Here is a 45,308-nt window from a genome sequence, read left to right on the forward strand (position 1 = left end):
ACCAGGGTCTTGCCTTCACCGGTGCGCATCTCGGCGATCTTGCCCAGGTGCAGCACCATGCCGCCGATCAGCTGCACGTCGTAATGGCGCATGCCGAGTACGCGGCGGCTGGCCTCGCGGCACACCGCAAAGGCTTCGGGAAGAATCTTGTCCAGGGACTCGCCGGCGGCAAGTCGCTGCTTGAACTCCGGGGTCTTGGCTTGCAGCTCGGCGTCGGAGAGCTTCTCGATCGTCGGCTCCAGCGCATTGATCTGGGTGACGAGGCGGTTGAGCTGGCGCAGCTGGCGTTCGTTACGACTGCCAAAGACACGGGTAAGCAGACTGTTGATCATTGAAGAAACCGGTTGAAAAGGAACGGTTTGACCGACGCCGGTCCCCACGACCCGGCCGCCGTAAACGAAACAGGGCGCACTGCGCCCTGTCGATGGCAACACCCTATTGTAGCTTGGGGCGGGCCTTCACGAATCAAGCGCGGCCCCGCGCCGTCGTCAACCGCGCCCGCGGCGGCCCACCGGCGTGTTGGTATCGCCCAGGAACTTGCGCGGATTGACCACCCGCCCGTCCGCCCACACCTCGAAATGCACGTGGGCGCCGGTGGAGCGGCCGCTGGATCCGGCCCGGGCCACCTGCTGGCCGGCGCGGACCAGATCGCCTACCTTCACCACCAGCCGCGAGTTGTGCGCGTAGCGGGTCACATAGCCGTTGCCGTGATCCACTTCCACCACGTTGCCGTAGCCGCCGCGCACGCCGGCATAGCTGACCACGCCGTCGGCGACCGACATCACCGGGTCGCCCACGTTGGCGTGGAAGTCCACGCCCTTGTGGAAGGCCGAACCACCGTCGAACGGATCGGCGCGGCCGCCGAAGCCGGAGGTGATGTAGGTGTTGCGGATCGGCATCCGCGAGGGCACCGAATTCTGTTCGAGCTGATGATCGAACATCAGCGCGGCCAGCACGTTCAGTTGCTGGCCGGAGGCGGAGAACTGCTGTTCGACCTGCCCCAGCGTCTGCTTGAGCGACTCGACCGGCATGTCGCTGACCGGCTCATCGCCGCCACCGACGCCGACCGGGGCGTCGAAGTCGAACTCGCCGTCCTTCAGCTTGCCCATTTCGGTCAGCCGCTCGCCCAAGGCATTGAGACGGGTGGCCTGCGCCTGCAGCTCGCCCATGCGCGCAGCCAGTGCGTTGACCTGCGCCTGCGAGGCGCGCTGCGCCTGGGCCAGCTCGGCCTGCTGCTGCGCGACCTTGGCCTGCAGCGCGGAATTGGTCACCATGCCGGTGGCGGTGCTTGCACCGATGCCGATCAACATGCCCAGCCCAAGCACCGCGCCGAGGACTACCATCGGTCGATCCGCGGCAAAGCCCTGGAACTGGCGGGCCAGCCGCTGCGCCCGGGTTTCGCGAGATTTGATTACGACTTTCTTCAACGCCATATGAGTGTCATGTCCAAGCCCAAGTCCAACGCACGCAACCCTTCCGTTCCACAACCGGCCATCGAAGCCGCGCTGGGTGAAAAGGCTGGCGACCCCTTGCGCCGAGCGTTGTGGCTCGATGCGCTGGACCGGCAGTTGCGCCCCCTGTTACCGCCTCATCTGGTCACCCGTTGCCGGCTGGCCAATGTCAGAGACGAACAGCTCGTTTTTCTGGTTGATTCACCTGTCTGGCATGCCAAGTTGCGACTTGCCGAGACCCAATTACTGGATGCCGCCCGATCCATCGGACTGAAGGCCACCGCAGTGACCATCAAGACCACCACCACCCCGCTGCATTCCCCAATGCAGCAGAATCGCGAGCGTCCGCGCCCCGTCTCGCAGGCCACGCACAGAGGTCTGCGCGATGCGCTGGCCTCCCTGCAGGACGTTCCACCCACCAAACGGTGAGCACCGCGCCGCTGCTGCGAAGCGGCCGCCGCAGCGTGAAAGAATTGCGAAGACCGCGCACGACCCGACGCATCCTAGCGGGCCTCAGCCACGCAGGAGTTAGAGAAGTCTTAAATAAAAGTTAAGAACAGGCCGGTAATTCGACACAGTTCACACTTCGAACGCCAACTGCGGCATTCCCCGACATCAGGCGTAGACGGGGCTGGCGTAGGTGACCGGCGGTTGCATGGTGCCGTCGGGGAAGCTGACCCATTCCCAGGCGGCCTGATCCGCCAGCAGCGCACGCACCAGCTTGTTGTTGAGCGCGTGGCCGGACTTGAAGCCTTCGTAGGCGCCCAGAATGGCGCCGCCGGCCAGGTACAGGTCGCCGATGGCGTCCAGGATCTTGTGCCGCACGAATTCGTTGGTATAGCGCAGGCCGTCCTCGTTGAGCACGCGGAACTCGTCCAGCACGATGGCGTTGTCCATCGACCCGCCCAGGCCCAGATTGCGCTCGCGCATGTATTCAAGGTCGCGCATGAAACCGAAGGTGCGGGCGCGCGAGATTTCCTTGACGTAGGCCGAGGTGGAGAACTCGATTTCCTGGCGCGACTGCTTGGCCGGGATCATCGGGTGATTGAATTCGATGGTGAAGCCGAGCTTGTAGCCCTCGTACGGCTCGAAGCGCGCGATCTTGTCGCCCTCGCGCACTTCCACCGTCTGCTTGATGCGGATGAAGCGCTTGGCCTTGTTCTGCTCGACGATGCCTGCCGACTGCAGCAGGAACACGAACGGGCCGGACGAACCGTCCATGATCGGCAGCTCGGCCGAGGACAGTTCGACGATGACATTGTCCACACCCAGGCCGGCCAGTGCCGACATCAGGTGCTCGACGGTCTGGATCTTGGCGCCATTGCAGGTCAGGCCGGTACACAGCGTGGTCTCGGTGACCAGTTCGGCATCGGCGGGGACTTCGACGATCGGCTCCAGGTCCACACGCCGGAACACCACGCCATGATCGACCGGAGCCGGCCGTAGCGTCATGTACACCTTGTCGCCGCTGTGCAGGCCGACGCCGGTGGCGCGAATGGTGTTCTTGAGAGTGCGTTGCTGTGTCATATACGAAGTCTGGCTGAACAATGCAGACAGACGCTGAACCGGCTGTCTAATCCGTAGAGATTATCTGAATTTTAACAAACCGCGCGTGACGGGAACTGTAATTCCCGGGTCACGCCACTGCAAAAGCTGCCGGATCGCGGCCGATCCGGCAGAAAGGACATGGCACTGCACCCCGGAACGAACCCCGGGGCGGGACGGACCGCGCCGCCGTAGCGACGCAGCCGACGCTCCTCAGTCGGCCTGGCGGCGCAGGAACGCCGGGATATCCAGGTAGTCGTTGGGCAGGTCTGCGGCCGGCGCAGCCGAACCGCCGCCGTTGTTGCTGCCGCTGCCGACCGAGTCGCTGCTCGGACGACGCAGGCCCAGGCCCATGCTGCCGCCGACGGCCTTGGACACCGCATCGCCGCCGCTGGTGTCGAAATCGCCGAACTCCGGCTGGCCGGTGGTGGCGTTGCGCACCAGCTTGATCGGCGCGCGCTGGTCCGGACGCTGGGTCTGGCGGGCAACCGCACGGTTCAGGCCGGTGGCCACCACGGTGACGCGCACTTCGTCCTGCATGTCCGGGTCGAGCACGGTACCGACGACCACGGTGGCATCTTCCGACGCGAACGCTTCGATGGTGCGGCCGATCTCGTCGAACTCGGACATGGTGAAGTCCGGGCCGGCGGTGATGTTGACCAGGATGCCGTTGGCACCAGCCAGGTTGACGTCGTCCAGCAGCGGGTTCTGGATGGCGGCTTCGGCAGCGGCCTGCGCGCGATCGTCGCCGCGTGCCGAACCGGTGCCCATCATGGCCAGGCCCATTTCCGACATCACGGTGCGCACGTCGGCAAAGTCGACGTTGATCAGACCCGGACGCACGATCAGATCGGCGATGCCCTGCACGGCGCCCTGCAGCACGTCGTTGGCCGCGCGGAACGCCTGGATCATGGTGGCGTTGCGGCCGAGCACGGTGATCAGCTTTTCATTGGGGATGGTGATCAGCGAGTCGCAATGCTGGCTCAACTCTTCGATGCCCTTCAGCGCGACCTGCATGCGGCGACGGCCTTCGAACGGGAACGGCTTGGTGACCACGGCCACGGTCAGGATGCCCATTTCCTTGGCCAGCTGCGCCACCACCGGCGCGGCGCCGGTGCCGGTACCGCCGCCCATGCCGGCGGTGATGAACACCATGTCCGCACCCTGCAGCGCGTCCATGATGCGCTCGCGGTCTTCCAGTGCGGCCTGGCGGCCGACTTCCGGATTGGCGCCTGCGCCCAGGCCCTTGGTGACGTTGGTGCCGAGCTGCAGCTGCAGCTTGGCGCCGCAGTTCTTGATCGCCTGCGAGTCGGTGTTGGCGGTGATGAATTCCACGCCATCGACATTGGTATTGACCATGTGCGCAACCGCGTTGCCGCCGCCGCCGCCCACGCCAACGACCTTGATGACCGCGTTGGGAGCCATCTTTTCGATCAGTTCAAAATGTGCCATGTCAGTGTCCTCTTTGGATGCCGTGAATGGGGAATCGGGAATGGGGAATCGGATTGCTCCGTTCGCCAGCCCAACACCCGCATGTCGGCGAATGTTGTTGTTTGAAATGCCGGGAATGGGGAATTGGGAATGGGGAATCGCAACTGCGAATCACCTCCACGCCAACCACTGCTTCCTCGACGGAACCGCAAAAAACTACGCCCTGCCCGCTCTCACCGCTCTCCACTCAAATCTGCCGCAACCGCTTCGCCTTTGCTTCAACCAATTCTCGAATCCCGATTCCCGATTCTTCAGAATTCCCCGCGATACCAATTCTTCAATTTCTTGAACAAGCTGCCCGCGCGGCCGGTCGGGATCGACGGGCGACGCGGATGTTCGATCTGGCTACCCATCAACAACAGGCCAACGCCGGAGGCGTGCACCGGGTTGCCGACCACTTCGCCCAGGCCGGTGACGTGCTGCGGAATGCCTACGCGCACCGGCATCTGCAACATTTCCTCGGCCAGTTCCACCACGCCTTCCATCTTCGAGGCGCCGCCGGTCAGCACCATGCCGGCGCGCACCATTTCTTCGAAGCCAGAGCGGCGCAGTTCGGCCTGCACCATCTCGAAGATTTCCTCGTAACGGCCCTGCACCGCTTGCGCGAGCGCATGCCGCGGCATGCGGCGCGGCGGGCGATCGCCCACCGACGGCACCTGGATGCTTTCTTCGGCGGTCGCCAGCTGCGCCAGCGCGCAGGCGTAACGCACCTTGATCTGCTCGGCTTCCGGCGTGGGCGTGCGCAGCATGTGCGCGATGTCGTTGGTGACGTGGTCGCCGGCGATCGGCAATGAAGCCGTGTGGCAGATCGCACCCTGCACATACACCGCCAGATCGGTGGTGCCGGCGCCGATATCCACCAGCACCACGCCAAGCTCGCGTTCGTCGGCGGTCAGCACTGCGACCGACGACGCCAGCGACGACAGCACCAGATCGTCGACCTGCAGGCCGCACTTCTGCACGCACTTGGTGATATTGGCGGCCGCCGACTGCGCGCACACCACCAGATGCGCATGCACCTCCAGGCGCACGCCGGTCATGCCGACCGGGTTGCGGATGCCTTCCTGCGAATCGTCCAGCACGTACTCGCGCGGGATCGCATGCAGGATGCGCTGGTCGGCTGGAATGGCCACGGCCTTGGCGGCATCGAGCACGCGTTCCAGGTCGCTCCAGGTCACTTCGCCGTCGCGGATCGGCACGATGCCGGGCGAGTTCTTGCACTGCACGTGGTTGCCGGAAATCGACGCGTATACCGAGCGGATCTCGCAACCGGCCATCAGCTCGGCCTCTTCCACCGCGCGCTGGATCGACTGCACGGTGGATTCGATGTCCACCACCACGCCGCGCTTGAGACCGCGCGACTCATGCGAACCGATGCCGATCACTTCGATCGGATTGCCGGGCGAGTACTCGCCGACCAGCGCGACGACCTTGGAGGTGCCGATGTCCAGTCCAACGATGAGGGATTTGTCGCCTTTGCGGTTCATGTCTTAAAGCCGGGAATAGGGAATAGCGAATGGGGAATGGTCAACAGCGGTGCACGGATACGAGGAGAATTGAGGACAAGTGCGTGAGGCGCAGCGGGCGACGCCGGCTTGGGTTTCTTATCCATTCCCGATTCCCCACTCTCCATTCGCCGTTCGACCGTGAAGCCGTTGGTGTAGCGCAGGTCGGCGCGGGCGATCGGGCGTTGCGGGTCGGCCAGTTGCGGCAGCACGCGGGCGAAGCGTTGCAGGCGTGCGCGCGCGTCGTCGCGGCCGATCACGATCTGCACGCCGTTGCTCAGGCCCAGCGACCAGCTGCCGCGGGCATCCATTTCCAGGCGCTCCACATCCAGCCCGGTCGGTGCGAACAAGGCGCGCGATTCGTTGTAGAGCGCCACCACGTCCTGGGTCTTGCTGTCCGGGCCACCGAGTTGCGGCAGCTTGAAATCCTTCAACAACGGTGGGGTGCGGAACAAGCGGCCCTGCTCGGACAACATGCGGTCGGTGCCCCAGCGCGCGAACGGTTTGTGCTCGGTGACGTGCACTTCCAGCACATCCGGCCAGCGCTTGCGCACCTGCGCACTTTCCACCCAAGGCAGGCGCGCGATGGCGTCCTGCGCGTTCTGCAGCTTCACCGCGAAAAAGCCCGCGCGCGCATACGGCAGGACCACCGCGCGCAACTCTTCGGCCGGCACCCGCTTGAAGTCGCCCGACACCCGCAAGCGCGCCAATGGCCAACGCTCGGCACCGACCCAGCCATTGAGCACGGCCACCACCGGCAACGCGACCAGCGCCACCGCGAGCAACCACGCCAGGATGCGCAGGGTGGCGTTCATGCGCGCGCTCCGCGCGCGGGAATGGGGAATCGGGAATCGGCAATCGTCAACAGCGGCGCACTGCCGGCTGTCGCTTTTGCGATTCCCGATTCCCGATTCCCCATTCCCGGCGTCATAGCGTCTGCTCCAGCACGCGCCAGACCAGTCCTTCGAAATCGATGCCGAGCTGGCGCGCGGCCTTGGGCACCAGCGAGTGGCTGGTCATGCCGGGGGCGGTGTTCACTTCGAGCAGATACAGCTGGCCGCTGCTGCCATCGCGCATCACGTCCACGCGGCCCCAGCCACGGCACCCGGCAGCGCGGAACGCGTCCAGCGCGAGCTGGCGGATCTGCGCTTCAGCCTCGCCTTCCAGGCCCGGGCACAGATACTGCGTGTCGTCGGCAATGTACTTGGCGTTGTAGTCGTACCACTGGCCCTTGGGGACGATGCGGATGGACGGCAGCGCGGTGTCGCCGAGCACGGCCACGGTGAGTTCGTCGCCTTCGATCAGTTGCTCCATCAGCAGCGCGCCGTCGTAGCGCGCCGCCAGCAGCACGGCTTGTTCGAGCTGGGCCTGGTCGAATACGCGGCTGATGCCCACGCTGGAGCCTTCGTTGGCCGGCTTGACGATCACCGGCAAGCCGATCTGCCGCGCGGCGGCCTGGATGTCGTCGGCGCTGGCACCGGCGGCCAGGCGCGCATAGCGCGGCGTGGACAGGCCCAGCGACAGCCACACCTGCTTGGTGCGGATCTTGTCCATGCTCAACGCCGAACCCAGCACGTTGGAGCCGGTGTACGGCACCTTGAAGGCTTCCATCAGGCCTTGCACGATGCCGTCTTCGCCGCCGCCGTTATGGCCGTGCAGCACATTGAAGACGCGATCGAAGCGTTTTTCGACCAGGGCCTGCGCCAGGGCCGGAATGCCGTCGACCGGCTGCGCGTCGACACCGCGCGCGCGCAGTGCGTCGAGCACGTTGCTGCCGGAGTTCAACGACACTTCGCGCTCGGACGAGGTACCGCCGAGCAGCACGGCGACGCGGCCGAACGCGGCCGGATCGCTGGTACGTGCGTTGGGAATCACCGCGCTCATGCGCTCGCTCCGGTGAAACCGTTGTTGATGATGTGCTGCGCGACATAGCCGATATCGCCGGCGCCCATCATCAGCAACAGATCGCCGTCCTGCAGCACGTCCGGCAGCACTTCGGCCAGCCCGGAAATCTGCCCGACCACCACCGGTTCGCTGCGGCCGCGCGCACGGATCGCACGCGCAAGCGCGCGCGCATCGGCGCCCGGAATCGGCGCTTCGCCGGCCGGATAGACCTCGCTCAGCACCAGCGCATCGACGGTGCTCAGCACCGCGGCGAAGGCATCGAATTGATCGCGGGTACGGCTGTAGCGATGCGGCTGGAATGCCACCACCAGGCGCTTGTCCGGCCAGCCGCCACGGGCGGCGGCGAACACCGCTTCCAGCTCGCGCGGATGGTGGCCGTAGTCGTCGACCACGCGCACGCGCGCACCGGTACTGGTGGTGACTTCGCCCAGGTCGTTGAAGCGGCGGCCGATGCCGGCGAAGTTTTCCAGCGCACGCGCGATGGTCTCCGGCGCCACGCCCAGCTGCCAGCCGATCGCAGCGGCCGCCAGTGCGTTGAGCACGTTGTGGCGGCCCGGCAAGGCCAGCGTCACCGGGGTGGTGGTGCCTTCGGGCAGACGCAGCGTGAAGCGCATGCGCGGGCCATCCTGCACCACGTCTTCGGCGCGTACGTCGGCGTTTTCGCTCATGCCGTAGCTCATCACGTGGCGCGGCGTCTTGCCGGCCAGCGCGGCCACTTCCGGGTCGTCGATGCACAGCAATGCCAGGCCGTAGAACGGCAGGCGCTGCAGGAACTCGGCGAAGGCGGCCTGGATGCGTGCAAAATCGTTGCCGTAGTTTTCCAGGTGATCCGAATCGATGTTGGTGATCACCGCCATCAGCGGATTCAGGCGCAGGAAGCTGCCATCGCTCTCGTCGGCCTCGGCGACCAGCCATTGGCCGCCACCGAGTTTTGCGTTGGCACCGGCGGCCAGCAGTTGGCCACCGATGACGAAGGTCGGATCCAGCCCGCCCTCACTCAGCACTGCTGCGGCCAGGCTGGTGGTGGTGGTCTTGCCGTGCGTGCCGGCCACCGCAATGCCGCGACGGAAGCGCATCAGCTCGGCCAGCATCGCCGCACGCGGCATGATCGGAATGCGCTGGCTGCGCGCTTCCATCAGCTCGGGGTTGTCTTCGCGGATCGCGCTGGAGACCACCACGCAATCGGTGCCCAGCACGTTGGCCGCCGAATGGCCGCGCATCACCCGCGCACCCAGCTTGGCCAGCCGACGCGTCGCCACGTTATCGGAGTTGTCCGAACCGGAGACTTCATAGCCCAGCGTCAGCATCACCTCGGCAATACCACTCATGCCGGTGCCGCCGATACCGACGAAATGCACGCGCGGAAACGCCCGCACCAGATCGCCACTGTCCTGCAGACGGCGGATCACACGGCACCTCCGGTGGAGGTGCGAATCGGGAATCGGGAATCGGGAATCGTGTAAAGCGAGGCACCTGCGGCGTTGAGCGCCTGACCGGTGCGCTTGTTTTCTTGCATCACTGTCTGTTCCTGCAATTGTTCTGAGCTCCGCCCATTCCCCATTCCCGATTCACCACTCCCTGCTTCCTGAAGAATGATGTCGGCGATGCGCTCGGCGGCGTCCGGCTTGGCCAGGGTGCGGGCGGCCTGGGCCATCGCCAGGCGGCGGGCGGGGTCGGCGAGCAGGGTCTGCAAGACCTGCTGCAGGCGCGCGGCCAGGGTGTCGTCCTGCTTGAGCAGCACGGCGGCATCGGCGCCGACCAGGTATTCGGCATTGCGGGTCTGGTGGTCGTCCACCGCGGCGGCGAAGGGCACCAGCACGCTGCCGACGCCGGCGGCGCACAGTTCGGCCAGCGTGGAGGCACCGGCGCGGCACACGACCAGGTCGGCCCAGGCGTAGGCGGCGGCCATGTCGGCGATGAAGGGTTCGACGCTGGCGTTGACGCCCGCCTGTGCATAGGAGGCTTCGGCTTCGGCGCGCAGCTTTTCGCCGCACTGATGGCGCACCTCGACATCCGGGTGACCGAGCGCGGCCAGTGCAGCGGGCACGGCCTGGTTCAAGGCGCGTGCGCCCTGGCTGCCACCGAGCACCAGCACGCGTACGGCATTGCCACGGCCGAGCAGACGCGTGGCCGGCGCGGGAAGCGCCGCGATTTCCGCACGCACCGGGTTGCCCACCGCTTCTTCGCCGGCAAAGCTGCCCGGGAAACCGGTCAACACACGGCGCGCAAACCGCGACAACACCTTGTTGGTCATGCCGGGCGCGCGGTTCTGCTCATGCACCAGCAACGGCACCCCGAGCAGCCGCGCTGCCAGGCCGCCCGGGCCGGCCGCAAAGCCGCCGAAACTGATCACCGCACGCGGCTGACGCTTGCGCAGCACGAAGCCGGCGGCACGCACCGCGCGCATCACCCGCACCGGCGCGCCAAGCAACTTCACCAGGCCCTTGCCGCGCAGGCCGCTGATGGCCAGCGTGTCGAGTTGAATCTCGTGCTGCGGCACCAGCCGGGTTTCCATCGCGCCATCGGCGCCCAGCCAGGTCACCGGCACGCCACGCGCGCGCAGCACCTTGGCCACGGCCAGACCCGGGAAGATGTGCCCGCCGGTGCCGCCAGCCAGAATCATCACTGGTCGAATCCCCGCACCTGGATATGCGGGCGTTTGCGCGGGAGTCGCATGAGCGCTCATGCAATCCTCCCGAAGGTCGGTTCCACGCGCGGCTGCATGCGGCTGGTGCCGCGCAGGAACTCGGACGCATGCGCAGACGTCGCCGAGGCTGCAGCAACCGGTGCCGGGGCGGGCGCGGCGGCAACCGGCTCGCGCTGCGGCTTGCGCGCAGGCGCGTAGGCCGGCGCGGCCGATTCCACCACCTGTTCGGCCGGCTCGGCCGACGGCGCGCCCGTACCCTGCGGCGACAACTTGCTGCGCAGGCGCTCGGCACGATCCATTTCGTAGGACACGCGCAGCAGCAGGCCCATCGCCACGCAGGTCATCAGCACCGACGAACCGCCGGAGGAAATCAACGGTAGGGTCAGGCCCTTGGTCGGCAGAATCCCCAGGTTCACCCCCACGGAGACGAAGCTCTGCAGGCTGATCCACAAGCCGATGCCGAAGGCGATGTAGCCGGAGAAGTGACGCTTCATTTCCACGCAGCGCATGCCCAGCCAGAACGCGCGGCCGACCAGCAGCGCGTACAGCGAGATCACACCGCACACGCCGACAAAGCCGAGTTCTTCGGCAATCACCGAGAAGATGAAGTCGGTATGCGCTTCAGGCAGATAGTTGAGCTTCTGCACCGAGGCGCCCAGGCCCACGCCGGTCCACTGGCCGCGGCCGACCGCCATCAAGGCGTTGGACAGCTGGTAGCCGGAGCCGAGCTGGTCGGCCCACGGGTCCAGGAACGAAGTGATGCGACGCAGCCGGTACGGCTCCAGGATCGCGATGAAGGCGAACACCGGCAGGCCGAACACGATCGGCATCGACATGCGCGGCAGGTTCACCCCGCCCAGCACCAGCATGCCGGCGGTGATCGCCAGCAGCAGCGTGGACGAGCCGAAGTCCGGCTGCATCAGCAGCAGGCCGACCAGTGCGATCGCCACGCCCAGCGGCTTGAGCATCGCCGGCCAGGTCGCATTGACCTCGTCGCGGAAGCGCACCAGATAGCTGGACAGCCACACGATGTAGAGCACCTTGACCGCTTCGACGGTCTGGAATTTCGACACGCCCAGGTTGATCCAGCGCTTGGCGCCGTTGACGCTGCTGCCCAGGCCGGGCACGAACACCACCATCAGCAGGCCGAAGCAGGCCAGCAGCAACACCTGGTTGTACTGCTCGATGGTCTTGAGCTCGGTGCGCATCGCCCAGAACGCCAGGCCAATACCAATCCCCAGGAACAACAGGTGGCGAGTCAGGTAATAGAACGGATTGTCGGACAGCTCGATCGAGCTGGAGGCCACCATCACCACGCCCAGCGAGGCGAGCGTGGCCGCGGCGCCGAGCAGCCACGGGTCGTAGCGGCCGCCGATGGCGTCCAGTCGCGTGGCCTGGCGGGACATGTCGTTCATCAGCGCACCTTCAACGTGGCAAGGCCGATCAGCACCAGCACCACCGAAATGATCCAGAAGCGCACGATCACGCGCGGCTCCGGCCAGCCCTTGAGTTCGAAGTGGTGATGGATCGGCGCCATGCGGAACACGCGCTTGCCGGTCAGCTTGAAGCTGGCGACCTGGATCATCACCGACAGCGTTTCGATCACGAACACCCCGCCCATGATCACCAGCACCAGCTCCTGGCGCACGATCACCGCGATGGTGCCGAGCACCGCGCCCAGCGACAGCGCGCCGATATCACCCATGAACACCATGGCCGGATAGGTGTTGAACCACAGAAAGCCCAGGCCTGCGCCGGCGATCGCCGAGCAGATGATGATCAGCTCGCCGGCCCCGGGAATCAGCGGGATTTTCAGGTATTCGGCAAACACCACGTTGCCCGAGGCGTAGGCGAACACGCCCAGCGCACAGGCCACCAGCACGGTCGGCATGATCGCCAGGCCGTCCAGGCCGTCGGTGAGGTTGACCGCGTTGGAGAAGCCGACGATCCAGAAATAGGCGATCACCACGAAGCTCACGCCGGCCAGCGGCAGCGCGATCGACTTGAACATCGGGATGTAGAAGGTGATCGCGGCCGGCACGTCGGCGGTGTAGTACAGGAACAGGCCCGCGGCCAGGCCGAAGATCGACTGCAGCAGATACTTCCAGCGCGACTTCAGGCCATTGGGATCGCGGCGCACGATTTTGATCCAGTCGTCGTACCAGCCGATCGCACCGAAACAGACCATCACCGCCAGCACCAACCATACGTAACGGTTGCGCAGGTCGCCCCACAGCAGCACCGACAAGGTCACCGTCAGCAGGATCAGCGAGCCGCCCATGGTCGGGGTGCCGGCCTTGGAGAAATGCGTCTGCGGGCCGTCCTGGCGGATCGGCTGGCCACCCTTGAACTGGGCCAGCTTGCGGATCACCGCCGGGCCCATCCACAGCGACAGGAATAGCGCGGTCAGCGCGGCCAGGATGCCGCGGAAGGTCAGATAGTTGAACAGCCCGAACAGGCTCTCCAGTTGCTGCAGCCAACGCGCCAGCTCAAGCAGCATGGGATGCGTCCTCCGCCGGTGCGAGCAGCGCGGCGACGATGCGGTCCATGGCGCTGCCACGGGAGCCTTTCACCAGCAGCGTGGGCGGGGTTTGCGCCGTGGTGGCGGCAGTCTGCGCCGCCGCACCGGTGTGTTCGTACATCGAAGAAGATTCCTGCGTTTGGGTCGGCGAAACGGCGAGCTGCGCCAGATCCGCCTGCAAGGCCGCGATCAACGCGGCATGGGTGGCGAACACGCGGCCGCCCTCGCCGAACGCCTGTGCGGCGGCGGCACTGAGCTCGCCCAGCGCGTACAGGCGCTGCAGCTTGGCCGCGCGCGCGCGACGTCCGGCGGCGGCATGCAGGGCCGCGCCTTCCGGGCCGAGTTCACGCATGTCGCCGAGCACCAGCCAGCCTTCGCCAGGCGCAGCGGCCAGGGTGTCGATGGCGGCATCCAGCGAGCCGGGGTTGGCGTTGTAACTGTCGTCGATCAGCACCGCGCCGCCAGGCAGGGCGTGGGTGATCTGACGACCGGCCACAGGGCGCACCTGCGCCAGGCCGGCGGCGATGATCGGCAGGGCGATGCCCGCACCCAAGGCCAGGCCGGCCGCGGCCAGCGCGTTGAGCACGTTGTGGCGGCCCGGCAACGGCAGCGCGATCTGCGCCTGGCCGTGCGGGGTCACCAGGGTGAATTGCGCGCCACTGGCCTGCAGCCGCAAGCCATGCGCGGTGATCTCGGCACTGGCCTGCAGGCCGTAGCGCAACACGCGGCGGCCCGGCACCTGCTGCGCATGCAGTTGCTGCGCGAACCAGGCACCGAAAGCATCGTCGGCATTGATCACCGCCACGCCATCGGCCGGCAATGCAGCGTAGATGGCGCCCTTGGTGCGGGCGACGCCGAGCAGGCTGCCCAGGCGCTCCAGATGCGCGGGCGCGATGTTGTTGACCAGCGCGACATGCGGCTGCGCGATCTCGGTGAGGTAGGCGATATCGCCCGGCTTGCCGGCGCCCATTTCGTAGATCGCAAAATCCGCATCGTCGGGCGCGGCAATCACGGCCAGCGGCAAACCGATCTCGTTGTTGCGGTTACCCGGCGTGGCGTACACGGTGGTGCCGTCCACGCGCCCGGCTTCCTGCAGGATCGACAACAGCAGCGCCTTGACGCTGGTCTTGCCGTTGGAGCCGGTCAAGGCGATCACCCGCGTGGCGCGGTCGCGCTGCATGCCGGCAGCAATACGCGCCAACGCCAGCTCGGTGTTGTCCACGACCACCTGCGGCACGCTCAGCGCAGGCAGCAGACGCTCTACCAGCAAACCGCTGGCACCGCGCGCAACCGCGTCGGCAGCAAAGTCGTGTCCATCGAAACGCTCGCCGCGCAGCGCCACATACAGGCTGCCGTTGGCAAGCGTGCGGGTGTCGTTGCCGACCGCATCGATCATGGCATCATCGCCGTGCAGCTCGCCGCCAGCCCAATGGGCAATCAACGACAGCGGAGTGAGCTTCATGCGCGCACCCCCAGCACGGTGCGCGGCAGCAGCGCCTGCGCAGCGACAGTGGCATCGTCGAAGGCATGCCGCACGCCGGCCACTTCCTGATACGGCTCGTGGCCCTTGCCGGCGATCAACACGATGTCCGACGCGCTGGCCATGCCGATCGCCTGATGGATCGCGGCGGCGCGGTCGCGCTGCACGATGGCCGCATCCGGGCGCGCGAAGCCGCGCAGGATGTCGGCCACGATCACATCGCCATCTTCGCCGCGCGGGTTGTCGTCGGTGACGATCGCCACGTCGGCATTGACCTCGGCAATGGCCGCCATCTGCGGGCGCTTGCCGGTGTCGCGCTCGCCACCACAACCGAACACGCAGATCAGCCGGTCCTGTGCATGCGAACGCAGGCTGCTCAGCGCCTGCTCCAGCGCGTCGGGCGTGTGTGCGTAGTCGACCACCACCAGCGGTGCGCCATGCGCGCCGCCGAGGCGATTCATGCGGCCGTGGATCGGTTGCAACCGACCGAGCACTTCGGCGATCTGCGCCGGCGCGATCTCCAGCGCAGACAATGCACCGGCTACGGCCAGCAGGTTGTCCACGTTGAAGCGGCCCAGCAGCGGCGAGTGCACCGGATGCACTTCGCCGTGGATATTCAAAGCGAAGTTGATGCCGTTGTGGTCCAGCTGCAATGCCTGCGCGCTCACGCTGGCGTCGGCCTGCGCGCGCGAGCTCACGCCGATCGCGCGCAGTGCGGGGGCGAGCGAAGCAAACAGCGTGCGACCGAAGGCGTCGTCCAGATTCACCACCGCCGCTTTCAAGCCAGCACGGGTGAACAGCTTGGCCTTGGCCGCGCCGTACTGCGCCATGTCGCCGTGGTAATCGAGATGGTCGCGGGTGAGATTGGTGAACACCGCCACGTCGAAATGCACCGCGTCCACGCGGCCCTGATCGAGCGCGTGCGAGCTGACTTCCATCGCCACGGCTTGCGCGCCGTCATCGCGCAACTGCGCCAGCAATGCGTGCGTGGGTAGCACCAGCGGGGTGGTGAATCCGGTCGGCACGGCGTTGCCGTACAGGCCGACACCCAGCGTGCCGAGCGTGCCGGTGGGCGTGCCGAGCAGCGTCAAGGCCTGCGCCAGCAGCTGCACGGTGGAGGTCTTGCCGTTGGTGCCGGTGACGCCGACCATGCGCATCGCGTGCGACGGCCGACCATGAAATGTATCGGCCATCTCGCCCAGGCGCGCACGCAAGCCGGGCACGGCAATCGCATCGGCCGGGACCGGCAGGCCGTCGGGCGCCGGCGGCTCGAACAACACCGCCACTGCGCCATTGGCGCGCGCCTGTTCGACAAAGCCCAGGCCATGCGCACCGAAGCCGGCGATCGCCACGAACGCATCGCCCGCGCGCACCGCACGGCTATCCATCACCAGACCGGACACCTGCACCTCGTGCGCAAGCGCCACGTCCGGCAGCAACTGCGAAAGCGCCATGCTGCGGCTCACTGGCGGCTCTCCTGCAACGGTGCAGGCTGGGCTGGCGCGGCGGCTGGCGCAGGTGCCAGTGCGGTCGGAATGCCGGCCGACACTTCGTCCACCGGATCCGGCACCAGGGCCGGATCCAGATCGGCCGGTTGCGGCTTCACGACGGGTTGGCCCGTCTTGCCGGCAGCCTGCGCGGCCAGCCACGACTGGATATCGTCCGGCGGCACGTCCATCAAGCGCAGCGCACCTTCCATCACGCGGTGGAACACCGGCGCCGACACCAGACCGCCGTAGTACACCTTGCCCTGCGGATCGTTGATCACGATGACCGTGGCAAAGCGCGGGCGCGTGGCCGGCACCAGGCCGGCGAACAGCGCGTTGTAATGCCCGCGCTCGTAGCCGTTGGCGCCGTTCTTGCGCGCGGTACCGGTCTTGCCGGCCACGTGATAGCCCAGGATCGCCGCGCCCTTGGCGCCGCCCTGGGTGACCACGGTTTCCATCATGTCGATGACCTGGCGCGCCACGTCCGGCGTGACCACCTGGCGGGTGTCGTTGTGCTGGCCACGCACGAAGGTCGGCGGGGTCAGCTTGCCGCCGTTGCCCAGCGTGGCGTAGGCCTGCGCGATCTGCAGCGGCGTCACCGACAGGCCGTAGCCGTAGGACATGGTGGTCTTGGACGGGCCGCTCCAGCGCGCCGGCTGCAGCACCACGCCGGCCGATTCGCCGGGAAAACCGCTGTGCGGCGCAGCGCCATAACCGAAGTTGCGGATCGACTGATAGAAGGTCTGGTCCGGCACCTTGGCGGCGATCTTGGCCGCGCCGATGTTGGAGCTGCGGGTGATCACGCCGGTGACGTTGAGCACGCCGTTGTTGCGCGGCACATCGCGGATGGTGAAGCGCCCCACCGACATGTAGCCGGGGTTGGTGTCGATGACCGTGTCCTTGGTCACCACGCCGGCGGTCAGCGCGGTGGCCACGGTCAGCGGCTTCATCGTCGAGCCCGGCTCGACCAGATCGGTGACCGCGCGGTTGCGGCGCGCCGACGGGTTGATGCCGGTGACCGCATTGGGGTTGTAGGTGGGCAGGTTGACCATCGCCAGCACTTCGCCGGTGGCCACATCCATCACCACCATCGACCCGCCGGCCGCATTGTTTTCGACCAGTGCGTTGCGCAGCTCCTTGTAGGCCAGGAACTGGATGCGGCGGTCGATGCTCAGCGTCAGGTCCTTGCCCGGCTGCGCCGCACGCACCAGGTCCACGCTCTCCACGATCGCACCGCGCGCATCGCGCACCACTTTCTTGGAACCCGGCTTGCCGCGCAGCCATTCGTCGAAGGCCAGCTCCAGGCCTTCCTGGCCGCGGTCGTCGATATTGGTGAAGCCCAGCACGTGGGCCATCGCCTCGCCTTGCGGATAGAAGCGACGGAACTCGCGCTGCGAGAACACACCGGGGATCTTCAGATCGACGATGGCATGCGCCTTGTCCGGGTTGATCCGGCGCTGCAGGTACATGAATTCCTTGCCGGCCTTCTGCGCCAGCTTGGCGTTCAACTCGTCCAGCGGCTGGCCGAGCGCCTTGGCCAGCTCGGGGATGCGGTCCGGGTTGCGCAGCAGTTCCTGCGGATTGACCCAGATCGATTCCACCGGCGTGGACACCGCCAGCGGCTCGCCGTTGCGGTCGGTGATCATGCCGCGCGAGGTGGCGATCGGCAGTTCGCGCAGGTAGCGCGCTTCGCCCTGACGCTGGTAGAAATCGCGGTTGACCAGCTGCACGAACGCCGCCCGGCCGATCAGCGTCACCGAGCACAGGCCCAGCGCGATGCCGACCAGCGTCAGGCGGCCACGCAGGTTGAAGTTGCTGCGCGCGCGGTTGCGGCCGGCCTTCATTCCGCACCCCCGTGTGCGCCACCCTGCGGGCAGCGACGCCGTGCAAAGCGGCTGTCCTGCCGTTTTGTCATGAACGCAACTGCATATGCGCCACCCTGCGGGCGGCTACGCCGTGCAAAGCGGCTGTGCTGCCGTTCGCTCATGGGCGCACCACCACGATGTCGTTGGTCTCCGGGAACTTCATCCCGATGCGCGCACGCGCAACCTGATCCACGCGATTGCTTTCCGCCCAGGTGGCCTGCTCCAGCTGCAGCCGGCCGAATTCGATATTCAATTCATCGCGCGTGTGCTCGAGCTTGGACAACTGCACGAACAGCTTGCGATGCATGTGGCGCATGTACACGACCCCGATCGCCGAGGCGATGCTGCAGGCAAGCAGCACGATGAGCAGCAGGCGGCTCATGCGGCGTCTCCGTTCGGAGACGCCGGGAGTCGGGATTCGGGATTCGGGAATCGGAAAGCAGCGGCACTGTTGCCTTTGCCCATTCCCGATTCCCCATTCCCCATTCCCAGCTTTTCAGCCACCCGCAACACGGCGCTGCGGGCGCGCGGGTTGACGCTCAGTTCGGCGTCGTCGGCCTTGATGGCGCCGCTGATCAGCTGCAGCGTCGGCACGAACGGCTGCGCTTCGGGCAGGCGGCGGTTGCTCGGCGGGGCCTTGGCGTAGCGGGCCATGAACTGCTTGACGATGCGGTCTTCCAGCGAATGGAAACTGATCACCGCCAGGCGGCCGCCGGGCTTGAGCGCGCCCAGCGCGGCATCCAGGCCGGCTTCCAGATCGTCCAGCTCGCGGTTGATATAGATGCGGATCGCCTGAAAGCTGCGGGTGGCCGGATGGGTCTTGCTGTCGCCGCGCGGCATTACCGAGGCGATCAGCTCGGCCAGCTGCGCGGTGCGCAGCAGCGGCTGTTCGGCGCGGCGCGCCACGATGGCGCGCGCGATGCGGCGGCTCTGGCGCTCTTCGCCATAGGTCCACAGCACGTCGGCGATGTCCCGGTCGCTGGCATGCGCCAGCCACTCGGCCGCGCTCTGGCCGGCGTCCGGATCCATGCGCATGTCCAGCGGGCCGTCCTTGCCGAAGCTGAAACCGCGCCCGGCCACGTCCAGCTGTGGCGAGGACACGCCCAGATCCAGCAGGATGCCGTCGACGGTTGCCGCAGCGACCACCTGGCCGAGGCCGGCGAAGCTGCCGCGATGGATGGACACGCGCGCATCGTCACCGAACGACTGTTCGGCCACGGCGATCGCGTCGGGGTCCTTGTCCATCACCAGCAGTCGGCCTCCCGGGCCAAGATGTTGCAGCACGCCACGGGCGTGTCCGCCACGCCCGAACGTGCCATCGAGATAGGTTCCGTTTTCGATCACCTGCAGGCCCTCAAGAACCTGCGTGTACAGCACCGGCACATGGGCCGCCGGTGGCTGCGACACCGGGTGACCGGGCTGCGCTTCACCGCGCATCCGGGCACCCCGGCTCACAACCTGAGATCGAGCAATTCATCGCCCAGATCCCCGTCAGACAATGTCTGCTGGATCAGTGCGCGATGTGCCTGCTCGCTCCAGAGTTCGAATTTGTCGCCCATGCCCAGCAGCACGGCCTTCTTCTCGATGCCGACCGCATTGCGGTGGCTGGCCGGGATGCTCAGACGGCCATTGGCGTCCAGCTCCAGCACTGCGGAAGAACCCACCAGTTTCTGCTGCAGCGTGCGGACCACGCGCTGGGTATTGGGCTTGGACATCACATCGTCACGCACCCGCTCCCACTCCTTTTCCGCGTACAGCCACAGGCATCCGGCTTCGAACGGGTTGTAGGTGAGTACCAGGCGGTTGCCGCTGACACGCGTGACCAGGTCGCGGTACGCGGTTGGCACCGCCATCCGCCCCTTGTCGTCCACCGTGATGGCAGTCTCGCCTTGAAACACCGAATGCAACCTCGAATACCCGCTGGGGGATCATTGAACCACGAAAAACCACAAAACACCTGGTTTTCCCTCCGTTGCCCACCTTAGCAGCGCGTCAAAGGTTGTCAACAACTTTGGAGGTCACAAATCGCCAGTCGCATCAATGAGTTGCAGCACTCTTTAGAGACTTGTTCAAAGGTTATCCACAAGTTGCTGTTTCATCTCATATTTTGAGATTGAACGAAAATTCAGGGGCGTGAAGGCCATGTAAACCCGACCGCAGTCTCACTTCACACTGCGCCAGCTGCACATGGTCGTTGCGCAAATGGGCGACAATCGGCGCCATGTGCCTGGTCGCCCTTGCCTGGAAAACCCACCCACGCTGGCGCCTGCTGCTGGCGGGCAACCGCGATGAGTTCCACGACCGGCCGACCGCTGCGCTGGCGCGCTGGCCGGCACCCTCCGACGGCGTGCTGGCGGGCCGCGACCTGCGCTCTGGCGGCAGTTGGGTGGGGCTGGGCAGCGACGGTCGCGCCGCGGTGGTGACCAATGTGCGCGACCCGCTCGCCAGCGCATCCGGCCGCTCGCGCGGACACCTCATTGCCGACTACCTGGCCGGCAGCCTGGACGCGGCCGTGTACGCCGACGACCTGGCAGCGGCCGCGCACCAATTCCCGCCATTCAATCTATTGCTGTGCGACGCCGAGCGCTGCGAACACCTCAGCAATCACCCGCCGTTGGCGCGCAGCTTGGCGCCCGGCATCCACGGCATGTCCAACGGCCCGCTGGATGCGCACTGGCCCAAGACGGCCGCGCTGACTGCGGCCCTGCACGACTGGTGCGCCACGCGCAGCGAGGACCTGCAGCCGCTATGGACCGCCCTGGGCAGCCCCGCCATCGCGCCCGACGCCGCCCTGCCCCACACCGGCGTGGACCTGCCCACCGAACGCCTGCTCTCGGCCGCCTTCATCACCGGACCCAGCTACGGCACCCGCGCCAGCACCATCGTCGCGGTGGACCACCAGGGCAGTGGCTTCATCCACGAACGCCGCTTTGGCTCCGCCGGGATCTTCCAGGGCGAAACGCGGCTGGAGATCCCCTGGGATATCCCGGGATCGCGTTGACAATCCAGATTCATGCGCATAGCGTGCGCATAACCTGGGAGCCAACGCATGAACCGCTACTACGATGTTTCTGCGCAGAAGAAGCCACTGAACCTGACCATCAATGCCGACCTGGTCTCGCAAGCCCGCGCGATGACCGGCAATCTCTCGGCAAAGGTCGAAGAGTTGCTGGCCGATTACGTCACCAATGAACGCGACAGCCACAGCGCAAGAGCGCTTGAGCTGCAACGCGCCGCGAGCGAATGGAAAGCCTTCACTGAAACGTACGGCTCCTTCGCCGACGAGTTCTCCACGCTATGACCGACCAGTTCGATGTCTACGCCAATGTCGGCCAGAACAGGAACATCCCGTACGTGGTCGTCGTCCAGTCAAAGATCTTCGACGCCTCCCCCCGCCGCGTGATCGCGCCGCTGGTCATCAAGTCCAGCCACTCTCCGACCCCCTCACGCTTCACCCCGGAACTCACCGTGGCCGGCCAACGCGTCATCCTGCAACCCCTGGAAATGACCTCGGTGCCGTTAGCCGTTCTCAACACACCGGCAGGCACATTGAAGGAGCAAGGCCAGATCATCATCGACGCCCTGGACGAGCTGTTCACCCGCTCGTTCGGCTAGTACGGGGACACGGCCGCAGGCAGTTTGCCCCTACGCAGACGTTGCGTGATGCCTGCCCCCATCCGCCCTTCGGGCACCTTCCCCCGCACGCGGTGGAAGGGAGTCGATGCGGGGCGCGAGCCCCTCGGCCAGCCGTCTACCTGCAAGCCCCCTTGAGTCAAGGAGGCGCGGCGACAGCCGCGGGGTTCTGGCATGCCATGGAGCGGGACCCGCGTTTTGTACCGCCAACGGCGGTACGAAGCGTGGGCGCCTTCTTGGGGCGAACGCCCAAAGAAGGCAGCAAACAGCCGCAGGGTTCTGGCATGCCACGGAGCGGGCCGCGCTTTCGTGACGCCGCAGGCGTTGCGCGATGCCTGCCCCCATCCGCCCTTCGGGCACCTTCCCCCGCATGCGGTGGAAGGGAGTCGATGCGGGGCGCGAGCCCCTCGGCCAGCCGTCTACCTGCAAGCCCCCTTGAGTCAAGGAGGCGCGGCGACAGCCGCGGGGTTCTGGCATGCCATGGAGGGGCGAACGCCCAAAGAAGGCAGCAAACAGCCGCAGAGTTCTGGCATGCCATGGAGCGGGACCCGCGTTTTGTACCGCCAACGGCGGTACGAAGCGTGGGCGCCTTAAGCTTTGGGCGATGCCCAAAGCAAGGCGGCGGAGCCGGCCGGTAAGCCGGGTTCTGTCGTGGACAGTCATTCGTCTAGGCGCTACGTCACCGCAGCGCTCAAGCAACCTACCCGGATCCAGCGCGGGCCACGCCAATGGATCCCTATTTGGTCTTGCTCCAGGTGGGGTTTGCCGTGCCGGTCCGTTACCGGACTCGCGGTGCGCTCTTACCGCACCATTTCACCCTTACCGGCCCCTCGCCACCCCTCTGCGGCCTCCGAACGCACTTGGCGATGCTTATGCATCGCCGACACGTTTCAGTGGCGGCAGAGGGGTGACGAGGGACGTAGGCGGTATCTTTCTGTTGCACTTTCCGTCGGCTTGCGCCGCCCAGGCGTTACCTGGCACCTTGCCCTGTGGAGCCCGGACTTTCCTCGGCACTCTTGCGAGTGACGCGACTGTCTGGCCGACTCCGCCGGGGCGCACTATACGCTATCGCCACCGTGCAGAACGGCGCAACGCTGCCAGCCCCGCCATCGCCGGTAAGCCCGCAATTGCCCGTAGGAGCGCACCCGGGCGCGAGAGGCCCTACCGAGAAAAATCCCAGTGCACGTCACCCTGCTCCTGCAGCAGCACACCTAGCCGCCATACAAGGCCTTGCGCGGCGCACCGGTCAGCTCGGCGGCGAGCTTGGCGGCGGTGGACGGCGGCAGGTGTTCGGCGAGCTTGGCGTAGACGCGGCGGCCTTCGGCCAGTTGGCCTTCGGCGGCGTCGGCGGCGCCCTGCACCATCACCACGAACTCGCCCTTGCGCTGGTTGTCGTCGGCTTCGACCCTGGCCTGCAGCTCGGCCAGGGTGCCGTCGAGCACGGTTTCGAACAGCTTGGTCAGCTCGCGGGCGATCACCGCCGGGCGCTCGTCGCCGAAGGCCCCGCGCAGGTCGGCCAGCGACTCGACGATGCGGTGCGAGGACTCGTAGAACACCAGGGTGCGGGTTTCGCCGGCCAGGTGCGCCAGGCGCTCGCGGCGGGCGGCGCTCTTGGCCGGCAAAAAGCCCTCGAAGCCGAAACGGTCGCTGGGCAGGCCGGCCACGCTGAGCGCGGCGATGGCGGCGCAGGCGCCCGGCACCGGGCTGACCCGGATTCCGGCCGCGCGCGCGGCGCGCACCAGCTTGAAGCCGGGGTCGCTGACCAGCGGGGTGCCGGCGTCGCTGACGATGGCCAGCGACTCGCCCTCGCGCAGGCGCGCGACGATGCGCTCGGACATGGCTTCTTCATTGTGGTCGTGCAGGGCCAGCAGCGGGCGGTCGATGCCGAAATGGCCGAGCAGCTGGCGGGTATGGCGGGTGTCTTCGGCGCAGATCGCGGCCACGCCACGCAGCACTTCCTGCGCGCGCGGCGACAGGTCGGCCAGGTTGCCGATCGGCGTGGCGACCACGTGCAGGGTTCCGGGGGACGTCATCGACGGTATTCCGTAGGGCAAAGGGTAGAATCGTAGCGTTTTTAACGGTCCGCCCCGGCGGCCCCTGTCCAATGGATCTGAAATGAACAAGCGTGTTGCAAGGATCTCCGCCCTGTCGCTGATGGTGATGCTGGCCGCCGGTTGCGCCACCAGCAGCGTGACCCAGACCGCCTCGCCGACCCAGAGCGCGGCGCTGGCGTTGCTGGACCAGGGCAAGCCGCGCGAGGCGGCGCAGCAACTGGAAGCCGAGGCCGCCGGCGCCAGCGGTGTGCAGCGCAGCCGCCTGCTGGCGGCAGCCGCGTTCGGCTGGCACGACGCCGGCGACGATGCGCGTGCGCGCACGCTGCTGGCGCAGGTGACCCCGCGCCATCTCAGCGGCGAGGAGCGCGCCCGCTTCGCGCTGCTCACCGGCGAGCTGGCGGTGATCGACAAGCAGGCCGCGCAGGCGCTGCAGGCCCTGGGCGACAGCCCGCAAGGCCTGCCGCAGCCGCTGCAGACCCGCTGGCTGCTGGCACGCGCCGCCGCACTGGAAGGCACCGGCGACCTGTTCGGGGCCGCCGCCGACCGCGCACGCGCCGATGCCAGCCTGACCGGCACCGCGCGCAGCGAGAACCAGCGCGCGATCGTGCGCCTGCTCGCCGCACTCGACGACGCCACGCTGAAGGGCCGCACCGCGGCACTGCCGGCGGGCGACCCGCTGTACAACTTCGCCGGCCGTGCCTTGATCAGCCGCGGACTGGCGCTGCCGCGCGCGTTCGAGCGCGACGCGCAATGGGGCTTTGACACCAGCAAGCGCCCGCCGGCCGAACGCGATGGCTATCGCCCGCCGGTCAAACTGGGCGTGCTGCTGCCGCTCAGCGGCAGCCTGGCCACCGCCGCGGCGCCGGTGCGCGACGGCCTGCTGGCCGGCTACTACGCCGAAACCCGCCGCCGCCCGGAACTGCGCTTCTTCGACACCGCCGGCACCGCCGCCGGCGCCAATGCCGCCTACGACAAGGCGGTGAACGCCGGGGTCGATTACGTGGTCGGCCCGCTGGGTCGCGACGAGGTCAGCGCGGTGTTCGCACGCGGCCAGCTGGCGGTGCCGGTGCTGGCGCTCAACCGCCCCACCGACAACAAGGCGCCGCCCAGCGGCAGCGCCGGCTTCTCGCTGGCGCCGGAAGACGACGGCATCATGGCCGCCGAATACCTGCTCGCGCGCGAGCGCCGCAACGTGTTGATCGTCGGCACCAGCGACGACAACGGCAAGCGCACCATCAAGGCCTTCCGCGACCGCTTCAGCGAACGCGGCGGCAGCGTCGCCGGCAGCATCAGCGTGGCCGAGGTTCCGGGCGACATCGGTGCACAGCTGCGCAATTACGGTACGGCCGATGCGGTGTTCCTGGCGGTGCGCGGCAACACCGCGCGCGCGCTGGCGCCGCAACTGGCCCTGAGCGGATTCGCCGGCAAGTCGCGCGTGGGCACCTCGCAGCTGGTGGCCGGCACCGGCAAGGTCGAGGACGACCTGGCCCTGGACGGCATCGTCTACCCGAGCGAAACCTGGACCGCGCTGGGCGTGTCCGGGCTGCCGGCCTCCACCCAGGTCGCCAGCACGCTGCCCAGCGCACGCGGACCCGGCGCGCGCCTGTTCGCGTTCGGCTACGACGCCTGGAAGATCAGCGCGTACCTGGAAAAACTCGCCACCGGCACCGATGGCGGCCTGCGTGGCGCCACCGGCACCCTGCACCTGGATGGCTTTGGCAATGTGCTGCGCACGCCGGCCTGGTCCACCTTCAACGGTGGCCGCCCGGTGCCGATCGCCGACGGCCGTTGACGCCATGCCGGCAGCGCGCCAGCAGCGCGGTGCGGCGGTGGAAGCGGCCGCACGCGCGCTGCTGGAGCAGGCCGGGTTGCGGCTGGTGGCGGGCAATGCCAACTACCGCGGCGGCGAACTGGACCTGGTGATGCGCGACGGCCAGGCGCTGGTGTTCGTGGAAGTGCGCTATCGCCGCGACAACCGCTTCGGCGGCGGCGCGGCATCGGTGGATGCGCGCAAGCGCCGCAAACTGGTGCTGGCCGCGCAATTGTTCCTTGCCTATCACCCGGCGCTGGCGACCTTGCCGTGCCGCTTCGATGTGGTGGAAGCCAGCGGCGAGCCGGTGGTGCTGAACTGGATCCGCGACGCCTTCCGCGCCGACGATTGCTGACGACGACGACCCACGCGCGATGCCGACCATCATCACCCATGCCGCGGTGCCGCTGGCGCTCTGGTGCGCGAGTGAACGCGGCCGCCTGTCGCCGCGCCTGCTCGGTGCCGGCATCGTCGCGGCGATGTTGCCCGATGCCGATGTGCTGGCGTTCGCGTTGCATGTTCCGTATGCGGATGCGTTCGGCCATCGCGGTGCCAGCCACTCGTTGCTGTTTGCCGGGCTGATCGCGCTGCTGGGTGGTGTTGCGCATCGCCTGTTGCGTGAGGACGCACTGCAGGCAGCAGCGTTCTTGTTCGTCTGCGCCGCATCGCATCCATTGCTGGATGCGATGACCTCCGGTGGCCTGGGCGTTGCACTGACCTGGCCCTGGAGCGAGGCGCGCTGGTTCGCGCCATGGCGGCCGATTCGCGTGTCGCCTTTCGCCAACGGCTTCTTCAATGCGCGCGGCCTTGCCACGCTGCTCTCCGAGCTGCGCTGGGTCTGGCTGCCGTTCACCGTCGCCATGCTGGCGTGGACATGCATCCAGCGCGCGACACCACAGGATCGTGTGTCATGACCGATATACTTCCCACCGCGCTGGCCGACCTGTTGGCCGCGCGTCTTGGCGCCGACGGCTGGTTGACCGGCGACGATGCGCGGCGCCGCTATGGCGAGGACGATTCGCGCCGCTGGGCGTTGCCCGCCGCCGTCGCCTTGCCGCGCGATACCGAGGATGTGGTGGCGATCGTGCAGGCCTGCCGCGCGCATGGCGTGCCGATCGTGGCGCGCGGCGCCGGCACCGGCACCACCGGTGCGGCGGTGCCATTTTCCGGCGGCGTGGTGGTGTCGATGGCGCATATGAATCGCATCGTTGCGCTGCGCCCGGAAGACCGCTGCGCGGTGGTGCAACCGGGCCTGCTCAATGGCGACCTGCAACACGCACTGCAGCCGCATGGATTGTTCTGGCCACCGGATCCGTCCAGCGCGGACATCTGCAGCGTCGGCGGCAACCTGGCCACCAATGCCGGCGGCCCGCGCGCGGTGAAGTACGGCGCTACCCGCGACAACGTGCTCGGCCTGGTCGCTGTGACCGGCAGCGGCGAGGTGATCCGCTGCGGCGGTGCGTACACGAAAAATTCCACCGGCTACGACCTGACGCATCTGCTGGTCGGCAGCGAAGGCACCCTGGCGATCATCGTCGAGGCGACCTTGAAGCTGACCCCGCGCGCAGTCGCACAGGCCGGCCTGCGCGCGCTGTACCGCGATGCGGCCAGCGCCGCGGCGGGGGTGTCGCGCATCATGGCGCAACCGACCACGCCGACCATGCTGGAATTCATGGATGCCAGCGCGATCGCGCTGCTGCGCCGCAACGGCAGCGATGTGCCCGAGGCTGGCGCAATGCTGCTGATCGAAGCCGATGGCGATCACGACACCCTGCCCTACGCATTGCAGGCCCTGCACGATGCCGCCGATGGCGAGGGCGTGCTGAGCCTGGACGTGGCCGCCGATGGCAGCGCGCGCGACAGGTTGTGGGCCGCGCGGCGTGCGCTGTCGCCGGCCTTGCGCACGATCAAGCCGGGCAAGATCAACGAGGACGTGGTGGTGCCGGTCTCGCGCATCCCCGCACTGGTGGCCGGCGTGGAAGCGCTTGCGGCCGAATTCGCCTTGCCCATCGTCGCCTTCGGCCATGCCGGCAACGGCAACCTGCACGTCAACATCATGTACGACCCGGCCGATGCCGACGAAGACACGCGCGCGCATGCCGCATTGCCGCGCCTGTTTGCGCTGGTGCTGGCGCTGGAAGGCACGCTCTCCGGCGAGCACGGCATCGGCGTGGCCAAGCGCGACTTCATGGCCCAGGCCTTCAGCGCAGCGACACTGGCGGCGATGCGCGCGATCAAGGCCGCACTGGATCCGGACGGGATCCTGAATCCGGGCAAGGTGCTGCCACCGCTCTAGGGAAGCTCTGAACAACTCCTCGATAGACTTCTGATCGACGCCTGAGGTTGGAGCCATCACGCGTAAGTGATTGATTTTCAGCAACGGAGATTGTCGTGATCAAGCGAAATCCCAAGTTCGCTCGCAACGCCAAGAGTTGTTCAGAGGTTCCCTAGTGGCGTTGTCGCCTCAGCGCGTCACCCCGATAAAGCGCAAACCCACGCCCGGTTCGGTGACGATGTAATGCGGGTCGGCGGCATCGTCGTGCAGTTTCTGGCGCAGCTTGCCGACCAGGATGCGCAGGTAGTGGGTGTCTTCTTCGTGGGTGGGGCCCCACACTTCGCGCAGCAGCTGCGGTTGGGTGACCACGCGGCCGGCGTGCTTGAGCAGCAGTGCGAGCAAGGCGTATTCCTTGCGGCTCAAGGGCACCGCCTCGCCATCGAGGGTGACCTCGCGCAGGCCCAGATGGATATGCAGGCGGCCATCGTCGAACACGCTCTCTTCCGCCGTGCTGCCGGCGCCAGCCTGACGCAGCAGCGCGCGGATGCGCGCCATCAATTCCTGCACACCGAACGGTTTGGTGACGTAATCGTTGGCGCCCGCATCGAGCGCGGCGACCTTTTCGGTTTCGCCGGCGCGCACGGTGAGCATGATCACCGGCACGTTGGACCACTGGCGGATCTCGCGCAGGACGTCGTGGCCATCGCGATCGGGCAGGCCGATGTCCAGCACCACAAGTTCGGCGCCCTGCCCGGCCAGCAGCGCCAGGCCTTCTTCGGCGGTGCCGGCCTGCAGCACGCGGTAGCCCTGCGCACGCAGGCTGATGTCGAGAAAACGGCGGATCTGCGGCTCGTCGTCGACGATCAGCACGCGGGCGGGCGGGATGGCAGTGAGGTCAGTCGGCATCGGGGCGAGGTGGCGCGGCAGGAACGAGCAACGGCAGCGTAATGCGGATCGTGGTGCCGTGACCATGCGCACCTGCCAAGGCCTCCACGCTGCCGCCGTGCGCGCCGATCATGCCCTGGCAGATGGCAAGGCCCAGGCCGGTGCCGTTGCGCCCGCGGTCGCCGCGCTCCACGCTGTAGAACATGTCGAAGATGCGCGCGCGTTCGTCTTCGGGAATGCCCGGGCCCTGGTCGCCGATGTCGATCTGCAGCGCGCCGGCACGCAGCTGCGCGTGCACGGTCACCGGCACGCCGGCTGGCGAAAATTTCGCCGCATTTTCCAGCACGTTGAAGATGGCCTGTTCGACCAGCGCCGGGTGTACCCAGATCGCCGGCAGGTCGGCAACCAGGTCCAGCTGCAGACGCACGTCCGGCTGGTAGCGCTGCAGGCGCCGCGTGGCCGAGCCGATCAACTCGTCCACCCCGATCCAGTCGCGGTTCAAGGTCAGCCCGGTGTGGCCGAGCCGGGTCATGTCGAGCAGGTTCTGGATGTAGCGATCCAGCCGCTCGCCTTCGAGCTGGATGGTATCGAGCAGGCTATGGCGGTCGTGCGCGTCCATCGCGTCGCCATAGCTGGCCAGGCTGCTGGCCGAACCGATCATCGAAGCCAGCGGCGAGCGCAGATCGTGCGACACCGACGACAGCAACGCCGAACGCAGGCGCTCGGTTTCGCCGCTGACGCGTGCGCCTTCCAGATCGGCGACCAGGCGCGTGCGCAACGCGGCCTGGCCGATGTCTTCCACCATCGCTTCGGCCAGGCGGCGCTGCTCCAGCCCGGGCCGTTGCACGGCCTGACGAAAGCGCAGCGCGGCCACGCCCAGGGTGCCGCGCTCATGGCGCACCGGCAGGCACCACCATTGCGCGCCGGCCAGGGTATCGGTGAAGCGGCCGGCCGGTTGGCCGTGGCGCTGGGTCCAGTCTGCGGCGTTGCGATCGAGTGCACCGAAGCTGCTGGGCGCATCGCTTTCGCGTTGTTCCAGGCGCAGCCAGACGTCGGCGTCCAGCGCGGTGGTCAACGCGCGACGTCCGGCTTCCAGTACCTGGCCCAGATCGGCGGCAGTGCTGAGCTGGCGGGCCAGCGCCTGCAAGGCGTTGGCGTGCGCATTGGCCGCGCGCAAGGCCAGCACCTGACTGCGCAGACGCGAGGCTAGCCGGCCGGCGACCAGCGCCGCGATCAGGAACAGGCACACCGTCACCACGCCCTGGCGCGCGCTGATGTGCAGGGTGAAACGCGGTTCGATGAAGAAGAAGTTGTAGGCGACAAAACTCAGCAGCGCGGCGATCACCGCGGCGGCCATGCGCGTGCGCGAGGCCACCAGCACCACCGCGACGATGAACACCATCGACAGGTCGTCGATGTCGGTCCAGCGCTGGATCACCCACGCCACCGCGACCGCGGCAGCGGCGGCGATCGCCGCGAAGGCCAGGTCGTAACGCTGCAGCCACTGGCGCGGATTGCGCCAACGCTGGCGTGCGCGTGCGCGCGCATCGGCGGAGCTGACGATGACCAGTTCGTAATGCGCGCCTCGCTGCAGCAGTTGCTGGGTCAGCGTGCGGTTGAACATGCGCGCCAGCGGGCGTTCGCGGGTGCGCCCCAGCACCAGCGTGGACACGCCGTTTTGCGCGGCGAAATCCAGCAACGCCTCGGCGACGTTGGCGCCGTGCAGCAGCGCGGTATCGCCCCCCAGGCGGCGTGTCAGTGCGAACGCGCGGTCGATCTCCAGCTGCCAGGCGGCGTCGGCCACGGTGCGCGTCTGCACGGTGACCACCGTCCACGGCGCATCGCGCCGTTCGGACAACCGCCGCGCCACCCGCACCAGATAATCCGAGCTGCCACGCCCATCGATGGCCACCACCACGCGGCGGCGCAACGCGGCGGTGCCGGGCAGGCCGCGCGCGGCCTGGGTGTCGCGCAGATCGCTGTCGACGCGGTCGGCCGCGGTCTGCATCGCCAATTCGCGCAATGCGGTGAGGTTGGAGGGCGAAAAAAACACCTGCAAGGCCTGCGTCGCCTGCTCGGGCAGATACACCTTGCCCTGCTGCAGGCGCTCGATCAGCTCGCGCGGCGGCAGGTCCACCAGCACGATGTCGCGCAGGCGGTCGAACACCGCATCGGGCACGGTTTCGGACACGCGCACGCCGGTGATGCGCAGCACGATGTCGTTGAGGCTTTCCAGGTGCTGGATGTTGACCGTGGTATAGACATCGATGCCGGCATCGAGCAGTTCGACGATGTCCTGCCAGCGCCGCTCGTGGCGGCTGCCCGGCACGTTGCGGTGGGCCAGCTCGTCGATCAGCGCCAGCCGTGGTTTGCGCGCCAGCAGTGCATCCAGATCCAGTTCCTCGAGCATGCGGCCCTGGTAACTCACGCGGGCGCGCGGCAGCAGCGGCAAGCCCTCCAGCAGCGCGGCGGTTTCGCCACGCCCATGGGTTTCCACCACCCCGGCCACCACGTCCATGCCCTGGCGCAGGCGCTCGCGCGCGCGCGACAGCATGGCGTAGGTCTTGCCCACCCCGGGCGCTGCGCCCAGAAACACGGTCAGGCGCCCGCCATGTTCGCGCTGCAGTTCGCCGATCAGCGCGTCGGCTTGTTGGGTGCGGGCGTCAATCATGGAGGCCGGGATTGGGGAAGCGGGATTGGGGATTGGGGATTGGTGCAGCCTACCGCGAGCTGACAGCTCTAGTGCTGTTGCTTTGGCCCATTCCCGATTCCCGGCTCCCCATTCCCAGCGCGATCCAGCGCCAGGTTCAGTGCCAGCACATTCACCCGCGGCTGCCCGAGCAGGCCGAACTGTGGCTGTTCGGTGGCGGCCTGTACCAGCGCGGCCACGCGTTGTTCCGGCCAGCCGCGCGCGGCGGCGACCCGGCGCACCTGGACCTGGGCGCCGGCCGGACTCAGGTGTGGATCCAGGCCACTGCCGGATTGGGTGATCAGCTCGGCGGGGACCGCCTCCGGTGCGATGCCGTCGCGTGCCGCCACCTCGGCGCGCGTGGCGGCGATGCGGGTTTGCAGGTCGGGATTGGAACGCGCCTGGTTGCTGCCGGCCGCCGCGCTCGGGTCGTACTTGGCCGCCGAGGGGCGTGGCTGGAAATAGCGCGCATCGGTAAACGGCTGGGCCACCAGTGTGGAGCCGACGACGCGTGCGTCGACGCGCAACAGCGAACCGTGTGCCTGCGCAGAAAACAGTGCACCGGTGATGCCGGTGGCGATCAGTGAGTAAGCCAGGCCGAAACCGAACAGGGTGAACACCGCGAGCATCAGCGAACCGCGCAGGGCGCCGTCGTCGCGTAACGGCAAGGAAGAAGACATGGACATATTCCCGGAAGGAGAAAGGTGGATCGCCGGCAACTCAGGCGCCGAAGGCGGCGACCAGCGCCAGATCGATCACTTTGATCGCAGCGAACGGCAGCAGCACGCCGCCCACGCCGTAGATCAGCATGTTCCGGCGCAACAACGCGGTGGCGCTGGAAGGACGAAAACGCACACCGCGCAACGCCAGCGGAATCAGTGCCGGGATGATCAGCGCATTGAAGATCAAGGCCGCCAGCACTGCGTGGCGCGGGCTGGAGAGCTGCATCACGTTGAGCGCCGCCATCGACGGGATGGCCGCGGCGAACAGCGCCGGCAGGATCGCGAAATATTTGGACACGTCGTTGGCCAGCGAGAACGTGGTCAGCGCACCGCGCGTGATCAGCTGCTGCTTGCCCACCTCGACCACCGCCAGCAGTTTGGCCGGATCCGAATCCAGATCGACCATGTTGCCGGCCTCCTTGGCCGCCTGCGTGCCGGAGTTCATCGCCAGGCCCACGTCGGCCTGGGCAAGCGCCGGCGCATCGTTGGTGCCGTCGCCGACCATCGCCACCAGCCGCCCGCCGGCCTGCTCGGCGCGGATGCGCGCCAGCTTGTCTTCCGGGCGCGCCTGGGCGATGTAATCGTCCACGCCGGCTTCGGCGGCAATCGCAGCGGCCGTAAGCGGGTTGTCGCCGGTGATCATCACCGTCTTGATGCCCATCGCCCGCAGCTGCGCGAACTTTTCCTTGATGCCTTGCTTGACCACATCGCTCAGCTCGACCACGCCCAGCACATGCCGGCCTTCGGCCACCACCAGCGGGGTGGCGCCGCCGCGCGCGACTTCTTCGATGCGGCCGTTCAACTCCGGCGACACCGTGGCGCCCTGCGCCTGCACATAGGCCACGATCGCATCGCCGGCACCCTTGCGGATGCTGCGCCCACCAAGATCGACGCCGGACATGCGGGTCTGCGCGGTGAAGCCGATGTAATGCGGAACCCCGCGCATGGATGCGCGATCTGTTGCGGAGGGATCCGCATCTGATGGCGCGTCCGGCTCCACCATCACCGCGCCCTGCTGGCGTGCGAGCTTGACGATGGATTTGCCTTCCGGCGTCGGGTCGGCCAGCGAGGCCAGCATGGCCGCATCGCGCAGTTGCGCACGGCCGATGCCGGCCAGCGGATGGAACGCGGTGGCCTGTCGATCGCCGTAGGTGATGGTGCCGGTCTTGTCGAGCAGCAGCACATCCACGTCGCCGGCCACTTCCACCGCCTTGCCGGATTTGGCCAGCACATTGGCCGACAGCGCGCGGTTCATGCCGGCAATGCCGATCGCCGGCAACAGCCCGCCGATGGTGGTCGGGATCAGGCATACCAGCAGCGCGATCAGTAACAACGGATCCAGTGTGACGCCGACAAAGCCCGCGATCGCCGGCAACGACGCCACCACGATCAGGAAGGTCAGCGTCATTGCGGCAAGCAGTAACGTCAGTGCGATTTCGTTCGGCGTCTTCTGCCGGTTGGCGCCTTCCACCAATGCGATCATGCGGTCCAGAAAGCTGTGCCCCGGCTCGGCGGTGACCTTGAACACGATTTCGTCGGAAAGCACGCGCGTGCCGCCGATGACCCCGCTGCGGTCGGTACCGGCCTCGCGCAGTACCGGTGCCGATTCGCCGGTGACCGCCGCTTCGTTGATGGTGGCCACACCGCGCACGATCTCGCCATCGGCCGGCACGAATTCGCCTTCGGACACCATCACGTAATCGCCCGGGCGCAGCTCCGCGGCCGGCACGCGGGTTTCGCGGCCACCGAGTGCGGTTTCCACCCGGCGGGCGACCAGATCCTTGCGCGCACGGCGCAGCGATGCGGCCTGCCCACGCCCGCGCGCTTCGGCGATGGCTTCGGCGAAGTTGCCGAACAGCACGGTGACGAACAGGATCGCCGTCACCGCCCAGCCGAACCCGGCATTGCCATACCCGCTGGCGGTGATCACCGCCGCCAGCAGCGTGCCGCCCATCACCACCGCCATCACCGGGCTGCGCAGCAGATGCCGCGGCGCCAACTTGCCGAAGGCCGCGCGCATCGCCGCCACCAGCACGGCGGCATCGAACAACGCCGCGTCACCGCGCGCGCGTTTTTCAGTCGTATCGATCGTAGACATTGCTCAAACTCTCAGGACGCCGCCAGGGCGAGGTGTTCAGCGATAGGACCCAGCACCAGTGCCGGCATGAACTGCAGCACGGTCAGCACCAGCACGATCGCCATCAGGGTCAGCGCAAAGGTGGGCGTTTCCACCTGCAGGCTGCCGGCCGATTCCGGCGCGCGCCGCTTCACTGCCATGCGCGCGGCCACCATCAGCGGCAGGATCAGCGCCGGATAGCGGCCGAGCGCCAGCACCGCCGAGCAACTCAGGTTCCACCAGTACGTGGCATCGCCCAGGCCTTCGAAACCCGACCCGTTGTTGGCAAAGGCCGAGGTGTACTCGTAGAACACCTGGCTGATGCCGTGGAAGCCGGGATTGGAATTGGCGGTCAACGCCGGCACCGCCAGCGCCACTGCGGTGAAGCCCAGCACCACCAATGGCTGCAGCAGGATCAGCAGCGCCAGCAACTGCACCTCGCGCGCTTCGATCTTGCGACCGAACAACTCCGGCGTGCGCCCGGTCATCAAACCGGCCAGGAACACGCTCAGCAGCAGATACACCACGAACTGCTGCAGGCCGCAGCCGATGCCGCCCCAGATCGCGTTGATCAGCATGTCCACCAGCGTGACCAGGCCACTCAACGGCGCCAGCGAATCGTGCATCGCATTGACCGAGCCGTTGGAGGTCTGCGTGGTCAAGGCCGCCCACAACGCAGACGCATCTGCGCCGACACGCACCTCCTTGCCTTCCATCAAGGCAGCCGAGCTGGCGCTGGCCGAATGCGCTTCGGACCACAGCAACAGCGCGGTGGATGCGACCGACATCGTCAGCATGGTGCCGAACACCAGCGCGGTGAGGCGCTTGCGCCCGGTCAGATAGCCGACCATGAACACCACGCTCATCGGCAACAGCACCAGCGCCAAGGTCTCCAGCAGGTTGCTCAGCGGCGTGGGATTTTCCAGCGCCACCGAACTGTTGGGGCCGTACCAGCCGCCACCGTTGGTGCCGAGCTGCTTGACCGCGACCATCGCCGCAACCGGCCCGACCGGAATGGTCTGCTTGGACATGCCGGCGCTGCTGTCCAGCGGTGCGGCGGTAGCCGCACCCCGCAGCGTGGAGGGCACGCCCTGCCAGCCGAGCAGCACGGTCCACAGCAGGCATAGCGGCAACAACACACGCACGCTGGCGCGGATCACATCCGCCCAGTAATTGCCGACGTCTGCCTCCGGCAACGCCTCCAATCCGGCAGCCGACTGCCGCCGCCCCGGGCGCGGCATGACGATATCAGGCTCCTCCAGCCCGGCCACCCGTGGCTTGGCGCTGGCCGTCGCATTGGATGCCGGCAAGGCGTCGGACACAGTTGCGACCGCTCGCCCACCGAACAATGCGCGCAAGGTCGCCACCGCCAATGCCAGGCCCATCATTGGCGTCACCACCTGCAGGCCGACGATGCCGGTCATCTGCGCCAGATACGACAACTGCGCCTGGCCCGAGTAGTGTTGCTGATTGGTGTTGGTGACGAACGACACCATGGTGTGCAGTGCGGTGTCCCAGCGCATGTTCGGGATGGCGTCCGGGTTGAACGGCAGCCACGCCTGGGTCATGAACACTGCCCAGGTGAGCAGGCCGACAACCAGGTTGCTGAGCAGGAACGCCACCGCATACCCACGCCACGACATGCCCTGCTGCGGGCGGGTACCGAGCAACGCATACAACGGCCGTTCGATCCAGCCGAACAGCACGTCGCCACGCATCGGGGCGCCGCGCATCACCGCGGCCAGGTAGCGGCCCAGGGGCCAGGCCAGCACGATGGCCAGCGCGTAGACAAGGAGGGTTTCAATCATTGGAGCGCACTCGCATCAGAAGTCTTCGGGGCGCAGGACCACGTACAGCAGGTACGCGGCGGCAACGAGTACGGCCACGCCGCACAACAGGGACAACCAGGCAGGCATGTCGGCTACTCCCCGAGACGCGCGCAACGCGGCGCGATGGATGCGATATGCGAGGGCGCATGCAGCGTCTGCAGGCCGACAGGGCAAGGCGCTGCCGCACCGCGCGCGCAGCGGCGATGGAGCAGACAGGTCAAGGGATGCATCGGGATCGTCCACGGCGGAACCGCTCCGCCAACCCGCGCAGTGTCTGCCCGGGCTGCGTAAAGTCACTATGGACCTGCGACAGCCGCCGCGTAAATTCCGCATAAAATGCTGCGTGGCGACGGTCTGCAGTCACGTCTCCACGCTATGCAGTCGTTTCCGAGCAACCGCGACCTCACCCACACCGTCCGGTCCCAACTCAGGACAACCACGTTTTGATTGAAGGCGTATGAGGTCGTAGCAAAGCCTCGTTGGTCGAGGGCGCGGTGCCCTCACCACTTCCGGGACACGCCGTGAATCCGTCCATGGAGGCTCCTTGGCGGCATCCATGCCGCCAAGGGTCCCGGAACCGGTAAGGTCACCGCACCAAGACGTTTTGAGGTTGCTTCATCGAAAGCCTGCTTAATGCTCGGCTCGTCTTGGCAACTGATTGGGCATGCTGCAAACACTGCATGCCACGCCCTGCTCGCCCGTGCACACCGACTATCTGGATTGGTCCTTGCCCGCCCACCGTCGCGGGACCTTACGCGGCATGGATGCCGCGTAAGAGCCTACACGGACGTACTTGCGGCGTGTCCTGCGAGGGTGGGCGGGCAAGGGCCCTGCAAAAAGCCGCAGATCAACCGCTCTACAGCAGACCTATCCGCGCCACCTACTCCCCTAATGTCCTAAGACACAAAGACAACCGGAGCTCCGAGTTGCATCCTCGTTCTCCAGAGGCAGTCAAGACCTGGCGAGGCGAGCGCACAGCGCCCGCTCCGCTCGCAAAAACAAGCGTGACGCCGCAGCTGGAGGCTCCCCACGTGTCCCCACCTGTCGACGGAGCGCTCACCGCCGCTGCACTAACGTACCGGCGTCATCCATCAGAGTCCTTGCACATGCCTGTCAGCTACTCGATCAGCCTGCCCGACCCCAAGCTCGCCCGCGGCGGCGATGCGAGCGTGAGCTTCAGTGCCCATGGTGCCGAGGCCTTTGCCGAACAGTTGCAGGCCGCCTTGCGTGATCCGGCCTGGTTCGATCGCTGGCGCCAGCTGCAGGCCGACCCGGACGCGGTGGACCCCAGCCTGGGCGCGACCGATCCATCGGCCACGGTCACCGGCAAGCAGGGCGACCTGCGTGTGGACCTGGTCGCCACCACCAGCATCCCCGGCGACCTGCTCAAGCAGCGCATGCAGGCCCTGGCCGGGCACCACTGGGAACTGCGCGACGTGCGTTGAGTTCCACGGCCGCCGCGTGCACTGCGCGGCGGCACTTTGCTCAGGCCGGTGCGCTGTCTGCCACACGCGGTGGCCAGCGCCATTTCAGATTCACCGCCAGCGTGCCCACCACGATCAGCGCCAGGCCCAGCCACTGCACCGGCACCAACGCGTGGCCGTAGAGCAGATAGTCCAGCAGTAGCGTCACCAGCGGATACACGAACGCCAGCACCGCAATCGTGGCCACATGCAGATGGCGATAGGACGAATAGAACAGCACATAGACGATGCCGCTGTGGATCACGCCCAGCCCCGCCAGCCACAGCCAGTGCAGGCCCGGGTGCAACGCCGCACTGCTGGAAAACCCGGCCAGCAGGAACGTGCCGACCCAGCACTGCACCGTCACCACCGCCAGCGGCCGCTCGCGGCTGATACGGCGCGACATCAGCAGCGACGCACCGCATAGCAGCGCCGCCAACAGCGTGAGCGCAATGCCGATCAGATAGCCACGGTCGGCCGCCTGCCACAACCGCGCCGGGTTTGCCGAGCAGGCCACGCCGATGAATGCCAGCAACGTCCAGCCCAGATCGACACGCCGCGTGCGCTCGCCCTGCACCAGCGCGGCCAGCAGCAACATCACGAACGGAAACACGTGGTAGACCATGGTCGCCACACCGATCGACGAGCGCGCCATGCCGGCGAACAATGCCACCCAATTCAACACCAGCAGCACACCGCTGACGATGGCATCGCGCAACAGCGCACGCTCGTGCCATAGCCCTCGTAGCTGTCCACCGACCAAGCCGCACACGGTAAGAAACAGCGCCCCGAACAGGCAGCGATAGAACACCGCCGTCACCGGATCCTGCCCGCTTTCGTGGACGAACACGCCGACCGAACCGATCAGGACTTCGGCAACCAGCAATTGCCAGATCGCCCGTCGCCCAGCGCCGGCCGCTACTGCGTGCACGGATAGGGGAGTGCTCATAGCGCAATGGTTCCCTGCAGATATTGGACAGCGCTGCCACGCACGTAGACATGCTGCGGCTCGACCCGGCACCGCAGTTCGCCGCCACGCGCGGAGTCTTGCAGCGCGGTGAGCTGCGTCTTGCCCAGCCGCTGCGCCCACAACGGCGCAAGCGCGGCATGAATCGATCCGGTGACCGGATCTTCGCTACCGCCGTTGGACGGCCAGAAGTAGCGGGAAACAAAATCATGCTCGAGGCCTGGTGCGGTGACCGCCACATCGCGCGGCGCCAGTGCCAGCATCCGGCCCAGATCCGGCGTCACCGCACGCACCTGCGCTTGCTCTGCGTAGACGGCGATATACGCCTGCGCATTCGCGTACACAGCCTGCGGCACGATCGATAACGACTGCGACAACGCCTGCGGCACCACCTGCACCAGCGACGGCGCTTGGTTGGGGAAGCGCAGCTCGAAGCTGCGCTCGTCCACCCTGGCAACGGCGATCTCACCGACAGCCGGCGCACGCAAGCGCAGTGGAAACGCCGCTAGCTGGTGCGTCGCGATCACGAACGCGCTGGCCAGCGTCGCATGCCCGCAGAAGCCGACCTCCTTGAGCGGAGAAAACCAGCGGATGTCGAACACCCCGCTGTCGTCGCGAACGAAGAAGGCGGTCTCCGAAAGATGGTGTTCGCTGGCGATGGCCTGCATCACCGGCTCCGGCAACCAGGCCTGCAACGGCACCACGGCTGCCGGATTGCCCCTGAAACGCACCGTGGTGAACGCATCGACGATAAACACAGGAAGCAGCACGGCCAACCTCACAGAAGGAAATCCATACCTGGCGTACTCACCGGGCACGGCCAGTCTGCAACGTGCTACCCGACCATCACAGATTCAGATAGGCTGCAAATCGACCAATACAGATGGAAGGCACCCGCAGATGCTGCTGTACGAATCGCTGGCCACGCAGCTGCGGCAGCAGATCGAAGTCGGCACCTTGCGTGCCGGCGAGCGCCTGCCCTCGATCCGGCAACTGGCCGCCAACCATGGCATCAGCACCGCCACCGCCGTGCAGGCCTGCCTGCAACTGGAACGCGAAGGGCGCGTGCAAGCGCGCCCGCGCTCGGGCTACTTCGTACGCAGTACGACGCCTGCATTGCCGGCCGCAGCACCCGTCACACGTCGGCGCAAACCGGGCATGGTCGACAACCCGGCCTTGCAGCGTGTGCTCGACACCTTGGCGCGTACCGACCTGGTGCCGCTGCACACTGCCACCCCCGCGCCTGCGCTATTGCCCACCGCGCAACTGGCCGCGGCCCTGTCGCGGCAGCTGCGTCGCCAGCGTTCGGCGGCGTTGGATTACGCACCGCCACCAGGCCACCCCGCATTGCGCCGCCAGATCGCACAGCGTTATGCACACTGCGCAACCACCGTCGACGCGGAAGAAGTGGTGATCACCGCCGGCGCGATGGAGGCGATCAGCCTGGCGCTGCGCACGCTCACCGCGCCAGGCGATGTGGTGCTGGTGGAAACCCCCACCTATCACGGCATCCTGCAGGCGGTGGCGGCACTGCGCCTCAAGGTGCTGGAAGTCCCCAATCTTCCCGGTCATGGGATCGACGTCGCGCGTCTGGATACGCTGCTGCAGCGCACGCCGGTGCGTGCGGCAGTGCTGGTCCCCAACTTCAACAATCCAAGCGGCAGCCTCACGCCCGACAGCGCCAAGCGTGCGTTGCTCGACAGCTGCGCACGCCATGGCACCGTGGTGATCGAAGACGACATCTACGGCGAACTGGATTGGTCGGGCCAACGTCCACGTCCGCTGCGTCATTTCGATACCCATGCCGATGTGATCACCTGCGGCTCGTTCTCCAAGGTGCTCTCGCCCGGCCTGCGGGTGGGGTGGTTGCTCGGTGGCGACTGGACCGACGCCCTGGTGCGTGCCAAGTATTTTTCCACCGTGGGCAGCGCCAGCCTGCCGCAGCTGGCACTGGCCGATTACCTGGCGCAACACGATCTGGAACGGCATCTGCGCAAGCTACGCCGCACCCTGGCCGACAACGGGCAGCGGCTGCGCGATGCCATCATGCGGCATTGGCCGGAAGGCACGCGCGTGGGCGACCCGGCAGGCGGGTTATCGCTGTGGCTGCAATTGCCCGACGGCGGTGGCGGCCAGGCCGTGTTCGAGGCCGCACTGGCAGAACGCATCGGCACCTCGCCCGGTCATCTGTACTCCAGCCGTGGCGACTACGCAGATCACCTGCGCCTGACCTGCGGCCAGCCGTGGAGCGACACGCTGGAGCGCGCGATGCGCCGATTGGGCAAGCTTGCGGCGCAGGTGGTGCGTTAGCCTGGTGTGTGGCAATGGCTATAGCCGACAAGATAATGATGTGACGCAGCTGTTCGATGCAGACTTCAGATACGAAAAGGCTGCTTGCGCGCCTTACCAGGAAGTTTTCAGGACGTCGTGTTGAAGCCTGCCTGTTGAATGCGCTGTATTGAGAAGCTGACAGGACGCGGTTATCCAAACAACGGCACGCCATGCTCTGCTTGCACCAGCACACCCACCATCTCGCTTGGTCCTTGCCCGCCCACCGTCGCGGGGCCTTACGCGGCATGGATGCCGCGCAAGAGCCTACATGGACGTACTTGCGGCGTGTCCCGCGACGGCGGGCGGGCAAGGGCCCTGCAGCCATGCGCAGATCGGCTGCTCTACAAGCCCACCTGCCCGCTTCACCGCGCTTCGCCGTCCCCTCATCCGCCAGTGAGCCCGTCCCCTCATCCGCCCCTGCGGGGCACCTTCTCCCGAGGGGAGAAGGGAGGTCGATTCGACGCTTTACGCAGGCCACGGCCCACGCAACGCGGCGGCGCGGCGGCGCGGCGGCGCGGCAGTGCAACGTAACGCAATGCGCACCGCCATCCACCATCTCATACCACGCATCTGCTACGCACTCGACCAGCCGATCAACCACGCAATGCCGCGGCATGGTGTGCGATGTGTTCGCCGATGAAGCTGGCGATGAAGTAATAGCTATGGTCGTAACCGGGCTGCAGCCGCACCGTGACCGGATAACCAGCGGCCTTGGCGGCCTGTTCAAACAGCGAGGTTTTCAACTGGTTGTCGAGAAATTCGTCGCCATCGCCCTGATCGATCAACAGCGGCAGGCGCTCCTGTGCCTGCGCGATCAACGCAGTGGCATCGTACGCTTGCCACGCTGCGCGGTCCGGCCCCAGATACTGGCCGAATGCCTTCTCGCCCCACGGCACCTGGCTGGGCGCGACGATCGGCGAGAATGCCGACACGCTGCGATAGCGGCCCGGATTTCTCAATGCGATGGTCAAGGCGCCATGGCCGCCCATCGAGTGGCCGCTGATCGCGCGCGCACCGGTGGTGGCGAAGTGCGCTTCGATCAACGCCGGCAATTCGTTCACCACGTAGTCGTACATGCGGTAATGCGCCGCCCACGGCTGTTCGGTGGCATCGACATAGAAACCGGCACCTTTGCCGATGTCGTAGCCGTCCGCATCGGCCACATCGTCGCCACGCGGGCTGGTGTCGGGCGCGACCAGGATCACGCCATGCTCGGCCGCGTACCGCTGCGCGCCGGCCTTGCTGATGAAGTTCTGTTCGGTGCAGGTCAGCCCGCTCAGCCAGTACAGCACCGGCAACGGACCATCGGCGGCCTGCGGCGGCAGATAGACGCCGACCTGCATGCTGCAGTCCAGGCTCTGCGAGCGATGCCGGTAGACGTCTTGCCAGCCGCCGAAGCAGGCATGGTGTTCGATACGTTCCATGAGATTCCTTCGATAAAAACCTGCGGCCGGCAGACGTGCCGGCCGCGGGGTTGGGCGATCAGTGCAGCAAGCCCTTCTTGCGTGCCACGTTGGCAGCCAGCATATCCATCAATCCCGGCGACAGGCAGTCGTATGGGGTCAGTCCGAGCGCGTTGAGACGGGCGCGCACGCCGTCCATGTCAGCCGGCGGCGTGCCGGTTTCGATGATGGAGGACACGAACGCCGCAAAGCCCGGCGGCGACCAGCCCTGCTGCTGCGACAACTCGGTATGGATGAAGTCCAGTCCGTAAAACGCGTGACCCTTGTCTTCGATGCGACCCAACATATGCACGCCGCAGCCGGTGCACGCGTGCCGATGGATCGCCGCGCTTTCATCGACGACCTTGAGCTTCTCCGCATGTGCGGTCACCGTGACCTTGTCGCGCGGCGCCACTGCAATCACCGCAAACCTTGCGCCTTCCGGCTTCCAGCATTTACTGCAGCCGCAGGCGTGGTTGTGCGCGGTCTGCGCAGCCACGTCCACGGTCACCTTGTCGCTGGCGCAGTGGCATTCAAGGGTTCCGCCCTGGAAGTTTTCCGCACCGCCACGCGCTATGCCACTGTCTACCGAAGGATGAATCGAGACGCTGCTCATCATGCCCCTCCCGGAGTATCAGATACCACGTGCGCGGAAGCGGCCGCGCGCCGATCCTGGCCATTCGGTCAGAAATGGATCACGGTACGGATCGACTTGCCTTCGTGCATCAGGTGGAAGGCCTCGTTGATCTCTTCCAGCGGCATGGTGTGGGTGATGAACGGATCGAGATCGATCTCGCCCTTCATCGATTGCTCCACCATGCCCGGCAATTGGGTACGTCCCTTGACACCGCCGAAGGCCGAACCGCGCCACACGCGGCCGGTCACCAGCTGGAACGGACGGGTGCTGATTTCCTGGCCGGCGCCGGCCACGCCGATGATGACGCTCTCGCCCCAGCCCTTGTGGCAACACTCCAGCGCCGAACGCATCACGTTGACGTTGCCGATGCACTCGAAGCTGAAATCCACGCCGCCATCGGTCAGCTCGACGATGACCTCCTGGATCGGCTTGTCGTAGTCCTTGGGGTTGATGCAATCGGTGGCGCCCATGCTGCGCGCCAGCTCGAACTTGCCCGGATTGGTGTCGATGGCCAGGATGCGACCGGCCTTGGCCTGCACCGCGCCCTGGATCACCGCCAGCCCGATGCCGCCCAGGCCGAACACCGCCACGCTTTCGCCCGGCTTGACCTTGGCGGTGTTGTGCACGGCACCAATACCGGTGGTGACGCCGCAACCGAGCAGGCAGACCTTTTCCAGCGGCGCTTCCGGGTTCACCACCGCCAGCGAGATCTCCGGCACCACGGTGTATTCGCTGAAGGTACTGCAGCCCATGTAGTGGTAGATCGGCTCGCCGTTGTAGGAAAAGCGCGTGGTGCCGTCGGGCATCAGGCCCTTGCCCTGGGTGGCGCGCACGGCCTGGCACAGGTTGGTCTTGCCCGACAGGCAGAACTTGCACTTGCGGCATTCGGCGGTGTACAGCGGGATCACGTGGTCGCCGACCTTGACGCTGGTCACGCCCTCGCCGACCTGCTCGACGATGCCGCCGCCCTCGTGGCCCAGCACGGACGGGAAGATGCCTTCCGGGTCGTCGCCGGACAGCGTGAACGCGTCGGTGTGGCACACGCCGGTGTGGGTGATGCGGACCAGCACTTCGCCGGCCTGTGGCGGTGCGACGTCGATCTCGACGATTTCCAGCGGCTTGCCGGGTCCGAATGCAACTGCTGCACGGGATTTCATGGGGTGGTGCTCCTGACGATGAGGTTCAAGGACGGGCACGGCAGGCGCCGGCCCGGTGGGAGTTCATTTGAGATAGGACCGGACCAGCCCGAGCAATTCCTGCACACGCTCGGCGCGCTGCGCATCGGAGGCGGCGGCGTGGCCGAAGTCTTCGCGGATATGCGCTTCGAGTACCTGCGACATCAGCCCATTGACGGCACCCCGGATCGCGGCGATCTGCTGCAGCACAGGCGCACAGTCTGCGCCTGCTTCCAGCGCGCGCTCAAGCGCGTCGCACTGCCCGCGCAGGCGTCGCACGCGTGCTAGCGCCCGCTGTTTTTCCTGCGGCGAATGCGGCATGACGGCTCCGGCCAAATACTGGGGGGCAGTATATGGATTCGCTCGAAGAAATCCATGCCCATGAGGACGTCAGCGCGAACATGGCCGCACACAGCGGCAGCCTGGATCGGTGCCCAGCTGCGCGGACACCGCGTCAGCGATGGGCTGAACGTCCATCAAGGCGTCCGCAGCCGGTCGACTGGCACCGCTGCGCTGCGGTGGATCCGGTACGCCGACCGCCGCTGGCGTCGCACTGCAGCACGCCGTCGGTGGGGCGTCCACGGGCCCGGGACGCATCTTGCAGCTGTCGTCGCTGTCCAGACGCATGCTCTGCGACACCGGGAGCGCGATGGTGCAGCACGCCCCGCCCGGCTCCGGTACCCGGGTCGCCGCATGCAGACCGTGTTTCAAACGACTGCTGGACGAACGCACCGCGCTGCTCGCATCCACGACAGACACGCACCCCAATCTCGCCATCATGCACGCCGACCCGTCGCCGCGAGCAGCTGGAACCGACGGTCGGCGTGATCGGCAAGATCAGCCATGCCACGGCGGCGGCGCGAAACCCTCGGCCTCCAGTTCGGCGGCGGTGGTGGTGGTGGTGGCGGACCACGCTGCGCCTGCGGTGGCGCAGGCGGCGGGGGCGGCCCGCCGGAACGCGCGCCGCAGTAACTGGCGCAGCCGCCCAGGCCGAGCACTGCAAGCAGCGCACTGATGGCAACGGCTGTGGAGCGTGTCTGGACCATCGTCGATCTCCCTGGCTGGATGGCGCATGCGCGTGCTGCACGCACATGGCAATGGCGGGCAAGTACCCGCTTGGTCAGGGAACGCGTTGCATCGCGACATGTCGTGCATTTGCCGCTGCGCGCCGATCGCTGGCGTGCGCCGTCACGCCGCGTGCAAGACCTGCAACCACGCCAGCCCCGTGCGGTCTCCAACACGCCGGGGCCTTGAGCGCGCGGTGACCCTGCCGAGCCAGGGCTAACGCATTAGGTCCTGTTAACGCTAGTGGCTGGGGAGGTTAAACTATTGGACATGGAGATCACGCCAGCACAATTTGCCCTCATCGAACATTGCTTACCT

Annotated in this window: 40 protein-coding genes and 1 other RNA gene (1 of these 41 running past the window's edge); 10 read left to right on the forward strand and 31 right to left on the reverse strand. The window is 67.0% G+C overall.

What is annotated here, in order from left to right:
* Together secA and XarbCFBP7408_RS01410 are read right to left on the reverse strand one after the other, a co-directional pair.
* A protein-coding gene (gene secA / locus XarbCFBP7408_RS01405) for a preprotein translocase subunit SecA (RefSeq protein WP_104560700.1) crosses the window boundary here: on the reverse strand, positions 1-332 show its 5' end (the start). The gene continues 2,407 nt to the left of window position 1, outside the view; 332 of the gene's 2,739 nt are visible here — the first part of the coding sequence; its start codon is at positions 330-332; its stop codon lies off the left edge, out of view.
* A gap of 156 nt (positions 333-488) precedes the next feature.
* Positions 489-1,433, reverse strand: a complete 945-nt coding sequence (locus tag XarbCFBP7408_RS01410; protein WP_104560702.1) for a M23 family metallopeptidase — start codon at positions 1,431-1,433, stop codon at positions 489-491.
* Here XarbCFBP7408_RS01410 and XarbCFBP7408_RS01415 point away from each other — a divergent pair, their 5' ends adjacent.
* Positions 1,434-1,880: a DUF721 domain-containing protein gene (locus XarbCFBP7408_RS01415; protein ID WP_104560704.1), complete on the forward strand. Its 447-nt coding sequence runs from the start codon at positions 1,434-1,436 to the stop codon at positions 1,878-1,880. It begins immediately after the preceding gene.
* Between the two features lie 186 nt (positions 1,881-2,066).
* Here XarbCFBP7408_RS01415 and lpxC read toward each other — a convergent pair whose 3' ends face one another.
* The 15 genes from lpxC to mraZ all read right to left on the reverse strand — a co-directional run bounded on the left by lpxC (position 2,067) and on the right by mraZ (position 19,804).
* Positions 2,067-2,978: a UDP-3-O-acyl-N-acetylglucosamine deacetylase gene (lpxC, locus tag XarbCFBP7408_RS01420; protein ID WP_104560706.1), complete on the reverse strand. Its 912-nt coding sequence runs from the start codon at positions 2,976-2,978 to the stop codon at positions 2,067-2,069.
* A 231-nt stretch (positions 2,979-3,209) separates the two neighbouring features.
* Positions 3,210-4,448, reverse strand: coding sequence for a cell division protein FtsZ (gene ftsZ / locus XarbCFBP7408_RS01425; RefSeq protein WP_016902188.1), 1,239 nt, complete (start codon positions 4,446-4,448; stop codon positions 3,210-3,212).
* Between the two features lie 290 nt (positions 4,449-4,738).
* Complete coding sequence (ftsA, locus tag XarbCFBP7408_RS01430; protein ID WP_003485272.1) at positions 4,739-5,974, reverse strand: cell division protein FtsA; 1,236 nt, start codon at positions 5,972-5,974, stop codon at positions 4,739-4,741.
* Positions 5,971-6,807 carry a cell division protein FtsQ/DivIB gene (locus XarbCFBP7408_RS01435; protein WP_104560708.1) on the reverse strand — a complete coding sequence of 279 codons (837 nt, stop codon included), beginning with the start codon at positions 6,805-6,807 and terminating at the stop codon, positions 5,971-5,973. Before XarbCFBP7408_RS01435 ends, ftsA begins: the two co-directional genes overlap by 4 nt.
* A gap of 112 nt (positions 6,808-6,919) precedes the next feature.
* Positions 6,920-7,876, reverse strand: coding sequence for a D-alanine--D-alanine ligase (locus XarbCFBP7408_RS01440; protein ID WP_104560710.1), 957 nt, complete (start codon positions 7,874-7,876; stop codon positions 6,920-6,922).
* Positions 7,873-9,306, reverse strand: a complete 1,434-nt coding sequence (gene murC, locus XarbCFBP7408_RS01445) for a UDP-N-acetylmuramate--L-alanine ligase (protein ID WP_016902185.1) — start codon at positions 9,304-9,306, stop codon at positions 7,873-7,875. The genes XarbCFBP7408_RS01440 and murC overlap by 4 nt, the downstream gene beginning before the upstream one ends.
* Positions 9,303-10,583 (reverse strand): undecaprenyldiphospho-muramoylpentapeptide beta-N-acetylglucosaminyltransferase, encoded by a 1,281-nt coding sequence (murG, locus tag XarbCFBP7408_RS01450; protein WP_104560712.1) that lies wholly within the window; start codon positions 10,581-10,583, stop codon positions 9,303-9,305. The genes murC and murG overlap by 4 nt, the downstream gene beginning before the upstream one ends.
* Positions 10,580-11,959 (reverse strand): putative lipid II flippase FtsW, encoded by a 1,380-nt coding sequence (gene ftsW, locus XarbCFBP7408_RS01455; RefSeq protein WP_104560714.1) that lies wholly within the window; start codon positions 11,957-11,959, stop codon positions 10,580-10,582. The genes murG and ftsW overlap by 4 nt, the downstream gene beginning before the upstream one ends.
* A complete protein-coding gene (mraY, locus tag XarbCFBP7408_RS01460; protein WP_016903082.1) occupies positions 11,959-13,044 on the reverse strand; it encodes a phospho-N-acetylmuramoyl-pentapeptide-transferase in 1,086 nt (361 codons plus the stop codon). The genes ftsW and mraY overlap by 1 nt, the downstream gene beginning before the upstream one ends.
* A complete protein-coding gene (locus XarbCFBP7408_RS01465) occupies positions 13,034-14,527 on the reverse strand; it encodes a UDP-N-acetylmuramoyl-tripeptide--D-alanyl-D-alanine ligase (RefSeq protein ID WP_104560716.1) in 1,494 nt (497 codons plus the stop codon). Before XarbCFBP7408_RS01465 ends, mraY begins: the two co-directional genes overlap by 11 nt.
* Entirely contained in the window at positions 14,524-15,999 is a 1,476-nt protein-coding gene (locus XarbCFBP7408_RS01470) for a UDP-N-acetylmuramoyl-L-alanyl-D-glutamate--2,6-diaminopimelate ligase (protein WP_181106142.1), read from the reverse strand. Before XarbCFBP7408_RS01470 ends, XarbCFBP7408_RS01465 begins: the two co-directional genes overlap by 4 nt.
* Positions 16,000-16,007: 8 nt before the next feature.
* Positions 16,008-17,876 carry a peptidoglycan D,D-transpeptidase FtsI family protein gene (locus XarbCFBP7408_RS01475; protein ID WP_104560720.1) on the reverse strand — a complete coding sequence of 623 codons (1,869 nt, stop codon included), beginning with the start codon at positions 17,874-17,876 and terminating at the stop codon, positions 16,008-16,010.
* Positions 17,877-18,015: 139 nt separating this feature from the next.
* Positions 18,016-18,279 carry a cell division protein FtsL gene (gene ftsL, locus XarbCFBP7408_RS01480; protein WP_005991913.1) on the reverse strand — a complete coding sequence of 88 codons (264 nt, stop codon included), beginning with the start codon at positions 18,277-18,279 and terminating at the stop codon, positions 18,016-18,018.
* Positions 18,276-19,334, reverse strand: coding sequence for a 16S rRNA (cytosine(1402)-N(4))-methyltransferase RsmH (gene rsmH / locus XarbCFBP7408_RS01485; protein WP_181106140.1), 1,059 nt, complete (start codon positions 19,332-19,334; stop codon positions 18,276-18,278). Before rsmH ends, ftsL begins: the two co-directional genes overlap by 4 nt.
* 14 nt (positions 19,335-19,348) lie before the next feature.
* Complete coding sequence (gene mraZ / locus XarbCFBP7408_RS01490) at positions 19,349-19,804, reverse strand: division/cell wall cluster transcriptional repressor MraZ (protein WP_010367651.1); 456 nt, start codon at positions 19,802-19,804, stop codon at positions 19,349-19,351.
* Between the two features lie 314 nt (positions 19,805-20,118).
* Between mraZ and XarbCFBP7408_RS01495 the strand changes: the two genes are divergently transcribed.
* From XarbCFBP7408_RS01495 to XarbCFBP7408_RS01505, 3 genes are read left to right on the forward strand one after another with little or no spacing between them, the layout of a single operon-like run.
* Positions 20,119-20,898, forward strand: coding sequence for an NRDE family protein (locus tag XarbCFBP7408_RS01495; protein WP_104560722.1), 780 nt, complete (start codon positions 20,119-20,121; stop codon positions 20,896-20,898).
* Between the two features lie 48 nt (positions 20,899-20,946).
* Positions 20,947-21,198: a type II toxin-antitoxin system CcdA family antitoxin gene (locus tag XarbCFBP7408_RS01500; protein WP_104560724.1), complete on the forward strand. Its 252-nt coding sequence runs from the start codon at positions 20,947-20,949 to the stop codon at positions 21,196-21,198.
* Complete coding sequence (locus XarbCFBP7408_RS01505) at positions 21,195-21,512, forward strand: CcdB family protein (RefSeq protein ID WP_104560726.1); 318 nt, start codon at positions 21,195-21,197, stop codon at positions 21,510-21,512. Before XarbCFBP7408_RS01500 ends, XarbCFBP7408_RS01505 begins: the two co-directional genes overlap by 4 nt.
* A gap of 637 nt (positions 21,513-22,149) precedes the next feature.
* Here XarbCFBP7408_RS01505 and rnpB read toward each other — a convergent pair.
* Both rnpB and rsmI read right to left on the reverse strand, forming a co-directional pair.
* An RNA gene (rnpB, locus tag XarbCFBP7408_RS01510) (RNase P RNA component class A) lies at positions 22,150-22,577 on the reverse strand.
* Between the two features lie 164 nt (positions 22,578-22,741).
* Positions 22,742-23,563: a 16S rRNA (cytidine(1402)-2'-O)-methyltransferase gene (rsmI, locus tag XarbCFBP7408_RS01515; RefSeq protein WP_039523544.1), complete on the reverse strand. Its 822-nt coding sequence runs from the start codon at positions 23,561-23,563 to the stop codon at positions 22,742-22,744.
* Between the two features lie 82 nt (positions 23,564-23,645).
* On the opposite strand from rsmI, the gene XarbCFBP7408_RS01520 reads away from it, so the two are divergent.
* From XarbCFBP7408_RS01520 to XarbCFBP7408_RS01535, 4 genes are read left to right on the forward strand one after another with little or no spacing between them, the layout of a single operon-like run.
* A complete protein-coding gene (locus XarbCFBP7408_RS01520) occupies positions 23,646-25,376 on the forward strand; it encodes a penicillin-binding protein activator (protein WP_104560728.1) in 1,731 nt (576 codons plus the stop codon).
* A gap of 4 nt (positions 25,377-25,380) precedes the next feature.
* Positions 25,381-25,749: a YraN family protein gene (locus XarbCFBP7408_RS01525; RefSeq protein ID WP_104560730.1), complete on the forward strand. Its 369-nt coding sequence runs from the start codon at positions 25,381-25,383 to the stop codon at positions 25,747-25,749.
* A 19-nt stretch (positions 25,750-25,768) separates the two neighbouring features.
* Positions 25,769-26,308, forward strand: a complete 540-nt coding sequence (locus XarbCFBP7408_RS01530; protein WP_104560732.1) for a metal-dependent hydrolase — start codon at positions 25,769-25,771, stop codon at positions 26,306-26,308.
* Positions 26,305-27,690 (forward strand): FAD-binding oxidoreductase, encoded by a 1,386-nt coding sequence (locus XarbCFBP7408_RS01535; protein ID WP_104560734.1) that lies wholly within the window; start codon positions 26,305-26,307, stop codon positions 27,688-27,690. Before XarbCFBP7408_RS01530 ends, XarbCFBP7408_RS01535 begins: the two co-directional genes overlap by 4 nt.
* Before the next feature lie 168 nt (positions 27,691-27,858).
* On the opposite strand, the gene XarbCFBP7408_RS01545 is transcribed toward XarbCFBP7408_RS01535, so the two are convergent.
* The 6 genes from XarbCFBP7408_RS01545 to XarbCFBP7408_RS01570 form a co-directional block, all read right to left on the reverse strand.
* On the reverse strand, positions 27,859-28,575 hold the full coding sequence (locus tag XarbCFBP7408_RS01545) for a response regulator (RefSeq protein ID WP_104560738.1): 717 nt from the start codon (positions 28,573-28,575) through the stop codon (positions 27,859-27,861).
* Positions 28,565-31,225 carry a sensor histidine kinase gene (locus tag XarbCFBP7408_RS01550; protein WP_104560740.1) on the reverse strand — a complete coding sequence of 887 codons (2,661 nt, stop codon included), beginning with the start codon at positions 31,223-31,225 and terminating at the stop codon, positions 28,565-28,567. The genes XarbCFBP7408_RS01545 and XarbCFBP7408_RS01550 overlap by 11 nt, the downstream gene beginning before the upstream one ends.
* A gap of 68 nt (positions 31,226-31,293) precedes the next feature.
* Entirely contained in the window at positions 31,294-31,923 is a 630-nt protein-coding gene (kdpC, locus tag XarbCFBP7408_RS01555) for a potassium-transporting ATPase subunit KdpC (protein ID WP_104560742.1), read from the reverse strand.
* 40 nt (positions 31,924-31,963) lie between these two features.
* On the reverse strand, positions 31,964-34,063 hold the full coding sequence (kdpB, locus tag XarbCFBP7408_RS01560) for a potassium-transporting ATPase subunit KdpB (RefSeq protein ID WP_104560744.1): 2,100 nt from the start codon (positions 34,061-34,063) through the stop codon (positions 31,964-31,966).
* Positions 34,064-34,074: 11 nt separating this feature from the next.
* Entirely contained in the window at positions 34,075-35,889 is a 1,815-nt protein-coding gene (kdpA, locus tag XarbCFBP7408_RS01565; protein ID WP_104560746.1) for a potassium-transporting ATPase subunit KdpA, read from the reverse strand.
* A gap of 15 nt (positions 35,890-35,904) precedes the next feature.
* Positions 35,905-35,997 (reverse strand): potassium-transporting ATPase subunit F, encoded by a 93-nt coding sequence (locus XarbCFBP7408_RS01570; RefSeq protein WP_006452907.1) that lies wholly within the window; start codon positions 35,995-35,997, stop codon positions 35,905-35,907.
* 1,019 nt (positions 35,998-37,016) lie between these two features.
* Here XarbCFBP7408_RS01570 and XarbCFBP7408_RS01580 point away from each other — a divergent pair.
* Entirely contained in the window at positions 37,017-37,355 is a 339-nt protein-coding gene (locus XarbCFBP7408_RS01580) for a hypothetical protein (protein ID WP_181106128.1), read from the forward strand.
* Between the two features lie 40 nt (positions 37,356-37,395).
* Here XarbCFBP7408_RS01580 and XarbCFBP7408_RS01585 read toward each other — a convergent pair whose 3' ends face one another.
* Complete coding sequence (locus tag XarbCFBP7408_RS01585) at positions 37,396-38,322, reverse strand: DMT family transporter (RefSeq protein WP_104560750.1); 927 nt, start codon at positions 38,320-38,322, stop codon at positions 37,396-37,398.
* Positions 38,319-39,110 (reverse strand): PhzF family phenazine biosynthesis protein, encoded by a 792-nt coding sequence (locus tag XarbCFBP7408_RS01590; protein ID WP_104560792.1) that lies wholly within the window; start codon positions 39,108-39,110, stop codon positions 38,319-38,321. The genes XarbCFBP7408_RS01585 and XarbCFBP7408_RS01590 overlap by 4 nt, the downstream gene beginning before the upstream one ends.
* A gap of 130 nt (positions 39,111-39,240) precedes the next feature.
* Here XarbCFBP7408_RS01590 and XarbCFBP7408_RS01595 point away from each other — a divergent pair, with 130 nt between their 5' ends.
* Positions 39,241-40,650 carry a PLP-dependent aminotransferase family protein gene (locus XarbCFBP7408_RS01595; protein ID WP_104560752.1) on the forward strand — a complete coding sequence of 470 codons (1,410 nt, stop codon included), beginning with the start codon at positions 39,241-39,243 and terminating at the stop codon, positions 40,648-40,650.
* A 614-nt stretch (positions 40,651-41,264) separates the two neighbouring features.
* On the opposite strand, the gene fghA is transcribed toward XarbCFBP7408_RS01595, so the two are convergent.
* The 4 genes from fghA to XarbCFBP7408_RS01615 form a co-directional block, all read right to left on the reverse strand.
* Complete coding sequence (gene fghA / locus XarbCFBP7408_RS01600) at positions 41,265-42,095, reverse strand: S-formylglutathione hydrolase (RefSeq protein WP_104560754.1); 831 nt, start codon at positions 42,093-42,095, stop codon at positions 41,265-41,267.
* 58 nt (positions 42,096-42,153) lie between these two features.
* Positions 42,154-42,729 carry an S-(hydroxymethyl)glutathione synthase gene (gene gfa / locus XarbCFBP7408_RS01605; RefSeq protein WP_104560794.1) on the reverse strand — a complete coding sequence of 192 codons (576 nt, stop codon included), beginning with the start codon at positions 42,727-42,729 and terminating at the stop codon, positions 42,154-42,156.
* Positions 42,730-42,797: 68 nt separating this feature from the next.
* Positions 42,798-43,907: an S-(hydroxymethyl)glutathione dehydrogenase/class III alcohol dehydrogenase gene (locus XarbCFBP7408_RS01610; protein ID WP_104560756.1), complete on the reverse strand. Its 1,110-nt coding sequence runs from the start codon at positions 43,905-43,907 to the stop codon at positions 42,798-42,800.
* A gap of 63 nt (positions 43,908-43,970) precedes the next feature.
* Positions 43,971-44,246, reverse strand: a complete 276-nt coding sequence (locus tag XarbCFBP7408_RS01615; RefSeq protein ID WP_104560758.1) for a metal/formaldehyde-sensitive transcriptional repressor — start codon at positions 44,244-44,246, stop codon at positions 43,971-43,973.
* Between the last annotated feature and the right edge of the window lie 1,062 nt (positions 44,247-45,308).

This window comes from Xanthomonas arboricola pv. guizotiae, assembly GCF_002940205.1.
Lineage (GTDB): Bacteria > Pseudomonadota > Gammaproteobacteria > Xanthomonadales > Xanthomonadaceae > Xanthomonas > Xanthomonas arboricola_C.

What these genes read in the sequence shown, in the direction of transcription:
- murG (WP_104560712.1), bottom strand. Translation starts at nt 10,583, where the DNA reads ATGAGCGCTCATGCGACTCCCGCGCAAACGCCCGCATATCCAGGTGCG.
- ftsW (WP_104560714.1), bottom strand. Translation starts at nt 11,959, where the DNA reads ATGAACGACATGTCCCGCCAGGCCACGCGACTGGACGCCATCGGCGGC.
- XarbCFBP7408_RS01595 (WP_104560752.1), top strand. Translation starts at nt 39,241, where the DNA reads ATGCTGCTGTACGAATCGCTGGCCACGCAGCTGCGGCAGCAGATCGAA.
- fghA (WP_104560754.1), bottom strand. Translation starts at nt 42,095, where the DNA reads ATGGAACGTATCGAACACCATGCCTGCTTCGGCGGCTGGCAAGACGTC.
- XarbCFBP7408_RS01525 (WP_104560730.1), top strand. Translation starts at nt 25,381, where the DNA reads ATGCCGGCAGCGCGCCAGCAGCGCGGTGCGGCGGTGGAAGCGGCCGCA.
- mraY (WP_016903082.1), bottom strand. Translation starts at nt 13,044, where the DNA reads ATGCTGCTTGAGCTGGCGCGTTGGCTGCAGCAACTGGAGAGCCTGTTC.
- ftsZ (WP_016902188.1), bottom strand. Translation starts at nt 4,448, where the DNA reads ATGGCACATTTTGAACTGATCGAAAAGATGGCTCCCAACGCGGTCATC.
- XarbCFBP7408_RS01610 (WP_104560756.1), bottom strand. Translation starts at nt 43,907, where the DNA reads ATGAAATCCCGTGCAGCAGTTGCATTCGGACCCGGCAAGCCGCTGGAA.
- XarbCFBP7408_RS01535 (WP_104560734.1), top strand. Translation starts at nt 26,305, where the DNA reads ATGACCGATATACTTCCCACCGCGCTGGCCGACCTGTTGGCCGCGCGT.
- kdpC (WP_104560742.1), bottom strand. Translation starts at nt 31,923, where the DNA reads ATGTCTTCTTCCTTGCCGTTACGCGACGACGGCGCCCTGCGCGGTTCG.
- ftsA (WP_003485272.1), bottom strand. Translation starts at nt 5,974, where the DNA reads ATGAACCGCAAAGGCGACAAATCCCTCATCGTTGGACTGGACATCGGC.
- XarbCFBP7408_RS01440 (WP_104560710.1), bottom strand. Translation starts at nt 7,876, where the DNA reads ATGAGCGCGGTGATTCCCAACGCACGTACCAGCGATCCGGCCGCGTTC.
- XarbCFBP7408_RS01495 (WP_104560722.1), top strand. Translation starts at nt 20,119, where the DNA reads ATGTGCCTGGTCGCCCTTGCCTGGAAAACCCACCCACGCTGGCGCCTG.
- XarbCFBP7408_RS01580 (WP_181106128.1), top strand. Translation starts at nt 37,017, where the DNA reads ATGCCTGTCAGCTACTCGATCAGCCTGCCCGACCCCAAGCTCGCCCGC.
- XarbCFBP7408_RS01550 (WP_104560740.1), bottom strand. Translation starts at nt 31,225, where the DNA reads ATGATTGACGCCCGCACCCAACAAGCCGACGCGCTGATCGGCGAACTG.
- rsmI (WP_039523544.1), bottom strand. Translation starts at nt 23,563, where the DNA reads ATGACGTCCCCCGGAACCCTGCACGTGGTCGCCACGCCGATCGGCAAC.
- kdpB (WP_104560744.1), bottom strand. Translation starts at nt 34,063, where the DNA reads ATGTCTACGATCGATACGACTGAAAAACGCGCGCGCGGTGACGCGGCG.
- XarbCFBP7408_RS01435 (WP_104560708.1), bottom strand. Translation starts at nt 6,807, where the DNA reads ATGAACGCCACCCTGCGCATCCTGGCGTGGTTGCTCGCGGTGGCGCTG.
- XarbCFBP7408_RS01585 (WP_104560750.1), bottom strand. Translation starts at nt 38,322, where the DNA reads ATGAGCACTCCCCTATCCGTGCACGCAGTAGCGGCCGGCGCTGGGCGA.
- kdpA (WP_104560746.1), bottom strand. Translation starts at nt 35,889, where the DNA reads ATGATTGAAACCCTCCTTGTCTACGCGCTGGCCATCGTGCTGGCCTGG.
- XarbCFBP7408_RS01505 (WP_104560726.1), top strand. Translation starts at nt 21,195, where the DNA reads ATGACCGACCAGTTCGATGTCTACGCCAATGTCGGCCAGAACAGGAAC.
- XarbCFBP7408_RS01530 (WP_104560732.1), top strand. Translation starts at nt 25,769, where the DNA reads ATGCCGACCATCATCACCCATGCCGCGGTGCCGCTGGCGCTCTGGTGC.
- XarbCFBP7408_RS01475 (WP_104560720.1), bottom strand. Translation starts at nt 17,876, where the DNA reads ATGAAGGCCGGCCGCAACCGCGCGCGCAGCAACTTCAACCTGCGTGGC.
- XarbCFBP7408_RS01415 (WP_104560704.1), top strand. Translation starts at nt 1,434, where the DNA reads ATGAGTGTCATGTCCAAGCCCAAGTCCAACGCACGCAACCCTTCCGTT.
- XarbCFBP7408_RS01500 (WP_104560724.1), top strand. Translation starts at nt 20,947, where the DNA reads ATGAACCGCTACTACGATGTTTCTGCGCAGAAGAAGCCACTGAACCTG.
- XarbCFBP7408_RS01465 (WP_104560716.1), bottom strand. Translation starts at nt 14,527, where the DNA reads ATGAAGCTCACTCCGCTGTCGTTGATTGCCCATTGGGCTGGCGGCGAG.
- lpxC (WP_104560706.1), bottom strand. Translation starts at nt 2,978, where the DNA reads ATGACACAGCAACGCACTCTCAAGAACACCATTCGCGCCACCGGCGTC.
- XarbCFBP7408_RS01545 (WP_104560738.1), bottom strand. Translation starts at nt 28,575, where the DNA reads ATGCCGACTGACCTCACTGCCATCCCGCCCGCCCGCGTGCTGATCGTC.
- XarbCFBP7408_RS01615 (WP_104560758.1), bottom strand. Translation starts at nt 44,246, where the DNA reads ATGCCGCATTCGCCGCAGGAAAAACAGCGGGCGCTAGCACGCGTGCGA.
- gfa (WP_104560794.1), bottom strand. Translation starts at nt 42,729, where the DNA reads ATGAGCAGCGTCTCGATTCATCCTTCGGTAGACAGTGGCATAGCGCGT.
- ftsL (WP_005991913.1), bottom strand. Translation starts at nt 18,279, where the DNA reads ATGAGCCGCCTGCTGCTCATCGTGCTGCTTGCCTGCAGCATCGCCTCG.
- XarbCFBP7408_RS01570 (WP_006452907.1), bottom strand. Translation starts at nt 35,997, where the DNA reads ATGCCTGCCTGGTTGTCCCTGTTGTGCGGCGTGGCCGTACTCGTTGCC.
- XarbCFBP7408_RS01520 (WP_104560728.1), top strand. Translation starts at nt 23,646, where the DNA reads ATGAACAAGCGTGTTGCAAGGATCTCCGCCCTGTCGCTGATGGTGATG.
- XarbCFBP7408_RS01410 (WP_104560702.1), bottom strand. Translation starts at nt 1,433, where the DNA reads ATGGCGTTGAAGAAAGTCGTAATCAAATCTCGCGAAACCCGGGCGCAG.
- XarbCFBP7408_RS01470 (WP_181106142.1), bottom strand. Translation starts at nt 15,999, where the DNA reads ATGGCGCTTTCGCAGTTGCTGCCGGACGTGGCGCTTGCGCACGAGGTG.
- rsmH (WP_181106140.1), bottom strand. Translation starts at nt 19,334, where the DNA reads ATGCGCGGTGAAGCGCAGCCCGGTCACCCGGTGTCGCAGCCACCGGCG.